The following is a 56010-nucleotide window of genomic DNA, read 5'->3' as shown; positions in this document are numbered from 1 at the left end:
TCCCGGGCGTCATCTGCGCCTCGGTGAACGACGCGATCGTGCACGGCATCCCGGACGGCTACCGCCTGCGGGACGGAGACCTCGTCTCCATCGACTGCGGCGCCCTCCTGGACGGCTGGGCGGGCGACTCGGCGCTCAGCTTCGTGGTGGGCACCCCGCGCCCGGCCGACGTCACGCTGATCGAGACCGCGGAGCGGGCCCTGGAGGCGGGGATCGGGGCGGCCGTGGTCGGCAACCGCATCGGCGACATCGCGCACGCCATCGGCACCGTGTGCCGGGCCGGCGGCTACGGGATCATGGAGGACTTCGGCGGCCACGGCATCGGCCGGCACATGCACGAGGACCCGGGGGTGCCCAACGAGGGCCGCCCGGGACGCGGGCTCCCGCTTCGGCACGGCATGGTCCTCGCCATCGAGCCGATGCTGACCGCCGGCGGCCGGGACGACTACCACGCGGCCGCCGACGGCTGGACCCTGCGCACGAACGACGGCTCCCGGGCCGCGCACGTGGAGCACACGGTGGCGATCACGGACAGCGGCCCGCGCGTCCTGACGTCGAGGGACGGCCTCTGAGCGACTGGGCGGCCGGGGCGGGCCCCGCGCCCCGCCCGGGTTCCCGGCATGCCCGGTGGAACAGAACGTGTCATGTTGGGCATGACCGCACGTCTGCCGGGTTACCCGGCCCCGGCACGTCGATCAGCGATGCAGCGGAGGTCCGTACACCATGACCAGCGGCTACATGGGCCCGGAGGGCGACCCGTTCGCGGAATTCCTGGCACGCTTCTTCGGCGGGCCCAAGCCCCGTCAGATCGACATCGGCCGACTGCTCAGCCAGCCGGCCCGGGAGCTGGTGCGCGGCGCCGCCCAGTACGCCGCCGAGCACGGCAGCCGGGACCTGGACACCGAGCACCTGCTGCGGGCCGCGCTGTCCACCGAGCCGACCCGGGGGCTGCTCAGCCGGGCCGGTGCCGACCCCGACTCGCTGGCCTCGCAGATCGACGAGCGGACCGGACCCGTGCAGCACCCGCCGGGCGAGGTCCCGCCGCCCACGTCGCTCTCGCTCACCCCGGCCGTCAAGCGCGCCCTGCTGGACGCGCACGAGCTGGCCCGCTCCACCGGCACCGGGTACATCGGCCCGGAGCACGTGCTCAGCGCCCTGGCCGCCAACCCGGACTCGGCCGCCGGGCACATCCTGAACGCGGCCCGGTTCGCGCCCTCGAACCTGCCCACGGAGACGCCGGAGGCCGCGAAGGGCCGCACCGAGAGCGCCCGGACCACGAACACGCCGACCCTCGACAAGTACGGCCGCGACCTCACCGATCTGGCCCAGCAGGGCCGGATCGACCCGGTGATCGGGCGCGAGGAGGAGATCGAGCAGACCGTCGAGGTGCTCTCCCGGCGGGGCAAGAACAACCCCGTCCTGATCGGTGACGCCGGCGTCGGCAAGACCGCGATCGTGGAGGGTCTCGCCCAGCGCATCACCGACGGCGACGTGCCCGACGTGCTGATCGGACGCCGGGTGGTCGCGCTCGACCTGACCGGCGTCGTCGCGGGCACCCGCTACCGGGGCGACTTCGAGGAGCGGATGAACAACATCGTGGGCGAGATCCGCGCCCACTCCGACGAGCTGATCATCTTCATCGACGAGCTGCACACCGTCGTCGGCGCCGGTGGCGGCGGCGAGAGCGGGTCGATGGACGCCGGGAACATCCTCAAGCCGGCCCTGGCCCGCGGCGAGCTGCACATCGTGGGCGCCACCACGCTGGAGGAGTACCGCAGGATCGAGAAGGACGCGGCCCTCGCCCGCCGCTTCCAGCCGATCCTGGTGCCGGAGCCCACCACCGCCGACGCGATCGAGATCCTGCGCGGCCTGCGCGACCGCTACGAGGCCCACCACCAGGTCCGCTACACCGACGAGGCGCTGGTCGCGGCCGTGGAGATGTCCGACCGCTACCTCACCGACCGGCGGCTGCCCGACAAGGCGATCGACCTGATCGACCAGGCGGGCGCCCGCGTCCGGCTCCAGTCCCGGACCAAGGGCACCGACGTCCGCGCCCTGGAGCGCGAGGTCGACCAGCTCGTCCGGGACAAGGACCAGGCGGTCTCGGACGAGCAGTACGAGCAGGCGACGCAGCTGCGCGACCGGATCGTGGAGCTGAAGCAGCGGATCACCGAGGCCACCGGCGACGGACAGGCCGACGAGGGGCTCGACCTGGTCGTGGACACCGAGTCCATCGCCGAGGTGGTCTCCCGCCAGACCGGCATCCCGGTCAGCAGCCTCACCCAGGAGGAGAAGGACCGCCTGCTGGGCCTGGAATCCCATCTGCACGAACGGGTCGTCGGCCAGGACGAGGCGGTACGGGTCGTCTCCGACGCCGTACTGCGCTCCCGCGCCGGACTCTCCAGCCCGGACCGGCCCATCGGCAGCTTCCTCTTCCTCGGCCCGACCGGCGTCGGCAAGACCGAGCTGGCCCGGGCACTGGCCGAGGCGCTGTTCGGCAGCGAGGACCGGATGGTCCGCCTCGACATGAGCGAGTACCAGGAGCGCCACACCGTCAGCCGCCTGGTCGGCGCCCCGCCCGGCTACGTCGGGCACGAGGAGGCCGGTCAGCTCACCGAGGTGGTGCGCCGCCACCCGTACTCGCTGCTCCTGCTGGACGAGGTGGAGAAGGCCCACCCGGACGTTTTCAACATCCTGCTCCAGGTCCTGGACGACGGGCGGCTGACCGACTCGCAGGGCCGCACCGTGGACTTCTCCAACGCGGTCGTCGTGATGACCAGCAACCTGGGCTCCGACGTGATCACCCGGCGCGGCGCCGGGATCGGCTTCGGCTCGGGCGGCGCGGAGGCCGACGAGGAGGCCCGGCGCGAGCAGGTGCTGCGCCCGCTGCGCGAGCACTTCCGCCCCGAGTTCCTCAACCGCGTCGACGAGATCGTGGTCTTCCGCCAGCTCAGCGGCGAGCAGCTGCGACAGATCACCAGCCTGCTCCTGGAGCAGACCCGCCGCATGGTGCACGCGCAGGGCATCACCGTCGACTTCACCGACGCGGCCGTGGACTGGCTCGCCGAGCGCGGCTACCAGCCCGAGTACGGCGCCCGCCCGCTGCGCCGCACCATCCAGCGCGAGGTGGACAACGAGCTGTCCCGGCTGCTGCTGGACGGGCGGGTCACCGAGGGCGGCCGGGTGACGGTCGACGTCGAGGACGGGCGGCTGGCGTTCCGGACGCCGCAGCGGCCCGTCCCCGAACTCTGACTACCTCTGCCGCACCGGCCGGACCACCATCGCCGAGCCGCCGCCGCGCCGTTCCTTCTCGGCGGCGGCCAGCCACTTCCCGTTCGCCAGGCGCTGTACGGCGGTCGCGGCGCCGATCTCGGGGTTGAGCTTGAAGGAGTGCCCGAGGGCCTCCAGCTCCGCCCGGGTGCCGCTGTCGTAGAGACCCGGTTCCAGCTCGGTCTGCGCGGCGTTGCGCTGGCTGGCGCGCGGCGCGGCGATCGCGTCGACGAGCGGGAGCCCGCGGTCGAGGAAGCCGGTGAGGGTCTGGAGGACGGTGGTGATGATGGTGGCGCCGCCGGGCGAGCCGAGGGCCACCACCGGCTTGTGGTGCCGGTCCAGGACGATCGTCGGGGCGATCGAGGAACGGGGGCGCTTGCCGGGACCGGGCAGGTTCGGGTCGTGCACGGCCGGGTTGGCCGGGGCGAAGGAGAAGTCCGTCAGCTCGTTGTTGAGCAGGAAGCCGCGACCCGGCACGGTGATGCCGCTGCCGCCGGTCTGCTCGATGGTCAGCGTGTAGGCGACGACGTTGCCCCACTTGTCGGCCACCGTGAGGTGCGTGGTGTTCTCGCCCTCGTACGTCGTCGGCGCCGCCGTGCCGCCGCCCGCGCAGCCGGCCGGGTGCCTCGGGTCGCCGGGCGCGAGGGGGCTGGTGAGCACCGCGTCGTCCTTGATCAGGCACTCGCGCGAGTCGGCGTACCGCTGGGACAGCAGCTCCTGCGCCGGTACGTCCTCGAAGGCGGGGTCGCCGACCCAGCGCCCCCGGTCCGCGAACGCGATGCGGCTGGCCTCGATGTAGCGGTGCAGGTAGCCGGCCTTGTCCGCGGTGGAGAGGTCGGTGCGCTCCAGGATGTTGAGGGCCTCGCCGACGGTGGTGCCGCCGGAGGAGGAGGGCGCGATGGAGTACACGTTCAGGCCGCGGTAGCCGGTCCTCGTCGGCGCCTGGAGCTTGGCCTCGTAGGCCGCGAGGTCCTTGGCGGACAGGTCGCCGGGACGCGCGTTCCAGCCCGAGTCCGGGTCGACGGGCGGCTTGTTGACGGTGTCGACGATGTCCTCGCCCAGTTCGCCGTGGTAGATCGCACCGACGCCCTTGCGGCCCAGCTCCTGGTACGTGCGTGCCAGGTCCGGGTTCTTGAACGTGGCGCCGACGGCGGGGAGTTCACCGCCGGGCAGGAACAGCTCGGCGGTGTCGGGGAAGTGGCGGAACCGCTGCTCGTTGGCGGCGGTCTGGGAGCGGAAGGTCTTGTCGACGGTGAAGCCGTGCCGGGCCAGCCGCTCGGCGGGCTCTAGCACGGACGAAAGCTTGCGGCTGCCCCACCGGTCGAGGGCGGTCTGCCAGGTCGCGGGGGTGCCCGGGGTGCCGACGGCCAGTCCGCTGGTGACGGCGTCGGCGAAGGCCAGCGGCTCGCCGTTCTCCGTGAAGAGCTTCTCGTCGGCGGTGAGCGGCGCGGTCTCGCGGCCGTCGATGGTGCGTACCGTGCGGGACTTGGCGTCGTAGTACACGAAGTAGCCGCCGCCTCCCACCCCGGCGGAGTAGGGCTCGGTGACACCGAGCGCGGCGGCGGTGGCCACCGCGGCGTCGACGGCGTTGCCGCCCTTGCGGAGCACTTCGATGCCGGCGGCGGAGGCGTCCCGGTCGACGCTGGAGACCGCGCCGCCGTATCCGACGGCGACCGGGGTCTTCGGAGCGGGCCGATGCTGGGCCGTGGGCGGCGCGGCCGCTCCCACCGACACCACCACGGCGGCCGAGACCGCCAGGACCGTCAGATTCCGTGCGACAGGGCGACGCATCCGCACCTCCAGGGAAAGGCCGTTCGGGCAGCTTAGTTGAACGTCATGGCCGCGTCAGGAGCACCCGACGAGCCCCGGGTGCGCCCGGGGGTACCGCGCCCCGTCGAACACGGGTACGCCGACGCCCGCTAGCATGCGCGCCCATGACTGACGACGTACTCAACATCGTCCTGGGTGTGGTCGCGGCGGGCATCAGCGCCACGCTGGGCTGGCTCGCCCGCACCTACCTGTGGAAGCGCAGGCTTCGGCGGAAGCAGGCGTTCTTCGGGCTGCCGGACAGCTCCGAGTCGCTGCTCGTCGTCAACCGGGACCCCGCCGCCACCGAACCGGCCGTCCACCGCTTCGACGTCTTCGCGCTGCTTGAGCTGTCCGCGTTGATCAAGGACTGCGGCGCGCACGCCCAGGTGGTGACCCAGGACATGGTGGGCCAGGGCTTCGGCGAGCGCACGGAGTTCTGTGTGGGCGGCCCCGGTTCGAACCGGCGGATGGTGGCGCACATGGCGGCCATGCTGCCGGGGGTGCGGGTCAACGTCGATCCGGAGCCGGGCCCCGACCGGGGCGCCTTCCAGATAGGCGCCGAGCGCTACCGCATGGACCCGGGTATCACCGAGTACGTCCTGCTGGCGAGGCTGACCGCCGGTGAAAGGCGGGAGACCCGGCCGGTGTTCCTGTTCTGCGGTCAGCGGGCGATCACCAATCAGGCCGCGACCCGCTATCTGGCCGGCAACCACGAGCGCCTCGCCCGCAAGCACGGCTCGAACTCCTTCGTGCTCCTGCTGAAGGTGATCAACTCGCAGGCGTACGGCCCCGATGTCGTCGAACTCGTCGGAGACGTGACCCGCACGGCAACCGCTCCCCTGCCCAAACCGGACCCGGCGACGTCCTCCCGCAACTCCCATCGGGCGTGAACGCGCAGCCTCCCCGTCGGTGACGCCCCCGGTTCGGCTCGGCGGCGAACCGGCCGCGTGCCGAACCGGCAGCCGGTGACCGAACTCGCCGCCCTGGACGGGTGGTAGACCCCGGCGCGCACGGCGAGGCGGTACGCGCGGCGTGAAGGATCCCCGGCCGAGGCGGCGTTGCCCGCCGTCACCGCGGAGTCCCGCGCTGCCGTACATCCGGCGGCCATTGAATAGACACACCGACTGGTCTAGTCTCTACATAGACGCAACGGTCAGTCTTGTCATGTGCGGGTGTCATTCCTGTACGCCCACCCGTACGTCGCATCTTCCAGCCGTTTCTCCTGGTGGTGCCCGCTCGGCCGCCCCGCGGCCGTCCGCACCGCCCCTTCCGCCCTTCCATCGCTCACGAGAGGCCACCGCAGTGGGGAACTCGACCATTCGTGCCGATGACCGGACCGGCTCGCCACCGACGGCACGTGGCGCCGGCCTCGCCGTGTTCAGCGTGGCCTTCGCCTTCTGGATCACCATGGCGGGCACCACCGCGCCCACCCCCCTCTACCCGCTCTACGGCGACGAGTTCGGCTTCACGCCGTTCACCGTGACCGTGGTCTTCGCCGTCTACGCGCTGGGCGTCGTCCTCGGGCTGTTGGTCTTCGGCCGGCTATCGGACCAGGTGGGTCGCCGGCCCGTACTGGTCGCCGCCACCCTGTTGTCCGTGGTGGCGGCGGTGGTGTTCCTGTTGGCCCAGAACGTCGCCGCCGTGATCGTCGCTCGGATCGTCTCCGGGTTCTCCGCGGCGCTGGTGACCGGCGCCGCGACGGCCTCGCTCACCGAGCGGCTCGGGCAGCGCAGTCGCGTCAAGCCGGCCACTGTCGCCCTGTTCGCGAACATGGGCGGGCTCGCGTGCGGCACCCTGCTGGCGGGCATCCTGGCGGACCTCGCGCCGTCCCCGCTGCGCACCCCCTGGATCGTCATGCTGGTCCTCGCCGCCGTCGCCGCCCTCGGCGCCCTGCTGAACGGCGAGAGCTCCACCCACCGGTCCGGTTTCTCCCTGCAGTTTCAGCCGCTGCACATTCCGGGCGAGATCCGGTCCGACTTCCTGCGGTCGGCGATGGCCGCGGGCGCCGGCTTCGCCGTGCTCGGCGTCCTGACCGCTGTGACGGGACTGTTCCTGGGCACGGTGCTGCACGAGTCCAGCCACACGCTGACCGGTCTCGTCGTCTTCATCGCCTTCGCGTGCACCGCGCTCGGCCAGCTCCTCGTCCGCACCCTCAAGCCCGGCACCGCCCTGCCCGTGGCCTGTCTGGGCCTGATCGTCGCGGCCGGCCTGATCGCCACCGCGATGGCCACCGGCACCCTGGCCCCGCTGCTCGTCGGGGCCACGGTCAACGGACTGGCCACGGGCATCGCGGTCGGCCACGGCATCGGCGGCATCACCACCCGCAGCGCCCCACAGCACCGCGGCGCGTCCGTGTCCACCTTCTTCGCCATCCTCTACTCCATGCTGGCGGTGCCCGCGATCGGCGTGGGCGTCCTGATCCGCGAGACCAGCCTGCGCCCCGCAGGCGAGACGTTCAGCGCGGTGGTCGCCGCACTCTCCCTCGGTGTGCTGCTCAGCCTGGTGCGGACGGGCCGCAGGGCCGCCTGATCGGGCGGCCACCGCGCCCGGTTCGCGGTGGACCCCGCTGTGTCAGAATCACGGCGACGGACACGACGCGAAGGGTTGACGGAGCCATCGGTACCACGCGGAGACCACAACCGGCGGGCGAGAAGACCACGGTCATCAGCCGGACCGGCCCCCACCGCAGCGAAAGCGCCCGGCTGGCCGTACTGAACGCCGCGGACGACCTCCTGGTGGAGCGGGGATTCGCCGGCCTGACCATCGAGGGCATCGCCCAGCGCGCCGGCGTGGCCAAGCAGACGATCTACCGCTGGTGGAAGTCGAAGGTCGACATCCTCCTCGACATCCTCGCCGACGACGCCCGCGAGGCCCTGGAGTGGCACGTGGACCCCGGCGTCGGTGCCGAGGACGCGCTCACCTCCCATCTGCGGCAGGTGGCCGACTTCTTCCAGGAGCCGGCCGGCGCGGTGCTGCAGGCCCTGCTCGGTCACGCCCAGCTGAACGACGACACCGCGGCGTCGCTGCGGACCGGATTCCTGCGGGAGCAGCGGGAGCGGGACGTCGCCGGGTTGCGTGAGCTCCTCGTTCGTGAGGAGCTCGTCGTCGACGACCGGGGCGTCGACCACCTCGTCGATGTCGCTCTCGGCCCGTTGTACTTCCGGGTGCTCGTGTTCCGTGCGCCCATCGACAGGGAACTGGTGGGCACCACGGCCCGGCTCACGCTCTCCCTGGCGCGCGAGTTGTCGGCCGGCAAGTCCTGATCACCGGCCGGTCCCGTCCGGCGCACATGGTGAGGGCCCCCGTCGCCTGCCCCGCGGTCGCGGTCACGGCAGGTGTCGGACGATGTCGGCGACGGCCTGCGGCTGCGACAGGAACGGGTGGTGGCCCGCTTCCACCTCGACGGTCTTGTCCGCACGGCGGGAGAATTCACGCTGCGCGGCCACGGGGGTCCCCCGGTCCTCGGTACACACCACGTACGTCGTGGCCACGTCGTGCCACGCCGCCGCCCGGACGGGCTGCTGCGTCACGGCCAGCGTCTGCCGGACCAGGCGGGCCACCGCGTCGCGGGCGACGTCCGGCGGGCAGTCCTGGGCGAACGTCTCGGCGAACAGCTCCGGCCGGGCGCCGAACGTGCCACCGTCGGGATCGAAGTCCAGGAACGGTGGCGGTACGTCGGCTCCGAACGTCGACAGGGACTCGCCGGGCTCGGGCAGATAGCTCGACACCAGCACCATGTGGCGCACCGCTGCCACGCCCGCGGCCGCCTCCGCGGCGACGATTCCGCCGTAGCTGTGCGCCACCACCACGACCGGCTCGTCCGACTCGGTGAGGACCGCGCGCACCGCCGCGACGTCCTCGGCCAGCCCGGGGCCCTGCGGACCGGCCGGCCGGTCGCCCTCGCCGCAGCTCGGCAGCGCCGGGGCGGCGCTGCCGACACCGTGCTTGCGCAGCTCCGAGGCCGCCAGGTGCCACCACCACGACCCGTCACGGACACAGGCCCCGTGCACGAACACAACGCGCATCTCTTCCTCCTTGATTCCGGGCACCAAGCCCTCCGGTCAACGGTAGACGTAGCTCCGGTTACGTGAAAAAGTGCGGCGATGGGTCGACACAAGCAGCCCGAGATCCGCGACCGAATCCTCGACGCCTGTGTCGACCACGCTCTCGTGCACGGGCTTCCCGACCGCCTTGAGCCGTTGGCGGCCGCCTCCGGCACGTCGGCCCGGATGCTCATCTACCACTTCGGGACCCGGGACGCGTTGCTGCGGGAGACCCTGCGACGGGCCCGGCGGCGTCAGCGCGACTTCTTCGGCGAACTGGTCTCCCCCCGGCCCGAGGAGCCCTACCCGAGCACGCTGCGACGCGCTTGGCGGGTCATGACCGGCCCGGCCGGCCGGCCCTACCTCACCATGTTCGGCAGGCTCCGCGAGGATGCCGGGCAGCAGTTGTGGCCGGACTTCCGCCGCGAGTCCACCACCGACTGGCTGCAGCCGTTCGAGGAGGGCATGCGCAGTATGGGCCGTCCCGAACTGGCGACGCTGGTACTGGCGGTCGTCCGCGGCCTCATCATGGACATCGAGACCACGGGTGAGGTGTCGAGAGCCGACCAGGCCTTCGAGGACTTTCTCGCCGCACTCGTCCTCGTCACCGGGACTCAGGCCCACGACGCCCGCGGCGAGTCCTGAGCGCCGTCTCCCGGGCGGCGCGCCGGTGGCGGTCAGGACCGGCGTGCCGCCGGGCGGTCGACCGCCGCCGTACTGGCGCGCACGACCAGCACGGGTTCGACGGAGGCCGGCTCGGGAGCCGCGTCCGGGTCCGCGATGTGCCGCAGCAGGTGGGCGACCGCGAGGGCGCCCATCTCGGCGAACGGCTGGGCCACCGTGGTCAGTGAGGGCGAGCAGTACTCGGCGAGCGCGATGTCGTCGACCCCGACGACGGAGATGTCCCGCGGCACCCTGCGGCCGAGTTCGTGCAGGGCCCGGATCACTCCGAAGGCCATCTCGTCGCCGGCCACGAACACCGCGGTGACGTCGGGGATCTTACCCAGGACCAGGCCGTTGCGGTATCCGGAGGCGGGTGTCCAGTCCCCCTCCAGCACCGGTGGCACGGACAGTCCCGCCTCCTGGAGGGTGTCGCGCCAGCCGGCGCGGCGACTGGCCGCGTCGAGCCATTCCCGGGGCCCCGACACGTGCCAGACGGTCTCGTGGCCCAACTCGATCAGGTGCCGGGTCGCCAGCCTTGCCGCCAGGGTCTGGTCGACGGCGACGATCTCGGTGGCCGGTGTCCGCGACCCGTCGACGGTGACGGTCGGCACCGAGCGGGTGAGCCGCTCGATCCCGGGGCTCACGTGCACCAGCGGCACCGAGAGGACGACCCCCTCGACGTCCTGCTCCGCCAGCCGGGACAGCGCGCTCTCGATCGCCGCGGTGTCCAGGGACGCCGTGGCGGCGGTACTGACCGCGTACCCGGCCTCGCGCGCCGCGGCCTCGATGCCGAAGAGGAGGTTCGCGCGTGCGTAGAAGGTGGTCCGCAGCGTGACGACGCCGATCGTTCGGCTGCGCCCCGAGGACAGCATCCGCGCCGCGTTGTTCTTGCGGTAGCCCAGCTCCTCGACCGCGGCGAGCACCTTGGCGCGGGTGGTGTGCTGGACGTGGGGATGGCCCGCCAGCGTACGGGAGACCGTCTGGGCGGAGACCCCGGCGAGCCGGGCCACGTCGGCCATGCCGGGCTGCCGGACAACACCGTCGTCGGCCGTCCGCCTGCTCGCGGGCGTCCTGCCGGCTGCCGGTGATTCCGATGACATCGCTCGCCTCTCCACGAGAACGGCGGCTCCGGCCGCCGTCGCGGGTCATTCGCAGGTAGTGGTCCCGCCTCGGAGTCTAGCCAGGGGCGGCCATTGGCAGCGATAACATCCTCTGCGCGGCGGCCGCCGTTGGTCCGGGGCGTCAGTCGAAGGTCTCGACGTACTCCTGCGACGGTCCGAGGTCGGGGCCCTCGCGCAGGGCGACACGGTCGCCGAGGCGTTCGAGTTCCAGCACGGTCAGGGTGTTGTCGCCGGGGCGCAGGAGCGGACCGGGCAGGTAGAGCGTGGTCTGGGGGCCGATCTCCCAGTAGCGGCCCAGCAGGGTGTCGTTGACCCAGAGGAAGCCCTTGGCGAACCCGGGCAGGGCGACGAAGGCGTCCGCGGGCTCGGCCACCGGCAGGACGGCAGTGGCGAACCCGGCCCGGCCGTCCCAGGGGGCGGCCGCCGCGGCGCGTGCCGTGTCCCGCCCCGTCCACGCATCGAGCGGCAGCGGACGCATCGTCCAGCCGTGCACCAGCCGGCGCTCCACCCGCACGCCGCCGAGGATGCCCTTGCCCTGGCCGAGCAGCGGACCGTAGTTGATCCGTCCCTGGTTCTCCACCAGCAGCGCCAGCCGGACCCGTGCTCCGGTGCCGGTGACGGTGAACGAGGCGCTCTCGCGGTCCAGTACGGCGACGGGCGTGTCGTCGAGGAAGACCTGGGCGCGGTCGTGCAGACCGGTGACGGTCACCTCGTGCTCCCCCGGCGGCAGCAGCGGCTCGGCCTCGTAGAGCACCAGGCCGGAGGCCAGGGACAGTTCCTCGAAACTCAGCGGCAGCGGTGCGGCCACGGGCTCGGCCGTCGCCCGCAGGGCGTCGAGCAGGGCCGCCTGCCCGACCACCGGCAGGTCGCGGGGTGCCAGCAGCGGTGGATCGGCGGGCAGCGGGCGCCGGGCCGCGGCGGCGTCGAGCGCGGTCAGCCTGTCCCGCAGGGCGAAGAACTTCGGGGTCAGGGCGCCGTTCTCGGCGATGGGTGCGTCCGAGTCGTAGCTGGTGACGGTCGGGCGGAGGGTGCCGCCCTCGTGGTTGGCGCCCGCCCACAGTGCGAAGTTGGTGCCGCCGTGCGCCATGTAGAGGCTCACGGAACCGCCCTCGTCGAGGATGCCGCCGAGGTCCTCGGCCGCGCTCCGGGCCGGCCGGACGTGGTGCTTGTCGCCCCAGTGGTCGAACCAGCCGTTCCAGAACTCGGCGCAGAAGAACGGCTCTCCGGGCCGGCGGGAGCGCAGCAGCGCCGCGGCCAGGTCGGGGCGTGAGCCGAAGGTCGCCGCGGCCAGTTCGCCGGGCAGGGCGCCGCCGTCCTGCATCAGCGGGGTCGGTCCGTCCGCGGTGTAGAGCAGTTCGGTGATGCCCCGGGCGACCAGGGCGTCCCGGATGTGGCGGACGTACGCCCGGTCGTCGCCGTAGCTGCCGTACTCGTTCTCGATCTGCACGGCCACCACCGGTCCGCCCCGCCCGGCCTGGAGTTCCGCGACCCGCGGGACGAGCGCGTCGAACCAGCGGTCGACCGCTTCGAGGTAGGGGCCGTGGGAGGCCCGCAGCCGCATGCCGGGGGTGCCGGTCAGCCAGGCGGGCAGACCGCCGTTGTCCCACTCGGCGCAGATGTAGGGACCCGGCCGCACGACGACGTCCAGTCCTTCTTCCTGGGCGAGGCGGATGAACCGGGCCAGGTCGCGCGGGCCGTCGAAGCGGATGTCGCCCGCGGTGCGCTCGTGGAAGTTCCAGGGGACGTAGGTGTCGACCGCGTTCAGGCCGAGTGCGGCCAGCCGCCGCAGCCGGTCGGCCCAGTGCCCGGGGTGGACCCGGAAGTAGTGCAGCGAGCCCGCCAGCAGGCGGTGCGGGCGCCCGTTGCGCAGGAGGGTGCCGTCGGCGTACGACAGGGTGGACCGCTTCACAGCTCCTCCTGGGCAGGGGGTGGCGCGGAGGACCGGGAACCGGGCCGGCCATCGGTAGCTGTGACTATGGCAGATGATGTTATCGATGCCAATCGCCGTGCGGCCGCCCCGGTCAGCGCAGCTTCACGGCCCCGCCGTCGGCCATCACGGTCTGCCCGGTCATGTACCGCGCGTCGTCGCCGGCCAGGAAGGCGACGATGGGGGCGACGTCGCGGTCCGGGTCGCCGAAGCGGCCCAGCGGCACCGAGGCGGCGGACTGCGCGTACTGCTCGGGACGGGCCTCGGCCCACTGGGCCACCCCGGCGGTCAGGGCCATCGGGCAGACGACGTTGACCCGGATGTTGTGCGGGGCCCATTCGTTGGCGGCCACTCGGCTCAGGCCGCGGATCGCCTCCTTCGCCGCGGCGTAGGAGGCCTGGTTGGGCTGACCGTTCAGACCGGCCCCGGAGCCGAAGTTGATGACGGAGGCGTTGCCGGACCTCTTCAGTTCGGGCAGCGCGGCGAGCATGAAGTTGCGGGTCGCGTACAGACCGGTGTCCATCGCGAGGTTCCAGTCGTCGTCCGTCTGCTCCTCGAACGGCTTCTGCCGCGACACGCTGGCGTTGTTCACCAGCACGTCGAGGGACCCGAACCGGTCGACGGCGGCGGCCACGGCCGCGTCGGCGACCTTCCGGTCACCGACGTCGCCGCGCAGGAAGAGCACGGCCTCACCGAGTTCGGCGGCGATGCGCCGCCCGGCCTCCTCCTGCAGGTCGACGACGACGACCCGGGCGCCGCGCTCGACGAAGATCCTGGTCACGGCGGAGCCGATCCCGGAGGCTCCCCCGGTGACGATGGCGGTCCTGCCCTGCAGTGTGCGTGCGTTCATGATGTCGGCCGTTCCTTTCCTGGCTATGATGTGCATGTTACATACACATGATGCCGGACGGCGGACGGGAGCACGGGGCACATGACGGAGCCGAGCGGGCGGAATCACCCCCTGAACGACCTGGAACGCGAGCTGACCCTGCTGTCGAGGCACTTCATCGCGTCCCGCGGCCCACGCATCGGCCAGAGCCTCGACCGGTCGGCCTACGTCCTGCTCACCCGGCTGGAGACGGGCGACCCCCTCACCCTCAGGGAACTGGCGCACACCTTCCAGGCCGACGTGTCCACCATCAACCGCCAGATGAGCAGCATGCTCCGGCAGGGCCTCGTGGAGCGCATCGACGCCACCACCAAGGGCGGCGCCCGCACCTTCCGGCCCACCCCGCTGGGCCTGGAGCGGCTGGCGGCCGACCGCGCCATCAGCCGGGCGGGAGCCGCGCGGCTGATCGACGCGGCGGGCTGGGACGAGGACCGCACCCAGCAGTTCCTCACCCTGATGGTCGAGTTCAACCACGGCATCGAGGAGCTCGAGGAGCGCGCCCGGAACCACCCCTGAACCGCCGGCCGCACCCCTCCGGGCCCCGCACCACACCCTCGCACCACACCCCACCACCACTCTCCAGCTTCGGGAACTTCCTTGTGCCACAGGGGCGTTGAGGCCGATGCGGGGCTGAAGAGGAGTGGACATGACACAGGAGCTCGCGCGGGATCCGTGGCGGCTGCTGCTGATCGAGGACGACCGGGAACTGGTCGTCATGCTTTCCGACGTACTGCGGGACGAGGGCTACGCGGTCGATGTGGCGACCGACGGCCAACGGGGTCTGCACCTGGGCCTCACCCGGCGCTACGACGTGTTCGTCGTCGACCGGCGGCTGCCGGTGCTGGACGGCCTCGACCTGCTGGGCCGGCTGCGCACCCGCGCGGTCCGCACCCCGGCACTGATGCTGACCGCGATGGGCACCCTGCACGACCGGGTCGACGGCCTGGACGCCGGCGCCGACGACTATCTGGTGAAGCCGTTCGAGCTGGACGAGCTGGGCGCCAGACTGCGGGCGCTGTGCCGGCGTTCCCTGGAGGGCGGTGACGTCCTGCGGATCGGTTCGGGGCGTCTGCACGTCGGGCGGCGCGAGGTGGAGACCGCGGACGGCGAGCGGATCGCGCTCGCCGCCCGGGAGTTCGCCCTGCTGTGGGTGCTCGCCTCGCACCCCGGCACCGTCCACACCCGGGCGGAGCTGCGCCGGCTGGTGTTCGAGGAGGCGCCCGCCTCCTCCATCGTCGACACCTACGTCTACTACCTGCGCCGCAAGCTCGGCCGGCAGGTGGTGCGCACGGTGCACGGACTGGGCTACCGCCTGGGGGCGTTGTGAGCGCCTCGGCGTCCGGGGAGCGCACGGCCGTCCGCCGGGCCCGGCTGCGCATCGGTGTACTGACCGGCGCGATCATCACCCTGCTGGTCACCGTCGTCGGCGGGGTCGCCGACACCGTCATGACGCGGGCGCAGAGCGACCAGGTGTGGCGGGAGCTGCGCTACGGCGCGGCGCGCGGCGACCTGTCCAGTCCGCCGGTGTGCACCTGGCTGTTCGCGCGCGGCGCGACGCCGTTGGCCAACGCCCCGGCGGGCTTCCCCGTGCAGACCGACATGCGGCGGGTCCGCCGGACCCACGAGGCGGTGGAACGCACGGTGCGACGCGACGACACCCGGTATCTGGTGCGTACGCAGGTCCGGGCGGACGGGACGGTCGTGCAGGCGGTGTTCGACCTGCGGTTCCAGCTGGCCGACCGCCGGCACCTGTGGTTCGCGCTGGGCGTCGCCGAGGTGGTGGGCCTGCTGGCCGCGGCCGTCACCGGGGTGGTCCTGGGGCGGCTCGCCGTGTCCCCGCTGGCCGAGGCGCTCACCCGGCAGCGCCGGTTCGTCACGGACGCCAGCCACGAACTGCGCACCCCGGTCACCCAGGTGTACACGCGGGCGCAGCTGCTGGCGCGGCAGGCGGCGGCGCAGGACCTGCCCGCCCGGCACCGCGAGGGTCTGACGCGGCTGGTCGGCTCGGCCGGCCGGCTGGGCGAGGTGCTGGACGACCTGCTGTTGTCGGCGAGCCTCGCGGCGGGCCCGGCGCGGCCTTCGGAGCACCGGCCGGTCGACCTGGCGGCGCTGGCCCGTGCGGTGGTCGCGGAGGAGGCGGACCGGGTGCGGGAGGGCGGTCTCACCGTCGTCGTGGACGGACCGCCGCGCCCGTTGTTCGTCGACGGGGTCGAGTCGGCGCTGCGCCGGGCCGTCGGGGAGCTGCTGTCCAACGCCGTCGGACACACCCCGCCGGGCGGGCGGATCGAGGTCGCCCTGGCCCGGGTGCGCGGGACGGTCACGCTGACCGTCGCGAACACCGGGAAGGGCTTCGACCCCGCCGAGGCGGAACGCCTCTTCGAACGGTTCCACCGGGGCGGTTCCACCGGCCGGTACGGGCTGGGGCTGGCGCTGCTGCGGGAGGTCGTCACCCACCACGGCGGTACGGTCGCCGCGACCGGACGCCCCGGACACGGCGCCCGGTTCACCATCCGGCTCCCGCTGGGCGGTCCCCCGGCCGTCTCCGTCCCGCCGCCCCGGGGCCGGGCGCCCCGACTCGTACCACGCCGGGTCAAGGCCGGACGTACCTGACCAGCAGGCGGGCGGCGGCCCGCACGTCCGAGTCCAGCGGGCGGTCCGGGTCGACCGGGGGGATCGCCTCGGCGAGAACGTCCAGGAGGTCCCCGCACCGGGCTGCGGTGGGGCGGCGGGCTCCGACGTGGGCGGCCTGGCGCAGGCCGAGGGCGAGCGAGGCGCACAGCAGGCCGAGCAGCTCGGCCGTGTCGTGGGCGCGCAGGGCCGCCTGGGTGCCGAACGGGACGACGTCCTGGTTGTGCAGGTTCGTCGGCAGGCTCTGCATGCCGGCCGGGGTCGCGGCGCGGCGCATCTCCGCCACGAGCGCGGTGGTGGCCAGCTGCACGCCCTGCAGACCGTGCTGCGCCCCGGGCTCGGTGGCGAGCATCGGCGGCAGCCCGCCGTTGCGGGCCGGGTCGACCAGGAGGTCCAGCTGGCGTTCGGCCAGGTTGCCGAGCTGGGCGGCGACGGAGGCGAGCAGGTCGGCGGCGAACGCGGCGGGCTGCCCGAAGAAGTTCCCGCCGTGCACGACCTTCCCCTCCCCCACGTCGTCGGTGCCGGAGCCCTGGCCGGGAGCGGGGAAGAACAGCGGGTTGTCGCTGACCCCGGCGAGGTCGGCGGCGACGACACCGTCGACGTGGCGCAGCGCGTCCTCGGCGGCGCCCAGCAGCTGCGGGGCGCAGCGGATGCTGTACGGCTCCTGCAGCGGCCGGGTGCCCGAGGGCGTGCCGCCCGCCAGGGTGCGCCGCATCCGGCCGCCCACCTCGACGGTGCCGGGGTGGCCGTAGGCCCGCAGCAGGTCGGCGTCGAGGAAACCGGTGTCGCAGCCGAGGAGGTCGGTCAGCAGGCAGCTGAGCGCGGTGAGCGAGCGGTGGGCGGCGCGCACGGCGTCGAGGGCCAGCGCGGTGGCCGCGGTGGTGACGGAGGTGCCGTTGACCAGGGCGAGCGCGTCGCGTCCGTCGAGGGCGAGGGGGTGCAGTCCGGCGGCGGTCAGCGCGTCGCCGGCCGGCATCCGGTCGCCGTCCAGGTAGGCGTGGCCCCGGCCGCGCAGGGCCTGGGTGGCGTAGGCGAGCGGGATGAGGTCGCCGCTCGCGCCGACGGAGCCGTAGCGGGGGACGGCGGGGGCGAAGGTGGTGGCGAACATCGCCGCGAGCCGGTCGACCACCTCGGCCGACACCCCCGAGAGCCCCTGGGCGAGGGAGCGGGTGCGCAGCAGCAGGGCGGCGCGGACGATCCCGGGCGCGAGGTCCGGTCCCTGGCCCGCGCCGAGGTGCGCCAGGGTGTTGTCGCACTGGTCGGCGTCGTCGGTCCGGCCGGCGTAGCCGACGAGAGCGCCGAAGCCGGTGTCGGCGCCGTAGATCCGGCGGTCCGCGCCGCCGGGTCCGTGCCGCAGCGCGTGGAAGAGGCGGCGCCCGCGTTCGAGGCGTGCGCGGGCCTCCTCGTCCACCGTGACGGTGAGGGGCAGCGCCGCGCGGCGCAGGGCGGCGAGGTCCAGGGGGCCGGTGAGCGGGACGGTGTCCGTGGGTGTGAGCACACCGGGGAACGTAGGCCGCGGATCTCAGAGCGCTCTGAAATCCCGTGGCTACCTTCCGTGGCATGAGCCATGACAGCCATGACTACCTCATCATCGGAGCGGGCCCCGCCGGCCTGCAACTCGCCTCCTTCCTGGAGCGGGACGGCGCGGACTACGTCGTCCTGGAGCGCGGCGGCGTGCCGGGCGCGTTCTTCACGCGCTTCCCCAGGCACCGCAACCTGATCTCGAACAACAAGGTGCACACCGGGTACGACGACCCGGAGCTGCGGCTGCGGATGGACTGGAACTCGCTGCTGAGCGACGACCCGGAGCTGGTGTTCACCCGCTACAGTCCCCGCTACTTCCCGCCCGCCGACGACCTGGTGCGCTACCTGGCGGACTTCGCCGACCGGACCGGGGTGCGGGTGCGCTACGACACCGCGGTGCGGCACGTCACCCGCGACGCCGAGGGGTTCACCGTCACCGATCAGGGCGGGACGCGGTGGCGGGCGAGGCACCTGGTGGTCGCCACCGGCATGCCCGTGCCGAACGTGCCGTCGATCCCGGGCGTCGAACTGGCCGAGCGCTACGACACGATCGACACCGACCCGGCGGGCTACACCGATCAGCGGGTGCTGATCATCGGGCGGGGCAACTCCGCGTTCGAGACCGCCGAGAACCTGATGGAGAACGCGGCGGTCATCCACGTGGCCGGCTCGGGCTCACTGCGCATGGCCTGGCGGACGCACTACGTGGGCCACCTGCGGGCCGTCTACAACAACTTCCTGGACAGCTACCAGCTCAAGTCCCAGAACGCCCTCCTGGACGGCCGGGTGCTGGACATCCGGCGGGACGCGGACGGCTACCGGGTCCAGTTCGCCTTCGAGCGCAACGAGGACGTCGTCAAGGACCTGCGCTACGACCGGGTGATCGTGGCGACCGGGTTCCGCCTCGACGTCTCGCTCTTCGACGAGACCTGTACGCCGGACCTGATGGTCGACGGCCGTTTCCCGCAGCTGACGCCGCTGAGCGAGTCGGTGAACGTGCCCGGCCTGTACTTCGCCGGGACGCTGATGCAGGGCCGGGACTTCCGGAAGGCCACGACCGGTTTCATCCACGGCTTCCGCTACATGGTGCGGGCCCTGCACCGGGGGCTGCGGCAGCGCCACCACCAGGAGCCGTGGCCCGCGACGGAGTTGGGGGACGCCACGGAGCGGGCGGTGGACGCCGTGATCGGCCGGGTCAACCGGTCCTCGGCGCTGTGGCAGCAGTTCGCGGTCCTCGGCGACCTGCTCACGCTCGCCCCGGACGGCACGATGCGCTACGCCGAGGAGGTCCCGGTCGCCCATGTGCCGGAGGCCGTCGCCGCCGGGGACTTCGGGGACGTCGAGGCGCACGCCGTGATCACCCTGGAGTACGGCAAGGACCACGACCTCGTCGACCCCTTCGACGTGAGCGCCGGCCGCGGCTCCCAGTACGACGTCTCCGGACTGGACGGCCGCTATCTGCACCCGGTCGTGCGCTGGTACCGGCAGGGCGCGTTCGTCGCCGAGCACCATCTGGCGTCGAACCTGGAGAACGAGTGGGACAGCGAGGAGTACCACCGCGCCCCGCTGCGGGCGTTCCTCGCCGCCCGGCGCGACGCGGCAGCCCCGGTGGCGCCGTGACCCTCCGCGAACTGCACGACGCGGCGCGCGCGGCACTCGACCCGGTCCACTACGACTACGTGGCGGGCGGCGCGGGCGAGGAGCGCGCGCTGGCCGCCAACGCCCGGGCGTTCGACCGGTACGCGCTGCTGCCCCGGGTGCTGAGCGGCGCCACGCGCCGGGAGACGGCCGTGGACCTGCCGGGCGCCCGGGGCGCGGCGCCGGTGGTGGTCGCGCCGACGGCGTTCCACCGGCTGCTGCACCCGGACGGGGAGCGGGCCACGGCGCGGGCCGCCGCGGCCGAGGGCGCCGTCCTGGTGACGGGCGTCGCCGCGACGACGGCGGTGCCGGCCGTCGTCGCGGCGGCCCGCGAGGCGGCCCCGGACCCGGCGGTGTGGTTCCTGCTCTATCCGCACCCGCGCCGGGAGGTCACCGAGGCGCTGGTGCGGCGGGCCGAGGAGGCCGGCTGTACGGCCCTGGTCGTCACCGCCGACTCGCCGCGCTTCGGCCGGCGCACCCGGGACCTGCGCAACGGGTTCGACGACCTGCCGCCCGGCTGCGCCGCGGAGAACATGCGCGACCTGCCCGGTGCCCCGCCGGGCGCCCTCACCGACATCCCGATGCACCCGGCGGCGTCCTGGCGGGACTTCGCCGAGACGGTGCGCATGTCCTCGCTGCCCGTGTGGATCAAGGGGGTGCTCCACCCGGCGGACGCGCGGCTGGCCGTGGAGCACGGCGCGGCGGGGGTGATCGTCTCCAACCACGGGGGCCGTCAGTGCGACAGCGCCGCGGCGTCCGTCGACTGCCTGCCCGCGGTCGCCGAGGCGGTCGCCGGTGCGGTGCCGGTCCTCCTGGACGGCGGGGTGCGCCGGGGCGGTGACGTGGCCGTCGCTCTCGCGCTGGGTGCGGCGGCCGTCGGCGTGGGACGCCCGGTGCTGTGGGGGCTGGCGGCCGAGGGCGAGGCGGGCGTCCGTCAGGTGCTGCGGACGCTGCTCGACGAGTACGACCACACGCTCGCCCTGTGCGGCGGGCGCCGCAACGCCGACCTGAGCCCCGACATGGTCGTCCGCGGGGACGCGGCGTGGTCCGGGGCGGCGCCGTGGTGAGCGACTCCCGGCGGCCCGCCTCGTGGTGGCTGCCGCGCACCGTGGTGGCGTTGCGGGTGCGGGTCTTCGAGAAGGTCAACGGCGACCGGGTGGTGACCCTGCCCAACGCCGCCCACGGCCCCGAGGTGTTCGAGCGGGTGTACGCCCATCCCGCGGTGAACGGCCGGAGCGCGGGCGCGGGCCTGTCCGACCTGTTCTGGTACTGGCTCGCGCCGGGTTCCGAGGTGCACCAGGAGCACCTGGAGCCCGGTGAACGCTACGACGAGGTCGCCGCGACGACGCGGCGGATCCTCGCCGGCTCCTCCGCCGGACTCGCCGAGGCGGCCGGGCGGGCCGTCGCCGACGTACTGGACACGGTCCCGCTCACCCGCGTCAGCCTGGTGCGGCTGCGCGACCTGCTGATGCCCGCCTGGGCCGCCTTCGCCTACGAGCTGGTCTTCCGCCGGCCGTGCCCGCCGCACGTCCGGGACCTGATCACCGCGCACGCCGACGACGTGATCACCGCCCTCAAGTGCACCGGCCTGCGACACCCGCGACGCCGGGCCCGGCTGACGGCGTACCTCGGCGAGCGGATCGCCGCCGGGGACGTGCCGCACCGCCTGCCTGCCTCCCTCTCCCCCTCCGAGCAGGCGCTGTACCTGCAAGGGACGTTCTTCAACACGGCGGTCGTCCAGCTGTCCGAGGCGACCGCGCACGTGCTGCTCGCCCTGGCCCGCCACCCGCGGGTGCAGCACCGCCTGGCGGAACGCCCGGACGACGACCGGTACCTCGCGCACGTGATCGACGAGACGCTGCGCCTGTACCCGCTGTTCGGGATCGCCCACCGCATCACCACGGACGAGGTGCCGCTCGACGACACGACGGTGCTGCCCGCCGGGTCCGTGGTGTGCTTCAGCTACCCCGACTACCAGGCCACGGGCCACGTACGGCCGGACGAGTTCGACCCGGACCGCTGGTCCGACCCCGCGGCCAGGAGGGCCCCGTACATCCCGTTCGGGGTGGCGGCGAACCGCCCCTGCCCCGCGTGGCGCGTGTCCCCGATCGTCCTGCGCGTCGCCGTGCGCGAGGTGCTGCACCGGTTCCGGCTCGACTCGACGGCCTCGCACACCCGCTCCAACCCGCACCGCGCACCGTGTCTGCTGATCCCCCGAGGCCTCGCCCCCGGACGGCGCCGGCTGGCGGCCCTGCGCCGGTTCGTCCGGCTGCGGGACGGCGTGGAGGACGTCACCCGGGGCGTGCGCCAACTGGTGCTCGGCACGGTCATGGTGCTGCACGCCCGGCGGCTGCGCCCGGCGGCCCGGTACTTCGAGGAACCGCGCTCCGGACGCTGTCCGGTCGCCCACCACAAGGAGAGCAACGGATGAGCACCACGGAACTGGGCCCGGCCTTCTTCCTCTCGGTCGTCGTGATCCTCGCCGTCTGCCGGATCGTCAGCCGGCTCCTCCAGCGGGTCGGACAGCCGCCCGTCGTCGGGGAGATGCTCGCGGGCGTGGTCCTGGGCCCCTCGGTCCTGGGCGCGCTGCTGCCCGGCGTCGAGTCGGCCCTCTTCCCCACCGAACTGCGGCCGGTGCTCTACGTGGTGGGGCAGATCGGGCTGGTGGCGTTCATGTTCCACGTCGGCTGGGACTTCCGCGCGGACCGGCTCCGGGGGGTCGCCCGGTCGGCCGGGCTGGTGTCGGCGGCGGGGCTGGTGGTGCCGATGGTACTCGGGGTGGTGCTCATCGCCGCCGTCGGCGAACGCACCGGCGCGCTCGCCCCGGACGTCTCGCTGACGGTGTCCGGCCTGTTCGTCGGCGTCGCGCTGGCGGTGACGGCGTTCCCGATGCTGGCCAGGATCATCGCCGAACGGAACCTGGCCAAGACCCGGTTCGGCGCCCTGTCCCTGGGTGCCGGAGCGGTCGACGACGCCGCGGCCTGGGTCCTGCTCGCCGGGGTCTTCGGCATCGCGGGCGGCAGTGCCGGGAAGGTCTCGGTGGCCGTCGCCGGGGGCCTCGGTCTGATCGCGGTGCTGGCGGTGGGCGTGCGGCTGCGCGACCGTACGGCGCTGCTCGCCGAGCGCACCGGCGCCGACCAGCTGCTGCTCGCCCTCGTCGGCGTGCTGTTCCTGGTCGCCTGGTACACCGACGTCGTCGGACTGTACGCGGTGTTCGGCGCGTTCAGTCTCGGCGTCGTCTTCCCCCGCTCGGAGCGGCTGGACCGCACGGTCGGGACACTCCAGCCGGTGGGCGCGGTGTTCGTTCCGCTGTTCTTCACGTACTCGGGGCTGAACACCGACTTCACCCTGCTGGGTTCGGGTCCGGTCCTGTTCTTCACCGCGGGGTGCGTGGTGGTCGCGGTGGTCGGCAAGTTCGGCGCCTGCTGGCTCGCGGCGCGGGCGGCGGGCGAGCCCAACCGGGTCGCCCTGCGGGTGGGGGCGCTGATGAACGCGCGCGGACTGATGCAGCTGGTCGCCCTCAACCTGGGGCTCTCGGCGGGGATCGTGACGCAGGCGATGTTCAGCGCCCTGGTGGTGGTCGCCATCACGACGACCGTCATGGCGACGCCGCTGCTGGCCCTGCTGGACCGGCGGGACCGGGTGCGCGCCGGCCGTCCGCGGCGGGAGGCCGTCGCCGTGGGCGGACGATGAACGGGGGCCGGTCCGGTCGGTCGGGCCGGTCAGGTCGGTCCGGCCGGTCAGGTCGGTCGGGTCGGTCAGGTCCCCAGTGTCAGCCGCCGCTTGTCCGGCTTCCCGGCGGCGGTGAGCGGCACCTCGTCGATGAGGGTGAGGCGCGTCGGCGCGCAGGCCTCGCCCAGCCGCGCCGCCACCAGCGCGCGAAGGTCGCCGAGCGCGGGTACCCGATCGGCCGCGGGGACGACGAAGGCGTGCACGGCCTCCCCCGTGGCGTCGTCGGGCACGGCGACGACGTACGCCTCGCTCACCGCCGGGTGGCGGGCCAGCAGTCGCTCGATGGGACCGGCGTAGTGCACGTTGGCGTCGACGATGACCACGTCCCGGATGCGTCCCGAGAGCCACAGCCTGCCCCGGGCGTCGAGACTCCCGAGGTCGCGCGTGCGGACCCAGCCGTCCACGAACACCTCGTCGCTGAGCGCGGGCTGTCCCCAGTACCCGGCGCCCTGCGAGGGGGTGCGGACGAAGATCTCCCCCTCGGTGCCGGCCGGGACGGGGCGTCCGGAGGGGTCCCGGACCTCCAGGTCGACGGGCGGCACACCGAGCGAGCCGGGCGGGTCGGCGGGCGTGGCCATGGAGATCATGCCGGTCTCGGTCTGTCCGTACCCGTGGAAGACGACCGGGCCGAGCACCCGCGCGGCCGCCCGCGCCCGGCCCGGTTCCAGCGGTGAGCCGGAGACCATGAGCGCGCGCAGGCCACCGAGGTCGACGGGGTCGGAACGCAGCTCCGTCACCAGCCGGTTCAGCCGTCCGACCGTGATGACGCTCGCGGTCGCCCGGTGGCGCACGAGGGCCCCGGGGAGGTCGGGCGGGTCGGCGGAGACCAGGACGCCGCCGGCGGCGAGTGCGAGCAGGCCGTACTCGAGCATCACCTGGCTGGCCAGGGTGCCGAAGACCAGGAACCGGTCCAGTCGGCCCGCCAGCTCCCGGACGGCCGGCGGCCAGTCCCGCGGCCGCAGCGCCCAGGCCGCCGTCAGCGCCGCGTACGTCTGGGCGCACGCCTTGGGCACGCCGGTGCTGCCGCTGGTGTGGATCAGCCGGGCGACGTCCTGCGGCCGTCCCGAGACGCGGGGCCGCAGACCGTCGTCCGGCGCCGCGAGCAGCTCGTCGAGCGGCAGGACGGTCCCCGGCGGCCGGAGGTCCGTTCCGCCCGGTGCGCCGGGCCGGTCCGTGACGGTGACCGTGACCTCGGCGTCCCGCAGGAGCGCCGCACGCTGGTGGTCCGTCATGCCGGGCCGTACGCCGACGACGCGGGCTCCGACGGCGTACGCGGCGATGACGGCGGCGAAGGCCTCCGGGCCGACGCCGAGCAGCAGGGCCAGGCCACGGCCCGGCCCGACGCCGCGCTGCCGCAGGGCGGCCGCCACCCGCCGGGTCATGGCGAGCAGGTGCCGCCCGCTCACCTCCCGGCCGTCGTGCTCGAAGACCGTGCGCCCGCCCGCGGCGTCGAGGAGGTCGAGAACCGCACCGGGGAACTGCTCCGTCATGGCGCTCCTTCACGAGACCGGTCGACCGCACACCACCGGCCGGACGCTAACGGCGCGTTGTCAGAGAACTCTGAGATACGGTCCGGCCCGGACCCGCGTCGCGGAGTCCTCCGGGACGCGGGTCCGGGCCGAGCCGGAGCGGTACGGCGGTCAGCAGGCGCCGAGGTCCTCCCAGACCCCCCATTCGCCGGTGGTGCCGGGCTCCTCGCCCGTCACCCACCACTTGGCACGCCAGGTGTGGCCTTCGTGGGAGACGGTCTCGCCGCCGTTGTACACACTCCCGGCGCTCCAGGCTCCCGCGACGCAGTCGCCCGGCTGGTCGCCACCACCGTCGTCCCCGCCGCCGTCGTCACCACCGCCGTCGTTTCCGCCGCCGATGTTGACGTCGATGCAGGCGTAGAAGGCGTTGGCGGTGTCCGCGATGTTCCAGACCGCGAGCACCTTCTGCTGCCCGCTGAACCCGGTGAAGTCCAGCTGGTGACTGACCGAGGCGGGCGGCTGGGCGCCGTGACCGTCGAACTGGGCGATCTTCTGGTTCCCGATGAAGTACTGCCAGTTGCTGGTGGCGTGCCGGGCCTCGATGGTCCAGGTGAAGGTGTGCGAGGTGCCGATCGGTGTGACCCGCCAGCCCTTGCTGTCGTCGTCCAGGTCGGCCCACCGGGCGTCCCCGCCACTGCAGTTGCGCAGCCCCTTCGGACCCTCGACGCTCGCCGGTTCCCATTTGATCTGACCGCACTGCACCACGCGGTTGGCGCACTGGTCCTGTCGGCTCCCCGGCGAGACCACCCAGCCGTGGGCGCTCGCGGTGGGCGCCGGCAGACTCAGGGCCACCACGGGAGCGACCAGCGCTCCCACGGCGGCGGCCACTCGTCTTTTCATGCGCATGACATCACTTTTCCCTTCGGTCCACGTCGGATCAGCCTGCCCCGGCTTACGACGGGTGCCGATGAGGCAACCCCGCATCGCAGGTCTAGACCTACGCGTGCAGGTCTAGACCTTAGCGAAGGAGAGGGGGCCGTCAAGGGGGTGAGCACCTAGCACCGCCCCTGGCCACGCCGGGTGCGACAACTGCCGTGGCTGAGGAGCCCCTTGTGCCGGGCGGGCCCGTGTAGTGGGCTGTCGGCCATGAAGAAGAGAAGCATGGCGGCCCTGACCACACTCCTGGTCGTGGTCCCCCTCATGGCTGCGGCGCCCGGGCAACGGGCCGAGGCCGCTGATTCCCGGCCCGGCGATTCGGCGCGATCCGCCGAGTCGACGCTGGTCAAGGGAGTGAACCTGGACACGGTGACGATCCCCGAACTGCAGGAGCGCATGAACCGGGGATCGCTGTCCTCGCTCCGGCTGACCCTCGCCTACCTGCGGCGGATCAAGGCCGTCGACCCGAGGATCAACGCGGTGCTGCGCACCAGCCCGACGGCCCTGCGCCAGGCGGCCGCCAGCGACCTCAGACACCGCCTCGGCAAGACGCGCGGGCCGCTGGACGGCATCCCCGTCCTGCTCAAGGACAATGTGAACACCCGTGACATGCCGACGACCGCCGGGTCGCTGGCCCTCGCCGGGAGCCCGCCGGACGCCGACGCCGTCCTGGTCGGGAAGCTGCGGGCGGCCGGCGCGGTGATCCTCGGCAAGGCCAACCTCTCCGAGTGGGCCAACTTCCGCGCGGCCAAGCCGACGTCGGGGTGGTCGGCGGTGGGTGGGCAGACGAACAACCCGTACGTCCTGGACCGCAACCCCTGCGGATCGTCCTCGGGTTCGGCCGCGGCGCTCGCCGCGTCGCTGGCGCAGGTGGCGATCGGGACCGAGACGGACGGCTCCATCGTGTGCCCCGCCGGGATGAACGGCGTGGTCGGCCTCAAGCCCAGCCTCGGAGTGGTCAGTCAGTCCGGTGTCGTACCGATCTCCGCCGAGCAGGACACGGCCGGCCCCATGGCCCGCAACGTGATCGACACCGCGCTCACGCTCTCCGTGCTGAGCGGCAGCGACACCGTCCGCGCCGGCGACGCCCCGAGCCTCACGGACGCGGTCGGCCGTCCCGGCACCCTGCGCGGCAAACGGATCGGCCTGTGGCGGCTGCCGTCGCTCGGCGCCGAGGTGGACGCCCTCATGACCCGTACGGCCGAGCGGCTGACCGCCGCGGGGGCCGAGGTCGTCGAGGTGAGCCTGCCCTACCAGGAGCGGCTCGGCGAGCTCGAGTTCCCGGCGCTGCTGAGCGAGTTCCACCGGGACATCGACGCCTACCTCGCCACCCGGGGCGGGCCGCGGGACCTGGCCGAGCTGATCGAGTTCAACCGGACCCACCCGCGCGAGCAGAGCTGTTTCGCCGGTCAGGAACTGTTCGAGCAGGCGCTGGCCGCACCGCCCACCACCGACCCGGAGTACCGGGCGATGCGCGCGGAGTTGACGGACCTGTCCCGGCGGTCGATAGACGAGGTCATGGCCGCGCACGACCTGGACGCCATCGCCTCCCCGGCGAACCCGCCCGCGTGGACCACCGACTGCGCGCGGGGCGACAACGACGTGATCCCGTCCTCCACCCCCGCGGCGGTGGCCGGGTACCCCTCGCTGTCGGTGCCCGCCGGTTTCGTCGGTGAACTGCCGGTCGGGCTGCTCCTGATGGCCGGCGACCGCCAGGACGTCGAACTGCTGTCCCTGGGTGCGGCGGTGGAGCACCGCCTGGACGCCTGGCGGGCGCCCCGGTACCTGCCCTCGGCACCGTCCGGCACCTCCCGCTGAGCCCGAGCGGACCGGCGAGCGCCACGTCGTCGAGCGGCGCCTCGACGAGGTCGCTCGCCGGTGTGCAGCTGACCTTCTACTCGTCCGCGAGCAGTGATCTCCGGCTGCACCCTGCGCAGGTCCCCCGTGCGTTCGTGTCCCTCCGACCAATGCAACGTATCGAGACAAACATCATCAATGCCGCCGACACGCACCTTTCGCCCATAACCCCTATTTACGCCGGAAGCCGGGCCAAGACTTCACGCTTCGGCGACCTCTCCGTACAGCTGGGAGAGTTCGGGCACGCCGTCCTCCGCCCACGCATGGCCGTTCGCCACGACGTCGAACTCCCGGCCGGAGGCGAGCCGGACCACCGGCTGCCCGTCGGACCGGATGCTCCAGGCGGCGCCGGGCACGGTGCGCACGATCACGGTGCCGAGGTACAGACCGGCGTCGTTGCCGAGCCAGGTCTGGATCTCCTCGTCGCCGCGCCAGCGCGGGAGCACCTGGTCCAGCTGCTCCAGGGAGAGCGCGGAGTCGTCGAGCCGGACCCCCTCCCGCAGCGCCTGCGAGCGCAGCAGATCGCAGTCGGCGAGCAGCTCACCGATGCCCTCCGCGTCGTGCGCCCGGTGGTCTTCGCGCCGCTTGCCCAGGAAGGGGAAGTTCATACCTCCACACTGTCATTCGTACCGCCATGTGCACCACAGGGCACGCGGAAGGCGTGTGTGCGGTGGGTGTGGTGGGTGTGCGGTGCGTGTGCGGTGGGTGTGAGCAGCGTGCGGCTACAGGTCCAGGTCCACCACGACCGGGGCATGGTCCGAGGCGCCCTTGCCCTTGCGCTCCTCGCGGTCGACGTAGGAGTCGGTGACCGCCTTGGCGAAGGGCTCGTTGCCGTACACCAGGTCGATGCGCATGCCGCGGTTCTTGGGGAAGCAGAGCTGGCGGTAGTCCCAGTACGTGAAGGGGTGGTCGTACTTCAGCGGGCGCGGGACCACGTCGGACAGACCGGCGCCGCGCAGGGAGGCGAGGGCGGCGCGCTCGGCCGCGGTGACGTGGGTGGCGCCCTCGAAGGCCGCGCGGTCGTAGACGTCGTCGTCCTCCGGCGCGACGTTGTAGTCACCCATCACGGCGAAGGGGCGGCTGCCGGCGGCGTCGCCCTCGACGGCGGCCCGCAGCGCCTCGAACCACTGGAGCTTGTAGGCGTAGTGCGGATGGTCCACCTCGCGGCCGTTGGGCACGTACACCGACCAGACGCGGGCAGGCCCGCAGGTGGCGGAGATCGCGCGGGGCTCCTGGACCCCCTCGTATCCCGGGTCGCCCGGCAGGCCCTTGACCACGTCCTCCAGGCCCACGCGGGAGAGCACCGCCACCCCGTTCCACCGGCCGGTGGCGTGGACCGCCGCCTCGTATCCCGCCTCGCGCAGCGCGTCGAAGGGGAACTGCGCCTCGGCGACCTTGGCCTCCTGGAGGCACAGCACGTCGGTGCCGCTGCTCTCCAGCCAGGCGAGCAGCCTCGGCAGGCGGGCGGTGATCGAGTTCACGTTCCAGGTCGCGATGCGCATGTCCCACAACCTACCGGGCGGCACTGACAACGCGGTCCCGCCCCGGGCGGAGCCTCAGAGCCGCGTCGAGTCGCCGGGGGTCAGCCGCAGGTGCTCGGAGCCGCCCAGCTCGCCGATCTGTCGGTCGTAGATCGGGCGGGCCAGGTCGGTGAGGAGCGCGTCGTGGACGTCGTAGGCCCGCCGCGGCCCGACCTCCCGCAGGTACTCGATCACCTCGGCGATCTTGTTCCACGGGGCCATGACCGGCAGCATCAGCGTCTCGACCGGGTGGTCGGGGACGGTGAGGGCGTCACCGGGGTGGAAGACCTTGCCGCCGTCGACGAGGAAGCCGACGTTGGTGACGCGCGGGATGTCCGGGTGGATCACGGCGTGCAGCTCGCCGTGGACCTGTACGTCGAAACCGGCGGCGGTGAAGGTGTCGCCGTGCCCGACGGTGTGGACGCGGCCCGGGAAGGCCGCCGAGATCTTCTCCGCGACCGACTTCAGTGTCCAGATCGCCGCGGCCGGGTTGTCCTCCATGGCGGCGCGCAGCCGCAGCTCGTCGAAGTGGTCCGGGTGCTCGTGGGTGACGAGGATCGCGTCCGCGCCGAGGGCCGCGTCCTGCTCGCTGAACCCGCCGGGGTCCAGGACGAGCGTCTGCCCGCCCTTTTCGAGGCGGACACAGGCGTGCGACTTCTTGGTGAGCTTCATGCCCCCATCCTGCCGCCGCGCGCCCGCTCCCCGCCCGACGGGCTCACTCGGTTGGTGTCGTCTCCTCGCGGATCACCTGCTGGGCCACCCGGAAGGCCCCGCTCGCGGCCGGCACCCCGCAGTAGACGGCCGCCTGGAGCAGTACTTCCTTGATCTCGCCCGGGGTGAGGCCGTTGCGCAGGGCGGCCCTGAGGTGGGGCGCCAGCTCGTCCAGGTGGCCGCCGGCGACGAGGGCGGTGAGGGTGACACAGCTGCGCGAGCGCCGGTCGAGGCCCGGCCGGTCCCAGATCTCCCCCCACGCGTAGCGGGTCAGGAGCTCCTGGAAGTCCCCGGAGAACTCGTCGGCCTGGGCGAGCGCCTGGTCCACGTGCCCGTCCCCGAGGACCTCGCGGCGCACCTTCAGCCCCGCGTCGTACGGGTCGGGCCGCCCTTGTGCCTGCGGCGGCACGACGGGGGCCGGGGCGATCTCGGCGATGGGCGCGGCCTGCGGCGGCGGAGCGGGCACCGGCTGGTCGGGCGCGGCCGGGATCCCGGCGGCCGGGACCGGGACCTGGTGTGCCGCGGGGTGGACCGGGACGGGGACCTGCCCGGTGGTGGTGGCGTCGTGGGCGGCCTGCCAGGCAGTGGTGAAGTGCCGTACCAGCAGGTCGGTGACGGCCGCGGGCTGCTCGACCGGGACCAGGTGGGAGGCGCCGGGGACGACCGCGAGCCGGGCGTCGGGAATGCCGGCGACCAGGGTGCGGGCCTCGGCGGGGCCGGTGACCTGGTCGTCGGAGCCGACGAGGACCAGGGTGGGTACGCCGACCCGGCCGAGTTCACCGCGCACGTCGAACGCGGCGAGGGCCTCGCAGGCGGAGATGTAGCAGCCGGGGTCGGTGGTCCGCACCATCTGCACGGCCCACTCGGTGATCGCGGGCTGGGCGGCCGCGTACCCGCCGGTGAACCAGCGCTCCGGGGAGCTGCGGGCGATGGGGTCGAGCCCGTTGGTACGCACGATCACGCCGCGCTGGCGGAACTCGTCGGCGGTGCCGAAGCGGGGCGAGGCCGCGATCAGCGCGAGGGAGGCGAGGCGCTCGGGGTGGCGCAGGGCGAGTTCGATGCCGACGGCGCCGCCGAACGCGCAGCCGGCGTACCCGAAGCGCTGCACGCCGAGCCCGTCGAGGGTGGCCAGCAGCCGCTCGGTGAGTTCGGCGACGGACCCCGCCGGATGGGCCGGGGCACCGCCGTGTCCGGGCAGGTCGAAACGGAAGACCCGCCACTGCTGAGCCAGTTCGGGCACCTGCCGGTCCCACATGTGCCAGGTGGTGCCGAGGGACGGCCCCAAGATCAGGACTGGTAGGTGTTCTGGCCCGTCAAAGCGGTATTGCAGCGTCTCGGTCTTGCCTTCTGTCACGGGTTCACACCTTTGTCTGTCACGATCTGTCACACGCCCCCTGCGAGACCTCCCCACGCCTTCGCCGCGGGAAGCAAGACGCCCGAGCATCGTACAGACGGACCCTGCGAAGGCCATTTGCCCACCCGCCGCCCTCGTACCCCTCGCCCGCCGGCGTGGCCGTCCGGGCCTACTGCAGTACCAGGCCACCTTGCGAGCGGGGAGGGGAAGGCGCCCCGGCCGCGGGGGCCGGGGCGCCTTCCTCAGGGTGGACGGAGGCTCGGCTCTCCGCCGGGGCATCCTGCGCCGACCGGCCATTCGCCGGTCAGCCCTTCGGCGGTCAGCCCTTCGGCGGTCAGCCCTTCGGCGGTCAGCCCTGCGCGGGTCAGCCCTGCGCAGGGATGACGAAGGAGACCATGGAACGGGCCGGGACGTCCGCGGTGAGATGACCGCCCTTGCCGCGCACCGGAGCCTGGGTGCTCAGGTGGTTCTCCTCGTTCGTCAGGTAGCGCCTGACGGAGACACCGTTCACACCGGGCAGTGCCAGGGTGGTCGAGGCCTTCTCGTGGCCGTTGTTGATGACCTGCACGGCGATCGACCCGTCCGCGTTCCGGAACGCGCTCACGCCCAGCAGGGAGTTGGGGTTCTCCGTCCCGATCCGGTGCGCTCCGGGCTTGACGAACCGGCTGAACTGGGCCATGGCCCACAGCCGCGCGGAGGCGTCGGCCTTGCCGTCCTTCAGCTGGATCAGCGCGCTGTTGCTGCCGGTGTTCTCCGCGCCGATCCAGTACAGGAAGGCACTGACGCCTCCCTCGGTGAACGAGTCCTGGATCTTGTTGGCCCACTCCAGGCCCTCGCCCGCCTTGCCGATGGCGTCCCAGTGGTTGTTCCAGTCGCCGTCCAGGTCGGCCCACTCCGACTGCCAGGTGGGTTCGTCGGTGCTCAGCGGCGACGAAGGCTCGCCCTGGTAGCCGTGGCCGACGACGGTGTCGACGTACCGGTCCGCGCCCGGCACCGACTTCATCTCCTGGAGCATCTCCTCCTGGTCGCGCCAGCCGGTGGCCTCCCCGAAGGCGATCTTCGTCTTCAGGTCCGACTTGTCCAGCAGGGGGCCGAACACCTTCAGGAAGTCCGCGGCCTGGTAGCCGTCGGAGCGCATGCTCGCGTACTCGGTGGTCAGATCGGGCTCGTTGGTGAAGCCGACGTGGGTGACGTCGATGCCCTCCTGCGCGTAGAACTTGAGGTACTGCACGAGGTACTTGGCGTAGGCGGCGCGCCAGTCCCCGGTGGCGCAGTCCGTGCCGCGCACGCCGCACAGCTCGCCCCCGTTCCTGTCGTCGCCGTTGGTCTTCATGTAGCCGGGGGCGCTCCAGGCGTCGGCGTAGATGTTCTTCACGCCGTACTTCTGCGCCTGCTTGGTCAGCCAGACCTGGCCGTTGTCGTCGCCGTCCCAGACGTAGTGCGGGGTGGCTCCGGGGGATCCGGGGCTCTCGGGCTCGATGGACTTCATCCAGTCTTTCTCGTCCGTGGGCGAGGAGCCGATGCCGTTGCGCAGGATGGTCAGGCCGGCGCCCTTGTCGTTGCTGAAGAGCAGGTCGAGGACCTGCTGCCGGGTGTCGGGTGAGAGGTCCTGGATCTGGCGGGCGCGCTGGAAGGCCTCCGAGAAGCCGAAGCCGTCGACGACCTGGTACTGCCGGTGCGGGTCGACCGTGATGGTGGTCCCGCCCGCGGCCTGCGCCGGGGCGGTGCCGGCCTGCGCCGGGGCGGCACCCAGGCTCGTCGCGCCGAGGGCGAGCAGGCCGGTGAGGACGGTGACCGCCCTGACGCTCCGGCGGGACCGTGACGTCTTGATGCTCTGCATACCTTGCACACACCTTCGTTCCGGGGGAATCGAGGGAGAACGCCGCCGCACGGTCGCACATTCGCATAGCGCGAAACGGGGGGGGTGCCGGAGCGGCGGGTATTACAGTGGTGCGCTCTTCCGGCCGGAAGACTCTTTCACGTTATGAGCAATTTCTTCGACCGGTCAACCTTGTTCCGGAATTTATCGGGGAATTACCGAGTCACTGGAATTTGGGCAGGCTTCCGCACCGGCCGGTTCCCTGTGCCGTGCGGCGGAACAGGCCGGTCTGCCGGGAGGGTCACTCGGCCGGGGCGGAGGAGGTCGGTGCCGCGCGGTCCGCGACGCCGCGCAGGTGGGTGCACATGGCCACCTCGCACCGCTCCGGGTCACCGGCCGCGAAGGCGTCCAGGATCGCCTGGTGTTCGGCGAGCGCGACGTCCGTGTCCGTCACCCGGGTTCCGTGAAATCGCCGAAAACGCTGCACATGTGCCCCGAGCGGGTCGATGGCATCGCACAGGAAACGGTTTCCGCATTTCTTGGCGATGACGTCATGAAAAGCGGAGTCGGCTTCGAGGTAAGCGCGGAAATCGTCGTTGTCGCGCTGCGCCGCGGCCTGCGTCATACGCGCGTGCCATTCCTGGAGCAATTGCGTGGTGCCGGCGGCGTCCCGCTCGCAGGCGTGCCGGGCGTTGTACGGCTCGATGAGCATGCGGGCGGCCATCAGCTGCGCGAACTCCTCGTCGGTGAGCATCGGCGCGACCGTGTAGCCCTTGAGCGGAATGCGGCGCACGAGACCGGTGTGCTCCAGCTTCGCCAGGGCTTCGCGCAGCGGGGTGGCCGAGACGTTCCAGTCGCGGGCGATGGTGTCGATGCGCAGTGCCGTCCCCGGGGCCAGGCCCTCGTCGAGGATCAGCGACAGCAGTGCCTCGTAGGCCTCGTCCATCAGTGCGGTGCGTACGGGTCCGCCGCCCGTCCGCCTCCCGGCGCCGCCCATGTGGTGCCCTCCGTTCTGCCCGGCGCCGCTGCACGCGCCTCTTCATGGCGGATCCCAGGTTAGCGGCCCGGCCCGGGTGTCCCCCGGGCGGTTCGGACCGGGGCGCCGCCCGCCCCGGGTCAGTCACGGGAGTGCGGGGACAGCAGCGTGACCAGGGCCGAGTCGTCCTCGGCGGCCAGGCCACTCGTCGTCGCCAACTGGTAGAGCTGGTCGGCCGCGGCCGCCACCGGAGTGGCCACCCCGGCCTGCTTGGCGAGCTCCACCACCAGGTGCATGTCCTTGCGGATGATGTCCAGTCGCGAGCGCAGCTCCGGTCCGCCCGAGCCGTCGGCGGCGCGGCGGTACTGCTGTGCCATGCGCGGGCCGCGGTCGGCCAGCATGAACGAGGCGGCGGCGCCCTGGCCGAGCACCCCCACGGCCGCGTCGACGTCGAGGCCCAGGGAGTGCGCGAGGGCGAGCGACTCGGCCGCGGCGGCGGTGTGGATGCCGCACAGCAGCTGGTTGACGGTCTTCATGATCTGTCCGTCGCCCACGTGGGCGCCCACCACGTGGACGGTGCCGGCCAGCCGGTCCAGCACCGGCCGGGAGGCGGCCAGCGCCGCGTCGTCCGCCCCGACCATGATGAGCAGTTCACCGGTTCCGGCCCGGACCGCGCCGCCGCTGACCGGGGCGTCGACGAGCAGCACCCCCTGCTCGGCCAGGCGGGCGGCGGCGGACTTGACGGCGTCGACGCCGACGGTGCTGGTGACGACGACCACGCAGCCGCGCCGCAGCTTCGGCCCGGCCCCCGTGGAGCCGCTGCCGTCGCCGAAGAGACAGGCCGTCAGCTGTGCCTGGTCGCGGACGGCGACCACGACGACGTCCACGCCGTCGACGGCCTCGGCCGGGTCGGCGGCCGGAACGGCACCCGCCGCGGCGGCCAGGTCGCGCCGCGGCCCGGCGATGTCGAAGGCGCGCACGGGGAAGGCCCCGGCCAGGTGGGTCGCCATGGGCAGCCCCATCGCGCCCAGTCCCAGGACGGCGGTGACGGGGGCGCCGGCAGGGGCGTTGGTGGTGGTGTTCGGCTGCGGCTCGGACACGGTGTGTTCCTTACGGTCGGTGTGGGTGGAGGGGGTGGGGGCGGCCGGACGGGTGAGGGGGCCCACGGCTCGGGGAGGGCCGGGGCGGGAAGGGGTTGCTCGGCCGTTCCCGACCCCGGTCGTGTCGTCAGACCAGGACGGCATGCATGAGCAGGGCCATCCCCAGGCCGACGAGGGCGACGAGCGTGGACAAGACGGACCAGGTCTTGACGTTCTGGACCACCGACATGCCGAAATACTCCTTCGACAGCCAGAAGCCCGCATCGTTGACGTGGGAGAAGAACAGGGATCCGGCGCCCACGGCCAGGGCCAGCAGGCTCGCCTCGACCTGACCGGTACCGGCGGCCATGGGAGCGATGATGCCGGCGGCCGCGGTGGTGGCCACCGTCGCCGAACCGGTGGCGAGGCGGATGAGGACGGCCACCAGCCAGCCGAGGACCAGCAGCGGGATGTTCGCCTGGGCGGCGCCCTTGCCGATCGCGTCGGCGACCCCGGAGTCGACGATCAGCTGTTTGAAGCCGCCGCCGGCGCCGACGATGAGCAGGATGCCCGCCACCGGCGGCAGACCGGCGGAGACTATGGAGCGGACCTCGGCCCTGCTCTTGCCCAGCGCGTAGCCGAAGGTGGCCGTGGCGACGAGGACGGCGAGGAACATCGCCACCAGCGGGTTGCCCAGGAAGTCCAGGAGCGTGTTGTACCAGGCGCTGCCGGGGAAGGCGATGTCCACGACCGACTTGGCGATCATGAGCACGACCGGGAGCGCGATCGTCAGCAGGGAGACGGTGAACGACGGGGTCCGGCGGCCGTTCTCGTCCTCCCCGTCCGCCACCAGCGACTCCACCAACGCCGCCGGCGGCTCCGAGTGGACCCGCTTGGCGATGAAGTTGCCGTAGAGCGGTCCGGCGATGATCACCGACGGGATCGCCGCTATCAGGCCGAGCCCCAGGGTGATGCCGACGTCGGCGTGGAGGGCGTCCACCGCGACGAGCGGGCCGGGGTGCGGCGGCACGAAGGCGTGCAGCGCGCCGAGACCGGCGAGCGCGGGAACCGCGATGCGGACCAGCGGGGTGGCCGTGCGTTTGGACATCACGACGATGAGCGGCACCAGCAGGACGAGCCCGACCTCGAAGAACATCGGCAGCCCGATGACGACCGCGATCAGTGCCACGCGCCAGGGCAGCGAGCGGGCGCCCGCCCCGGCGGTGAAAACGTCCACGATGCTGTTCACCGCGCCGGAGTCGGCGAGGAGTTTGCCGAGGATGGCCCCGAGAGCGATGAGCGCGCCGGTGCCGCCGAGCGTGCTGCCCATGCCGTCGCCGAAGGATCCGACCACCTTGTCGAGATCCAGTCCGGCCCCGATGCCGAGCACCAGCGAGCCTGCGATGAGCGCGACGAAGGGGTGGAAGTCGAGGACGCTGATCAGCGTGATGATCACGACGATGGCCACTCCGACCATGACGAGCAGCAGCGTGTCGTGTCCGCTCCAGCCGGCGGACTGCGCGGCGGCCATGGCGGAGTGGGCGGCTGTGGTGGGTGTTGAGAACGACATCGTTGGCGATTCCTTGTCACCGGGCCCCACAGGCGCCGGGGCGGACCGGGGCAGCCGGGCCGCCCGCCGGGAGCGGGCCGGACGGGTTGAGGGCGTGCGGACGAGCGCGTACGGGGGAGCTCGTACGGACGAGGTGGGCGGGGCGGAGGAAGAAGGCGCCGGCGCCGGTCAGCAGGAGGCGTCGGTGTCGAGCGTGGTGGCACCGTCCGCGGCGGCACCGCGCTCGTAACGGTCCAGGGCCGCGACCTTCTCGCCCGACGGCGAGGCCGGGTCGAAGCGGTAGCCGAGCCATTCACGGACCAGGCGGCGGGCCAGTTCGAGGCCGATGACGCGCTGCCCCATCGTCAGCACCTGGGCGTTGTTGCTCAGCACCGAACGCTCCACGGAGAAGCTGTCGTGCGCGGTGACGGCCCGGACGCCGGGCACCTTGTTGGCGCTGATGGCCACGCCCAGACCGGTGCCGCACACCAGGAGGGCCCGGTCGGCCTCCCCCGCCGCGATCAGCCGGGCGGCCGCCACTCCGATGTGCGGATAGGCGGTGTGCTGGTCCGCGCCGACACCGACGTCGGTGACGGCCGCGACCCGCGGGTCCTTCTCCAGATCCGCCTTGAGCATCTCCTTGTAGGCGAAGCCGGCGTCGTCGCAGCCGACGACGATACGCAGTCGGTCGGGGGCCGCAGAGGCATCGTCCGTCATGGGGTCGTACTCCCTTTCTGTCCTGTGTGCGCGTTCCGTGCCTTGTACGGACGGAGGCACCGACGGATGGCACGGACGGTTGGCGTGGGCGGTTGGCGTGGGCGGTTTGGGTGGGCGGTCGGAGTGGGCGGTTGGCGTAACGCCCCGTCAGGCCCCGGCGGCCGTCCGGGCGCACAGGGCCAGGGAGGTCGCACCGGCGTCCGGGGTGCCGAGGCTGCGCTCGGCGAGTGGAGCCGCCCGGCCGGTGCGCGGGCGCAGCGACGCCGTCTCCTCGGCGGCGCGGGTTGCGGCCTCGGCGGCACGGCTGGACGCCTTCGCCAGGGAGAGGCCCTCGGCCACCCCCGCGCCGAGCTGCTCGGCCAGCGGGCCGAGGGCGTCCACGAGGGTCTTGTCGCCGGGCCGAGCGCCGCCCAGCCGGGTCACCGCCTCCAGCGCCGCGCGCACCCCGACGGCCACCCGCTCGCCGTCGACCGCGCCGGTGTCGCCGAGCGCGTCGGCCAGGGCCCGCAGCCCAGCCCCCCACAACACCCCCGAGGTGCCGCCCGCCTCGTCGGCCCAGGCGTCCGCCGCGGCGGTCAGGGTCGCACCGGCGCCCGCGCCGCGCTCCGCGACGAGGGCGGCCGCACGGACGGCGGCGTCGATGCCCTTGCACATGCCCCGGCCGTGGTCCCCGTCTCCGGCGACCGCGTCGATGCGGCCGAGGTCGTCGGCGTTGTCGTGCAGGGCCTGCCGCACGGTACGCAGGATGTGCAGCAGGCGCGAGGCCGCCTGGCGGGAGGCGTCGTCCGCGGCCGGCAGTGCGGCACCGGCGCCCGTCTCGTCGGCGCGGACGAAGACGCGGGGCGCTCCGGCGGGGAGGGCGGTGTTGCGCTTGTAGCCGGGGGTGTCGCACGGGGCGCACCACCAGCGCTCCAGGTCCTCGTCCAGCCAGGTCAGGGTGAGAGAGACCGCGGCCATGTCGAGGCTGGTCACCAGCTCGCCCACCTCCGGCCGTACGACGGTCAGGCCGGCCGCGCGCAGCTCCGCCTCGACGTGGCCCCACAGCAGGAACAATTCCTCGTACTTGGTGGCGCCCAGGCCGTTGAGAATGGCGGCGACCCGGTCGCCCGCGTCGGCGGGGCGCTCTTCCAGCAGCCGGGTGACGAGGACGCGGGCCAGTGTGGCGGCGTCGGTGCGCGGGCTGTCCTCGACGCCCGGCTCGCCGTGGATGCCCAGGCCGACCGCCATCATGCCGTCCGGGACGGTGAACAGGGGCCGGTCGGCGCCCGGGAGCGTACAGCCGGAGAGGGCGACGCCGAAGGAGAAGGTGCGGTCGTTGGCACGCCGGGCGGCCTCCTCCACACCGTCCAGGTCCAGTCCCTCCTCGGCGGCCGCGCCGGCCACCTTGAAGACGGTGAAGTCGCCCGCGATGCCCCGGCGTTCGCCGCGCCGCTCGGCGGGGGCGCTCGCGACGTCGTCGGTGACGAGGACGGCGCGCACGTCGAGCCCGGCGTGGCGCAGCCGTTCCTGTGCCATGCCGAAGTTGAGCCGGTCACCGGCGTAGTTGCCGAAGCTGAACAGGACGCCGCCGCCGGTGTCCGCGGCGCGCGCCACCCGCTCGGCCTGCCGGGCCGAGGGCGAGGTGAACACGTTGCCCACCACCGCACCCGCGGCCAGTCCTGGACCGACCAGTCCGTGGAACGCGGGGTAGTGGCCGCAGCCTCCCCCCACGACGACGGCCACCCGCCCGTCGGCCTGCGGCCGGCTGCGCACGACGCCTCCGTCGACCGGGGCTACGTGGTCGGGGTGGGCGGCGACGAAGCCGCGCAGCGCGTCCTCGCCGAACTGCTCAGGATCTCCGAACAGCTGAGTCATCGAGAGGGTCTCCACTTCGTTGTGGGCGTCCGCCGGCGGGCGGAGACGGGCATGAGGGGGCCGGGACCGGACGACGGCCCGCACCGCGCTCGCGGTCAGGACCTGCCGGGGAAGGGCCGCTCGGGCAGGAGGAACGGCGGCGAGCAGGCGTTCGGCAGCGTCGGAGCCGGCCGCGCCGGCCGCGTCGCCCTGTCGGTCAGACGGCCGCGGCCGCGAGTACGCGCCGCAGGTAGTCCCGGTTGGTGGCCGAGACGCTCAGACCGTCGCCGCCGTAGTGCTCCACGCAGAACGCGCCGGTGTAGCCGTTCTCCAGGGCGAACCGCACGGCCTTGCGGTAGTTCATGAAGCCGGACTCGAGCGGCGCGGGCGCGGTCAGGACCGTACCGGTGGCCGGGTCCTCGCTGCGGTAGTAGTTCTTGACGTGCCAGTAGTTGGCGTGCGGCAGCGTCTTCTCGACCATCGACTCCCATGACTCGACGGGCCGTTGCATGCGCAGCAGATTGCCCAGGTCGGGGTTGAGGCCGACGTTGTCGCGGGCGATGTCGGTGAGCAGGGCGACGGCCGAGTCGGCGGTGCCGAGGTAGGTGTCCTCGTACATCTCCAGCGTCAGGGCGACGTTCACCTCGGCGGCGTGGTCGGCCAGTTCGCGCAGCCGGGTCACCGCCTTCTGCCAGGTCTCGCGGTCGCCCTCCGGGTCCCTGGGCCCGGGCACGGTCCAGAACCACAGCACTCGCTGCTGCTCGGGGGTGAGCGGCCGGTGCAGACCGAAGGAGACCACCGGTACGCCGAGTTCGGCCGCCGCGTCGATGGTGCGGTGCGAGTATGCGAGGTTGTCGTCGCCGTCGACGGGGTCGATGACGCTGCACCGGATCGCCGAGATGGCCGGCGCGACGAGCCCCGTCGCGGCCAGTGCGCCCTTCAGCTCCGCCAGCCGGCCGCCGTCCAGGTCACCGGGGCGTACCCAACTGTCGGTCAGATCCACCTCGGAGAAACCGGCGCCGGCCACCTCGCGCAGGGTCCGGGCCCATTCCTCAGGGGTCTGTTCGTGTGTGGTGCGCCCGTCGGGGAGGCGATGGGGGAACTGGAGCAGGGCCGCGGCGATCGGCCAGGTGTCCGCGCTGTACAAGGTGCATCCGCCTTTCCTATTTCCTATAGGATGCAGGGATTAGATGTACCAGTCAACAGTTCCTGCGAGACGGTTGGGACATCAGTTCCGGTGCTCGTCGCGGACCACCGCGACCACACGCCGCCCGCCCGCCGCCAGCGCTTCCGCCGTCTCCCCCGCGGACGCAGCTGCCACCGGCTTCCGGTTCAGACACCGCCAACCGCGCCGGCCTGGGCCAGCCCGCTGCTGGGACGCTTCCCTTCCGCCCAGTTCCGACGGGCCGCCCGGCGAATCCGTACGTACGGGCCTCAGGACATGCTGCCCCGGCACACCGTCCCCGCGGCCGGGGTGCGGCCCGCTCGGAGGTATGTGTCGACCGCCTCCGTGACGCAGCGGTTCTGCGGGTATGTGCCGTGGCCCTCCTCCTCGGCCGTCAGGAGCACGCCGACACCGTCGCCCAGAGCGCGGGCCATGTGGCGGGCGCCGGGAAACGGGGTGGTCGGGTCGCCGGTGCCGCCGACCACGAGGACGGGAGCCGCACCGTCGGCGCTCACCCGGGGCGTGACGCGCTCGCCGTCGAACGGCCAGTCGTAGCAGAGGTAGACACCGGTGGACCAGGCCTCGCCGAAGACGGGTGAGGCGGCTTTGATGCGGGCCTCGTCCCGGGCAAGGCGATCGAGGCCGGGGCGCAGGCTGGAGTCCGCGCAGGTGATCGCGATCTGGGCGGCGCGGATGCTGTCGTGCGCACTCGCCGGGCGGTCGGCGGAGCCGGAGTCGTCCGCGCCCTTGCTCAGCGGACCGCCGTCGTTGTGGTCGATGAGCGCGGTGAGGGCCTTGGCGAGTGGCGGCCAGCCGTCCGTGCCGAGGTCGAGATAGTCGCTGACGGTGTGCGCGAGGTCGCCGGCGTCGATGTTCCTCCCGCCGCCGGCCGGGGCGGGCTTCTTCTCCAAGCGGTCGGACAGGCGCGCCATGCGTCGCGCGGCATCCTCGGGCCCATCGCCGGTCGGACAGTGGCGGATCCGGGCCGCGCAGTGCACCGCGAACCGGTCGAACGCCGCCTGGACCGCCTTGACCTGTGACAGCTGCTTCTCGTTGAGGTCCTCGGTCGGATCGACGGGCGCTTCGAGGACGAGCCGTCCGACGTGCAACGGGTACAGGTGCGCGTAGACCGCGCCGAGCGCCGTTCCGTACGAGACGCCGAAGTAGTGCAGCCGCTCGTCGCCGAGGAGGTAGCGCATCAGGTCGAGGTCGCGCGCGGTGTGCGAGGTGCCGATGTACGGGAAGAGCGCCCCGGAGTGCTCGGCGCAGGCGTCGGCCCCGTCGAAGCCGGTGTCGTCCGCGGTCTTCCCGCAGCGCACGGGGATGGTCGCGCCGACGCCGCGCGGGTCGAAGGAGACCAGGTCGTAGCGGTCGAGGAGCGACTTGTACTGGTTGAGGAATTCGGGCAGTGTGCGCACGCCGGACACACCGGGACCGCCGAAGTTGAGAACGAGCGAGCCGATGCGCCGGGCGTTCGGGCCGGTGGCCTTGCGGCGGATCAGGGCGACGTCGATCGTCCTGCCGTCCGGTTTCCGGTAGTCGAGGGGGGTCTTCATGACGGCGCAGTCGTAGTCCGTGCGCGCGGTCGGCGGGGAGGCACAGCGGGACCAGTGGAGGTGCTGTCCGGTGGTGAGCGCGGCGGGCAGACCGGGGGGCGGGTTGTTCGCGGTGAACTCCGTGCGCGGCTGCGCACTCCCGCCGGGAGCGTCGCGCTGGAGCCAGGCGCCGACGGCCCCGATCGCGACGAGGACGACGCCGGCGATGATCAGCGCACCGGCCGAGAGGCCCGGTCTGCGGCTTCGTATCGAATGCGCGTCACTCATCGAAATCCTCGCACTCCCGCCCCTGAACGCCCGCCCCGTGCCCGCATGCCCGTGTTCGCGATCGTCCGATCGTCGAGTGAGTGCAGAGTACAAGTCGCCTCCGACAACAACACTCGCCAGCCTCATGAAGACGTTGTCCTTTCCCTTCAGCCGCGAACCATGCGTCACGAACCTTCTGCCCGGGGTCACGCCTCGTAGCGGGCGGCCAGGGTTCGTGCCGTCTCGGCGATGCGGCTGCGTAGTTCGGCCGGTGCCAGAACCTCGGCATCGGCGCCCAGCCGCAGGAAGTCCCGGTGGGCGTGGTCGATCGACTCGATGGGTACGCGGACCTCCGTCCATCCGTCGGCCGTTGGCGTCACGCCGAGGCGTCGGGCGCCCTCCGGGATGCGGAGGTCCCGCCGAACCCTCGACGGGGCCCCGTCTTCGCGCTCGCGCTGACACGGTCACTGAATATCGGGGCTGCTGCCGGCCGGCACGCCCCGGTGGACATACACGGCATCCTCTGTGAAGGGAATCTGATGGGCAGTTAGCCAGTGAGATATCATGAACGGGGGGGTAAAAACAGGCACACGGTCTGTTGAGTTCCAGCCCGGGAGAGTCCAGCCGATGGCGAGGCAGCTACGCGCCGAACGGACCCGCGCGACGATCGTCGGTGCGGCGGCCGACCTGTTCGACCGCCACGGCTACGAGTCGACCAGTCTGAGCGAGATCGTCGCCCACGCCGGGGTCACCAAGGGCGCCCTGTACTTCCACTTCGCGGCGAAGGAAGACCTCGCGCACGCCATCATGGAGATGCAGTCCCGCACCTTTCGCCGGCTGGCGAAGGACCTGGACGGGCGGGGCTACTCCTCGCTGGAGGCGCTGATGCGCCTCACGTTCGCCATGGCCCGGGTCTACGAGGAGGGGCCGGTGCTGCGGGCCGGAACGCGGCTGGCCACCGCGGGCGTACCGATACGGCCGCCCCTGCCGCACCCCTTCACCGACTGGCGGGAGATAGCCACGTCCCGGCTGCTGGACGCGGTGCGGCAGTCCGACGTGCACCCGGACATCGACGTCGACTCCGTCGCCCACACCCTGGTCTCCTCCGTCGTCGGCACGTGCGTCGTGGGCGGCGCCCTCGAACCGGCGGTACGTCAGCCCCGCCGTCTGGCCGAGATGTGGTACATCCTGATCCGGGGCATGGTCCCGGTGACCCGGCGCGCCCGCTACGTCACCCTCGCGGCCCGCCTGGAACAGGAGACGGGCACGGCCTGACGGCTAGAGCTGGGCGGAGGCGAAGCCGGTCAGCAGGACGACGGTGCCACCGATCTCACCGATGATCAGGGCGTCGCGTACACCACGCAGGCCGGTTTTCCGGTCGCGCATCTGGTTGTCGGTCCGTCTCTCGATTGCAAGCCGCACATAGTTCGAGACCGTCACGACGAACATGCCGATGACCACTGCCGCGGCGGTGGCGTTCACCGCGGACGGCCAGCCGGAGAACTGGACGAGCGGTGCCAGGACGGCCGATGTCGCGAAGCTGTACATCAGTCCGGAGATATGGGCGACGTCGACGTATCGGTGCGCTGTTCCCTCCGGGGACGACATCGACTGCTGCCATTTCCACACCCCGAGGAACAGTGACGCGAGGAAGATCACGCCGGCGGCGAAGAGGACCCAGGCGGTTTCCTGGCGGATCATGGTGTACCTCCGAATGATGCCGGAAGCTGCCCGCCTGTCGAGGTCGGGCAGCTTCCAGCGGGTAGTGACGGTGGGGCCCGCGGCCGATCAGGCGGGCTCGGTCCGCTACGCGGGCAGCGGGGCGCGGAGATTCGTCGCGCGCGTCACCTCGTGAGCCAGTTCAGGAACTGGCTCCACCGGCCGGTGCCCGCGGCCTTGCGCGCGGTGCCGGACTGTTCGGCACGCTCGCCCGCGGGTGCCCGGCCCGGGTCAGGCACCCGGTCGGGGGCCGGGAGCGGGGTGAACCGGGCCGGGAGCGCGGTGAGGCCGCGGGTGAAGGGCCCCGGGCGCCACGTCAGACTGTCCTCGGGCACGGCGGCCGCGATGTCGGGGATCCGGTTGAGGAGGTTCTCGACGGCGGCCATGGTGATCTGGCGGGCGGGGTCCTTCGAGGGGCAGGCGTGCGGCCCCGCGCTCCAGGCCAGGTGGGAACGGTTACTGCCGGACTGCCGGGCGGCGGCCAGGCTCGGGCTGTTGTTCGCCGCGGCGAAGCTCACCATGATCAGCTCCCCCGCCTCGAACTTCTGCCCGGCGAACTCCACGTCCGTGGCGGGGTAGTGGGGCGCGAGATTGGGCACCGGAGGGTTCTCCCACAGTGTGTCCTCCATCGCCTCGTCGATCAGTCCGCCCTGGCGGGCGTACTCGTCGTGGATGAGGATGCGGTGCAGGGTGTTGCCGATCAGGTTGCGCAGCGGATCGGCGCCCGCGCCCAGGATCAGCGAGAGCTGGTAGACCATCTCCTCGTCGGTCATCTTGGTCTCGTGCTGCATCAGCCACGAGGTCACGTCCTCGCCGGGGCGGCTGCGTTTGAGGACCACCAGCTCACCGACCGCACCGAAGAGGACCTCGGCGGCTCGTTCCGCGTTGACGCCGTCGAACATGCCGGAAATGCCGAACAGGATGCGGTCGCCGATGTCGGCGGGGCAGCCGAAGAGTTCGTTGAAGACGAACAGCGGGAGCTGCTTGGCGTAGTCGGCCATCAGGTCGGCGGAGCCGCGGGAGCCGAACTGGGAGATCAGGTAGTCCGAGATCTGCTCGGTGCTGCGGGCCAGCCGCCCGGTGTCGATGCGGGCCATGGCGTCGGTGATCGCCTGGCGTAGCCGCAGGTGTTCGGCGCCGTCGCTGAACATGGCGTTGGGGCGGTAGGCGAGCAGCGGGACGACGGGGCTGTCCGCCGGGATCAGGCCGTCGTTGAAGGCCTTCCAGCGGCGCGCGTCCTTTCGGAAGGTGCCGTTGTCCTGGAGCAGGCGCAGTGCTGTCGCGTAGTCGGTGACGAGGGAGGCGTCGACACCCGGGGCGAGTTCGACGGGGGCGGAGGGGCCGTACGACCGTGCGTAGTCGTAGTAGGCGTGCGGGTCGGCCGCGAAGTCGGGCCCGTACAGCGGTATTCGCGCGTCGGCGTGGGCGGGGCATCCGGGCGGGGGCACCGCGTCGGGGGTGGTGGCGTCCATGACTGCTGTTCTTACTCCTGGGGCACGGTCCCGGAGGACCGGGGGTGGGATACAGGGCAACGGCGTTGCTTCGAAGGCAGGTTACGTCGTACGGCGGGCCGTGCGGCGCACGTGGGGTGTGTGGTCGCCACCCTCACTTCCGCAGCCAGGCCGGGAACTGGGACCACTTCCCGGGGCCGCCCGCCCCGGGTTGATCCGCGCTGTGCTCGGCCTGTGCCGTCGGGCGCTGTGGAGGGACCGGCGCAGTGGGCCGCTCGGCGGCCCGGAGGGCGCCGAAGCGGACGGGAAGCGCGTTCGGAGCGCGGTGGAACGGGCCGGGGCGCCAGGTCAGCAGATCCGAGGGTGGCCTCCGCACCCGGCGCGAGCTCCGCCGGTGCCGTCGGCCCGAAGCGGCGGAGGTGGTCGTAATACGCCGCAATGGACGTCCATGTCGTCGTTGCAGAAGGGGTGCGTCAGCGTTGGCGGGGACGCTCCTGGGCCATTCGCCCGCCGACCCGGGCGGCGGTCTCGCGCAGCCAGATGTGGGCCGCGTCGTGGGTGTGCACCGGGTGCCACCACAACGCCTCGCTCAGCGGCACCGCCTCGTAGGGCGGCTCCACCACGCGTACGGCGGCGAGCGGGGCGAGGAGCCGGGCGAGGCGGGCCTGGATGAGGGCGATGCGCCGGGTTCCGCCGACCAGCAGCGGCATGATCTGGAAGCTGTCGACGGAGACCTCGACGCGGGGCTCGATACCCAGCATGCCGAGCTGGCGGACGGCCGGGGCGTCGTAGGTGCGCTGGTAGGTGACCCAGGGCAGCCGGGCCAGGTCTTCCCGGGTCAGCCGGTCGCCGACACTCGGGTGGTCGTCGGCGACGAGGAAGACCCAACGGTCCCGGTAGAGGTCGGTGGCGGGGAAGCCGCTGATGACGCCGTGCGGCATGAACAGGCCGTCGGTGGTGCTCAGCAGGGCGTCGGTGGCGTCCACCACGGTGGTCGGCGTCTGGGCGAAGCGCAGCCGGATGCCCGGAGCCTCCTGGTGCACGACCCGGGCGAGTTCGGCGCCGAAGACGGCGACCGCGTAGTCGGACGCCACGAGTTCGAACTCACGGCTCTCCTTGGCCGGGTCGAAGTCCGCCTGGCTGGCGAACAGTCGTTCCAGCAGGTCGTAGGCGGTGGACACCCGGTCGAGGAGGACCTGTCCGAGGGCGGTGAGTTCGTAGTGGCCGCCGACCCGGGCCAGCAGGTCGTCGTCGAAGTGCCGGCGCAGCCGGGAGAGTGCCGCGCTCATCGCCGGCTGGCTGAGGCCGACGCGCTGCCCGGCGCGGGTCACGTTGCGCTCTTCCAGCAGGGCGCGCAGGGCGACGACGAGGTTGAGGTCCAGGCGACCGAGATTCACGGTGCGATCCTCCTTGCTGTCCGGCGACGACCTGCGGGAATCTGCCGTATGGATGGCCGTCATCCACGGAATCGATTTCCCTGATCGCGAGTGGCGGGTCCAGATTAGTGCCACCGCAATCAGGAGGACATGTCCGTGAAACCCGAAGCCGCGTCCGCCCTCTTCGCCGGACCCTTCGCCCTGGCCACCCTTTCCGCTCCCGAGTCTCCCGCCTTCCCCGCCCTCGTCACTCCCGACGCCCAGGTGACCGACCTGCGGTCCGCCCTCGCGGACACCGGCCTGAGCGTGCGCGGACTCCTGGACGACTGGGACGCGGTGGCGCCGCGGCTGGCCGCACTGGCCGTCGACGACGCCGCCGCGCGCAGGCCACTGGCGGAGTTCCGCGTGCACGCGCCGGTCGAGCCGCGCCAGGTGTTCCAGTCGGGGGCCAACTACCGGCAGCACGTCATCGACCTGCACGTCGCGCACCGGGCCCCGGACGACGGCCGGCCGGAGGCGGAGCGGCGCGCGGAGGCCGCCGGGATCATGGACCGGCGGGCCGCCGAGGACCTGCCGTACGTGTTCATCGGCCTGCCGAGCGCGCTCACCGGCCCCTACGACGACGTCGTACTGCCGGCCTGGGCCGAGAAGCCCGACTGGGAGCTGGAGTTGGCGGCGGTGATCGGCCGGCCGGCCCACCGCGTGTCCGTCCAGGAGGCCCTGGACCACGTCGCCGGTTACACCATCGCCAACGATCTCACCGACCGCGCCACCGTCTTCCGCCGGGACATGCCGCAGATCGGCACCGACTGGCTGCGCAGCAAGAACGCCCCGGGATTCACGCCGCTCGGGCCCTGGATCGTGCCCGCCGCCTCGATCGCGAACCCGGACGACCTGCGTCTGACGCTCCGGCTCAACGGCGAGACCATGCAGGACGAGTCGACCAAGGACATGATCTTCAGCGTGGCGCGGATGGTGTCGTACGCCTCGCGGACCGCCCGGCTGCTCCCCGGCGACCTGGTGCTCACCGGCTCCCCCGCCGGCAACGGCATGCACTGGGGCCGGCTGCTGCGCGACGGCGACGTCATGGACGCCTCGATCACCGGACTCGGTGCCCAGCGCACCCGCTGTGTGGCCGAGGCGGCCCGATGACACCGGACCGCACCGACCCCGAGGGGTCCATAGCGCGCGCCGCGAAGGCGTACTCCAACTGGGGCCGCTGGGGCGAGGACGACGTGCTCGGCACGCTGAACTTCCTCGACGGGGCCAAGCGCCGCGAGGGCGCCGCACTGGTCCGGCGGGGTGTCAGCTTCTCCCTCTCCCAGCGCTTCGACATGAACGGCCCGCAGAAGGGCTGGCGCCGCCGCACCAACCCGGTGCACACCATGCTGGACACCGGCACCGACGCCGCCCTCGGCAACCAGGGCTTCCCGCACGGCATCGGCGGCGCCGACGACGTCATCGCGATGCCGTTGCAGTGCTCCACGCAGTGGGACGGGCTCGGCCACATCTTCGACCACGGCAAGGCGTGGAACGGGCGCCCGGCGGAGCGGGTCGTCACCTCCGACGGCGATCTGGTCACCGGCATCGAGCACATGGCCCCGCACGTCGCCGGACGCGGGGTGCTGCTGGACGTCGGCCGGGTCGTCGGCGAGGACGGCGAGCTGCCGGACGGGTTCGCGATCACTCGGGAGCACCTGACCGCGACCGCCGGGGCGCACGGTGTCCGGGTGGGCCGCGGCGACATCGTCCTCGTCCGCACCGGCCGGCTCGCCCGGGCGCGCCGCGAGGGCTGGGGCGACTACGCGGGCGGGCCCGCCCCCGGCCTGTCGTTCACCACGGCCGGCTGGCTGCACGGCACCGAGATCGCCGCGATCGCCACCGACACCTGGGGCTTCGAGGTCCGCCCCAACGAGTTCGAGCACGCCTTCCAGCCGCTGCACCAGGTCGCCATCCCGCACATCGGCCTGCTGATCGGCGAGATGTGGGACCTGGACGCCCTCGCCGAGGACTGCGCGGAAGACGGCGAGTACGGCTTCTGGCTCACCGCCGCGCCGCTGCCCATCACCGGCGCGGTCGGCTCACCCGTCAACCCGGTCGCGGTCAAGTAGAGCGACAGGCAGACCGCCAAGCAGACCGAAGAACAAGGGAGTTCCTCATGACTCAGCCCCGCACGGTCCTCGTCGTCGGCGGCGGCGCGGCCGGCAACGCCGTGACGATCCTGCTGCGCCGCGCCGGTCTCGCCGTCGACCTGGTCGAGGCCAAGGACGACTGGAACGCCGCCGCCGGCTCCGGCATCACCCTCCAGGGCAACGCCCTGCGCGTGCTGCGCGAACTCGGCGTCTGGGAGCAGGTGGAGGCGTCCGGATTCGGTTTCGGTTCGGTCGGCATCACCGCCCCCGACGGCACCGTCCTGCACGTCCAGGACGACCTGCGCACCGGCGGCGACGACCTGCCCGCCACCGTCGGCATGCAGCGGCCCCGGCTCCAGCGGATCCTCATCGAGGCGGTGCGGGCCGGCGGCGCCACCGTCCGCCTCGGCACCACCGCCGAGATCCTGGACCAGGACGCGGAGGGTGTCTCCGTACGTTTCAGCGACGGGACCGGGGGCCGGTACGACCTGGTGGTGGCCGCCGACGGCCTGGGTTCCGCCACCCGGGCCGCGATCGGCATCACCGACCGGCCCGAGCCGACCGGCATGGCCATCTGGCGCGTCGCCGCACCGCGCCCCGCCGGCCTGACCCGCACCGACCTCGCCTATGGCGGCCCGGCCCACATCGCGGGCTACTGCCCGACCGGCGAGACCACCCTGTACGCGTACGTCGTCGAGGCCAACCGGGACCGCGCCGGGATACCGCCCGCGTCGTACGCGGACGAGATGCGCGGCCTGACCCGGCACTACGGCGGCTTCTGGCCGGACATCACCGAGCACATCACCGACCCGGCGAGGGTGAACTACACCTGGTTCGACCGGCTGCTGGTCGAGGGCTCCTGGCACCGCGGCCGCGTGGTCCTCGTCGGTGACGCCGCCCACTGCTGCCCGCCCACCCTCGCCCAGGGCGCCGCGCTGTCCCTCGAGGACGCCTGGGTGCTCGCGCAGTTGCTGACCGGGTCCGACGAGTGGGACGACGCCCTGTTCCAGGCGTACCACGAGCGGCGGATCGCCCGGGTCCGGCCGGTCGTGGAGGCGTCGGTGCAGATCGGGCAGTGGCAGCTCGACGGGGTCCGCGACGCCGACGTGCCCGGTCTGATGGGCCGCACCATGACCATGCTCCGGGAGCTGCCGTGACCGCCGCGCACCCGCCCACCGTGGACGTGCATGCCCACGTCCTGCTTCCCGAGATCGAGGCGCTCGTCGCCGGACTGCCCGGACACACCGGGGCCCGGGCGCTGGACGCCCGCCGCAACGGCCCCGCCGCCCTCGCCGTCAGCGGCCCCATGGTCCGCGACCGCCTCCCGCGGCTGACCGACCCCTGCGTGCGCCTGGCCGCGATGGACACCCAGGGCGTCGACGTGCAACTGGTCAGCCCCTCCCCCTCGCACTACCACTACTGGGCCGGCCGGGAGACGGCCGAGAAGCTGTACCGGCTCGCCAACGAGGCCGTGGCCGCGCACTGTTCGGCCGCCCCCGAGCGGCTGCGCGGACTGGGACTGGTCCCGCTCCAGCATCCGGCGCAGGCGGTGCGCGCCCTGGACCACGCACTGGAGCAGGGCCTGGCCGGGGTGGAGCTCTCCAGCCATGCCCCTGGGCGGGAGCTGTCCGACCCGGCCTACGAGCCCCTCTGGGCCCGGGCCGGGGAGACCGGCGCGATTCTCTTCCTGCACCCCTTCGGATGCACCCTCGACGAGCGGCTGGACCAGTGGTACCTGTCCAACACCGTCGGCCAGCCCACCGAGAACGCCGTCGCCCTCTCCCACCTGGTCTTCTCCGGTGTCCTCGACCGCCACCCGGGCCTGCGGCTGATCGCGGCGCACGGCGGCGGCTACCTGCCCACCCACGTCGGCCGCTCCGACCACGCCTGGTCCGCCCGCTCCGACGCGGGCGCCGGGTGCGCGCACCCGCCCAGCAGCTACCTGAAGCGGCTGTACTTCGACTCCCTGGTCCACGACCCGCACGTGCTGCGGGAGCTGATCCGGGTGGCCGGCCCGGACCGGGTGCTGCTCGGCTCCGACTTCCCCTTCGACATGGGCACCGAGGACCCGGTCGGCGCGCTGCGCGCCGCGCGCCTGTCCGACGCCGACTTCCACGCCGTACGGGGCGGCAACGCCGCCGCCCTCCTCCGGAAGGACTGACATCATGCGCCTGCTCACCCACCTGCGGCACGTCGACCTCGCCGTGCCGGACTACGACAAGCAGCTCGACTTCTACTCCGGCGTCTGGGGCCTCACCCCGGTCGCCGAGGACTCCGGCCTCTCCTTCCTGGCCGCCGAGGGCTCCCCCGAGCAGTACGTCGTACGGCTGCGCAAGGCCGAGGAGAAACGCCTCGACCTCGTCTCCTACGGCGCGGCGAACCCGGCCGACGTCGACACCCTCGCCGAGCGGCTCCTGGCGGGCGGCGTGCGGCTGATCTCCCGGCCGGGGCGGGTCGACACCCCCGGCGGCGGATACGGCTTCCGCTTCTTCGACGTCGACGGCCGCACCATCGAGGTCTCGGCCGACGTCGAGGTCAGGCGGCACCGAAAGATCGAGGAGAAGGAGTCCGTCCCGGTCAAGCTCTCCCACGTCGTCCTCAACTCCCCCGACCTGAACCGCACCCGCGAGTGGTACGAACGCCACCTCGGCTTCGCCCTCTCCGACACACTGAGCTCGCCGCACATGGGCGAGGTCATGCACTTCATGCGGATCAGCAACCAGCACCACTCGATGGCCATCGCGCAGGGCCCGCACACCGCCCTGCACCACGTCTCCTTCGAGATGCGCGGCCTCGACGAGTACATGCGCGGCTCGGGCCGGGTCATGCGGGCGGGCTTCAGGAAGATCTGGGGTCCCGGGCGGCACCTGGCCGGGGACAACACCTTCACGTACTTCCTCGACCCGCACGGCAACACCGTCGAGTACACCACCGAGCTGGAGAACCTGGACGAGGACACCTGGCACCCGCACGTCTACGACTTCTCCCGGCCCGAGGTCACCGACCAGTGGGGCACCGCCAACCCCATGAACGAACTGGTCGCCAAGGAGTCGTTCAACGACCCCGACCGCGGCGTGTTCGTCGCCCCGCCGGTCTGATCCGCGTCCACCTCGACCGACCACCCTCCACCACGGGAGCCGGACCATGCGTTTCGCCAGCTACGAACACCGCCGCCGTCACCGCGTGGCCGTCGTGGAGGACGACGGCTCCCTCTGCCCGCTGCCCGGCGTCACCTCACTCACCGACCTGATCGCGCGGTCCGACGGACTGCCCGGACTGCTCGCCGCCGGCCGGTCCGCCCTCGACGTCCCGCCCGGCCCGCACGTGTCCCAGGTGCGGCTGCTGCCCCCGCTGCGGCCCGCGTCGGTACGGGACTTCGTCACCTTCGAGGAGCACGTCGAGGGCGTACGCCGCTCGGTCGACGGCGTCGCCGGGGTCCCCGATCAGTGGTACGCGGCGCCGACCTTCTACTTCACCAACCCGCACGCGATCCACGCCCACCGGGACGACATCCCGGTACCGCCCGGCTCGGCCGTGCTGGACTTCGAGTTGGAGGTCGGCGCGGTGATCGGGCGGGAGGGCCGTGACCTCACCCCCGAGCAGGCCCGCGACCACATCGTCGGCTACACCGTCCTCAACGACTGGTCCGCACGCGATATCCAGGGCGCGGAGATGAAGGTGGGCCTCGGTCCCTGCAAGGGCAAGGACGGCGCCACCGCCCTCGGCCCGTACCTGGTCACCGCCGACGAGCTGGAGCCGTACCGGGACGCCGACGGGTTCCTGCGCCTGGCCCTGACCGCCGAGGTCAACGGGGCGAGGGTCGGCGAGGACCTGCTGTCCAACATGAGCTGGACCTTCGAGGAGATGACCGCCTACGCCTCCCGCGGCACCCGCGTCGTCCCGGGCGACGTCCTCGGCTCGGGCACCTGCGGCAACGGCGGCTGCCTGGCCGAACTGTGGGGCCGGCGCGGAGAGCAGGACCCGCCGCCGCTGCGGCCCGGCGACACCGTCGCCCTGACCGTGCAGGGCATCGGCACCCTGACGAACACCGTCGTCCCCGGCCCGGACCCCGTACCCCTGCCGGCCGGCCGACGGCGCGGCCGGGAGCGGCCGTGAGCGCCTGACCGCGCGCTCCGTCACACGGTCCGTTCGGGAAGCGTGGGAAGGACCTTCTCCGCGATGTCGAGGAGGACGCTGTCCTCCGGGAGGGCGCCGGACGTGCTCCACACGGTGATCTCGTAGTAGCCGCCCCGGTCCTTTCCGTCGAGGGCAACGGACAGGGTGCGGGCCAGGGGGCCCTGTTCCACCGGTCCGCCGGACCCGCCGCTCCCCAGACTGATCTCGATCCTCATGGTGTGGTCCGAGGCGAGTACCGCGGGTCGGCCGAGAACGGAGAGCGTCTTGACGTCCGTCTCCTCGCCGTACTTCATCAGCTTGACGTACTGGGCGATCGACAGCTTGTTGTACGTGACCGCGACGTGCACGGTGTAGGTGTCGAACCGGACCTCCGCCTCGGGCTGGGCGACCTTCCCGTCGGTCAGGGGAGCGGTGTTGCTGCTGCCGGATGCCGCGGTCGCCGTCTCCGTCGGGGTTCCGAGGAGCCGGGCCAGGTCGGACCTGTTGAGCGCCGCGCACAGCTCGCCGCCGGTCACGGCCCGGGACGTCTCCCTGTAGGCGGCCGGCAGCTCCTCGCCCTCCCCGCCGGGACACGACACGGTGTGCGGCGTGCCGGCGTCTTCGGAGGGCAGCAGTCGCGGGCCCAGCCACACCGCGGCTCCGAGCGCCGCGAACACGGCCACGGCCGCGGCGGCCTGGCCCCACGCGTTGGGTTCCTTCTCCACGGCGGCGGGGGCGCGAGGCCGCTCCGCCGGAGGCCGCGGCTGCGACTGCGACTGGGGCTGGGACTGGGACTGGGACTGGGACTGGGACTGGGACTGGGACTGGGACTGCGGCTGCGGCTGCGGCTGCGGCTGCGGCTGCGGCTGCGGCTGCGGCTGCGAGGCAGCATCGGGCTCCACCGCCGGGCCAGGGTCGCGTCGGGTGCGCAGGGCCCGGACCACCGTGTGCACGCGCACCGCGGTGAACACCAGGAACGCCGCGCCGATCCCGGCCGGGACCCAATCGCCGTCGCGGAACGCGAGATACGTGAGGCGCACGCCCAACACGGACCCGACCACGATGAGCAGGGGCTCGCGGACCCAGAAGGGCAGCAGGCGGATGAGGAAACCGAGCATCCGGCGATCTCACCAGGCCAAGATCACGCCGGCCGTGATGGAGGCCACAGTTCCGGCTCGGAACTCAACCGTGACCTGCTCACCCGTGGTGGGTCGCCGGGAGGTCCACCGCCCACCCCAGCGGATGGGTCTCGGCGACACCCGGAGCGGGGGCCAGGGGTTCGGCTCCGGCCCGGTTGAAGGCGGCGAGTGCCTCGACGAGCGCCAACCGCTGTGCGGGGGTGAGCATTTCGACGATGCCGGCGATCTCGGAACGCCGACGGGCCGTGACGTGCTCGACCGTGTGGCGCCCTTCCTCCGTGAGCTCCAGCAGCGTCTCGCGGCGGCTGCGGGGGTTGGGCTGCCGGGCGGCGAGACCCGCCGCGATCAGCCGGTCGACCATCCGCATCGCCGTGGACGGTGCGACCTGAAGCTGCTCGGCGAGCGTGACCAGCTTGGTCGCCCCTCTCGTGAGCACCACCAGCATGCGGAACTGCGGCAGCGTCACCCGTTCCTCGACCGCCGCGAGGGAACGCGCGGACACCGCGACCAGCAGCCGCGAGGCGGTCAGCACCTCCCGGGTGACGGCGTCCACGTCGTCCGTGGCCCCCACGGGGCTGTCGTGCTCGGTCATGGCTCTTTTCTACCGTGTCCGCCATCCGGCCGCGCCCACACCGTTGGCCACACCTTTAGACTGTGCAAAACTTCAGGTACTCAAGAGATGCCTACCCGGAGGTGACCGTGCCGGACGAGCACACGGATTCCCTTCGGCCTCCCCTGCCCACGGGATGGCGCCGCAAAGCCGCCAGGGCGCCCGTTCTCCTGTTCCGCGCGGGTCTCGGCCCTCTCCTGGGCAGGCGCCTGCTGCTGCTCCACCACACCGGCCGGGTCTCCGGGCAGGACCGCCGCGTCGTCCTCGAAGTGGTGGCCTACGATCCGGACTCCCCCGCCTGGACCGTCGCGTCCGGATTCGGCGCGGGCGCCGACTGGTACCGCAACCTCGGCGCCCACCCGAAGACGGTCCTCCAGTTCGGCAACCGGCACCACGCCGTCACCGCCCGCTTCCTCTCCGCGGAGGACGGCGCGGCGATCATGGAGGAGTACGGCGCGCGCCACCCCCGCACGGCCCGCCGACTGTGCGCGTTCATGGGCCTGCCCTCCGACGGCAGCGCCTCGGCACTGCGCCGGGCCGGGCGCGCGATCCCCTTCGTACGCCTGGAGTCGGATCCGCCCCGGCCGTTTGTCTAGACCTATTTTGTCTAGACCTCTTGTCCTGCCCAGATCGGCGGGCTACGTTTCCCGCTGTTCGGAGTTCTCCACGTTTCCTTCAATTCCCCTGATGGGCAAGGCTGGAAGGAGCATGTCCGCATGCAGGACCGGAGTCTGTCCAGACGAACCGTCATCGCCTCCGCGACCGTCGTCGCCGCGAGCGCGACGGGCGTCGTGGGTGCCGCGGCCACCCCCGCCGTCGCGCACGGGCGCGGCAGGCGCGACGGGCGCCTCAAGAGAATCATCTCCCGGATGAGCATCGAGGCGAAGATCGGCCAGCTGTTCGTCCCGTACTTCTACGGTACGTCCGCGACTTCCCCCAGCCAGTTCGACCAGGACCGCAACCTCGGGGAACTCGGCGTCCGCACCGTGGCCGAGCTCATCGCCAAGTACCACATCGGCGGAGTCATCTACTTCTCCGGCTGGGCGAACAACATCCAGGACCCGCACCAGATCGCGGACCTGTCGAACGGTGTGCAGCGGGCCTCGCTCGCCCTGCCCACGCCCATTCCGTCCCTGATCTCCATCGACCAGGAGCACGGGGCCAACGTCCGCATCGGCAGCGGCGCCACCCAGTTGCCGGGCGCGATGGCGCTCGGCGCGGGCCGCTCGCTCTCCGACGCGCGTACCGCCGGACGGATATCAGGCATCGAACTCGCCGCCCTGGGCATCCATCAGAACTTCGCCCCGGTCGCCGACGTCAACGTCAATCCGGCCAACCCCATCATCAACGTCCGCTCCTTCGGCGCCGACGCCCGCGAGGTCGGCCGCATGGTGGCGGCCCAGGTGACGGGCTATCAGCAGGTTGGCGTCGTGGCC

General features: G+C 72.7%; 49 protein-coding genes (2 of these 49 running past the window's edge). 23 read left to right on the top strand and 26 right to left on the bottom strand.

Features of this window, described 5'->3' with window-relative positions:
• Nucleotides 1-572: the 3' portion of a type I methionyl aminopeptidase gene (gene map, locus ACH4D3_RS02855; RefSeq protein WP_398315654.1), read on the top strand. 205 nt of this gene lie to the left of the window's left edge; 572 of the gene's 777 nt are visible here — the last part of the coding sequence; the start codon falls outside the window, past its left edge; the stop codon is at nucleotides 570-572.
• A 151-nt stretch (nucleotides 573-723) separates the two neighbouring features.
• Complete coding sequence (locus tag ACH4D3_RS02850; protein WP_398315652.1) at nucleotides 724-3252, top strand: ATP-dependent Clp protease ATP-binding subunit; 2529 nt, start codon at nucleotides 724-726, stop codon at nucleotides 3250-3252.
• Here the strand turns inward: ACH4D3_RS02850 and ggt are convergent, their stop codons facing one another.
• Nucleotides 3253-5061, bottom strand: coding sequence for a gamma-glutamyltransferase (gene ggt / locus ACH4D3_RS02845; protein ID WP_398315650.1), 1809 nt, complete (start codon nucleotides 5059-5061; stop codon nucleotides 3253-3255).
• A 143-nt stretch (nucleotides 5062-5204) separates the two neighbouring features.
• Here ggt and ACH4D3_RS02840 point away from each other — a divergent pair, with 143 nt between their 5' ends.
• The 3 genes from ACH4D3_RS02840 to ACH4D3_RS02830 all read left to right on the top strand — a co-directional run bounded on the left by ACH4D3_RS02840 (nucleotide 5205) and on the right by ACH4D3_RS02830 (nucleotide 8342).
• Nucleotides 5205-5969 (top strand): hypothetical protein, encoded by a 765-nt coding sequence (locus ACH4D3_RS02840; RefSeq protein ID WP_398315648.1) that lies wholly within the window; start codon nucleotides 5205-5207, stop codon nucleotides 5967-5969.
• A 484-nt stretch (nucleotides 5970-6453) separates the two neighbouring features.
• The gene (locus tag ACH4D3_RS02835) at nucleotides 6454-7608 is read left to right on the top strand and encodes an MFS transporter (protein ID WP_398315646.1); all 1155 of its coding nucleotides are present in this window, start codon (nucleotides 6454-6456) and stop codon (nucleotides 7606-7608) included.
• A gap of 134 nt (nucleotides 7609-7742) precedes the next feature.
• Complete coding sequence (locus ACH4D3_RS02830; protein ID WP_398316616.1) at nucleotides 7743-8342, top strand: TetR/AcrR family transcriptional regulator; 600 nt, start codon at nucleotides 7743-7745, stop codon at nucleotides 8340-8342.
• Nucleotides 8343-8405: 63 nt separating this feature from the next.
• Here the strand turns inward: ACH4D3_RS02830 and ACH4D3_RS02825 are convergent, their stop codons facing one another.
• On the bottom strand, nucleotides 8406-9104 hold the full coding sequence (locus tag ACH4D3_RS02825; protein ID WP_398315644.1) for an alpha/beta hydrolase: 699 nt from the start codon (nucleotides 9102-9104) through the stop codon (nucleotides 8406-8408).
• Nucleotides 9105-9182: 78 nt separating this feature from the next.
• On the opposite strand from ACH4D3_RS02825, the gene ACH4D3_RS02820 reads away from it, so the two are divergent.
• Nucleotides 9183-9767, top strand: coding sequence for a TetR/AcrR family transcriptional regulator (locus ACH4D3_RS02820; protein WP_398315642.1), 585 nt, complete (start codon nucleotides 9183-9185; stop codon nucleotides 9765-9767).
• A gap of 32 nt (nucleotides 9768-9799) precedes the next feature.
• Here ACH4D3_RS02820 and ACH4D3_RS02815 read toward each other — a convergent pair whose 3' ends face one another.
• The 3 genes from ACH4D3_RS02815 to ACH4D3_RS02805 all read right to left on the bottom strand — a co-directional run bounded on the left by ACH4D3_RS02815 (nucleotide 9800) and on the right by ACH4D3_RS02805 (nucleotide 13683).
• Nucleotides 9800-10885, bottom strand: coding sequence for a LacI family DNA-binding transcriptional regulator (locus ACH4D3_RS02815; RefSeq protein WP_398315640.1), 1086 nt, complete (start codon nucleotides 10883-10885; stop codon nucleotides 9800-9802).
• A gap of 142 nt (nucleotides 10886-11027) precedes the next feature.
• Complete coding sequence (locus tag ACH4D3_RS02810) at nucleotides 11028-12815, bottom strand: glycoside hydrolase family 35 protein (RefSeq protein ID WP_398315638.1); 1788 nt, start codon at nucleotides 12813-12815, stop codon at nucleotides 11028-11030.
• Between the two features lie 112 nt (nucleotides 12816-12927).
• Entirely contained in the window at nucleotides 12928-13683 is a 756-nt protein-coding gene (locus tag ACH4D3_RS02805) for an SDR family NAD(P)-dependent oxidoreductase (protein ID WP_398315636.1), read from the bottom strand.
• Nucleotides 13684-13764: 81 nt separating this feature from the next.
• Between ACH4D3_RS02805 and ACH4D3_RS02800 the strand changes: the two genes are divergently transcribed.
• The 3 genes from ACH4D3_RS02800 (at nucleotide 13765) to ACH4D3_RS02790 (ending at nucleotide 16332) form a co-directional block, all read left to right on the top strand.
• The gene (locus tag ACH4D3_RS02800; RefSeq protein WP_398315634.1) at nucleotides 13765-14238 is read left to right on the top strand and encodes a MarR family winged helix-turn-helix transcriptional regulator; all 474 of its coding nucleotides are present in this window, start codon (nucleotides 13765-13767) and stop codon (nucleotides 14236-14238) included.
• Nucleotides 14239-14368: 130 nt separating this feature from the next.
• On the top strand, nucleotides 14369-15049 hold the full coding sequence (locus ACH4D3_RS02795) for a response regulator transcription factor (RefSeq protein ID WP_398315632.1): 681 nt from the start codon (nucleotides 14369-14371) through the stop codon (nucleotides 15047-15049).
• Nucleotides 15046-16332: a sensor histidine kinase gene (locus ACH4D3_RS02790; protein WP_398315630.1), complete on the top strand. Its 1287-nt coding sequence runs from the start codon at nucleotides 15046-15048 to the stop codon at nucleotides 16330-16332. Before ACH4D3_RS02795 ends, ACH4D3_RS02790 begins: the two co-directional genes overlap by 4 nt.
• Here the strand turns inward: ACH4D3_RS02790 and hutH are convergent.
• A complete protein-coding gene (gene hutH / locus ACH4D3_RS02785) occupies nucleotides 16313-17848 on the bottom strand; it encodes a histidine ammonia-lyase (RefSeq protein ID WP_398315628.1) in 1536 nt (511 codons plus the stop codon). The genes ACH4D3_RS02790 and hutH overlap by 20 nt on opposite strands.
• A gap of 62 nt (nucleotides 17849-17910) precedes the next feature.
• Here hutH and ACH4D3_RS02780 point away from each other — a divergent pair, with 62 nt between their 5' ends.
• Genes ACH4D3_RS02780 through ACH4D3_RS02765 form a run of 4 tightly spaced genes read left to right on the top strand, consistent with a single transcriptional unit; the run spans nucleotide 17911 to nucleotide 23205 of the window.
• Complete coding sequence (locus ACH4D3_RS02780) at nucleotides 17911-19494, top strand: NAD(P)-binding domain-containing protein (RefSeq protein WP_398315626.1); 1584 nt, start codon at nucleotides 17911-17913, stop codon at nucleotides 19492-19494.
• Nucleotides 19491-20579 carry an alpha-hydroxy acid oxidase gene (locus tag ACH4D3_RS02775; protein ID WP_398315624.1) on the top strand — a complete coding sequence of 363 codons (1089 nt, stop codon included), beginning with the start codon at nucleotides 19491-19493 and terminating at the stop codon, nucleotides 20577-20579. The genes ACH4D3_RS02780 and ACH4D3_RS02775 overlap by 4 nt, the downstream gene beginning before the upstream one ends.
• Nucleotides 20576-21943 (top strand): cytochrome P450, encoded by a 1368-nt coding sequence (locus ACH4D3_RS02770; RefSeq protein WP_398315622.1) that lies wholly within the window; start codon nucleotides 20576-20578, stop codon nucleotides 21941-21943. Before ACH4D3_RS02775 ends, ACH4D3_RS02770 begins: the two co-directional genes overlap by 4 nt.
• The gene (locus ACH4D3_RS02765) at nucleotides 21940-23205 is read left to right on the top strand and encodes a cation:proton antiporter (RefSeq protein WP_398315620.1); all 1266 of its coding nucleotides are present in this window, start codon (nucleotides 21940-21942) and stop codon (nucleotides 23203-23205) included. The genes ACH4D3_RS02770 and ACH4D3_RS02765 overlap by 4 nt, the downstream gene beginning before the upstream one ends.
• 65 nt (nucleotides 23206-23270) lie before the next feature.
• Here the strand turns inward: ACH4D3_RS02765 and ACH4D3_RS02760 are convergent, their stop codons facing one another.
• Nucleotides 23271-24734, bottom strand: coding sequence for a class I adenylate-forming enzyme family protein (locus ACH4D3_RS02760; RefSeq protein WP_398315618.1), 1464 nt, complete (start codon nucleotides 24732-24734; stop codon nucleotides 23271-23273).
• A gap of 150 nt (nucleotides 24735-24884) precedes the next feature.
• Entirely contained in the window at nucleotides 24885-25619 is a 735-nt protein-coding gene (locus tag ACH4D3_RS02755) for a lytic polysaccharide monooxygenase (RefSeq protein WP_398315616.1), read from the bottom strand.
• 240 nt (nucleotides 25620-25859) lie between these two features.
• On the opposite strand from ACH4D3_RS02755, the gene ACH4D3_RS02750 reads away from it, so the two are divergent.
• Complete coding sequence (locus ACH4D3_RS02750) at nucleotides 25860-27467, top strand: amidase family protein (RefSeq protein WP_398315614.1); 1608 nt, start codon at nucleotides 25860-25862, stop codon at nucleotides 27465-27467.
• A 239-nt stretch (nucleotides 27468-27706) separates the two neighbouring features.
• On the opposite strand, the gene ACH4D3_RS02745 is transcribed toward ACH4D3_RS02750, so the two are convergent.
• From ACH4D3_RS02745 to ACH4D3_RS02685, 13 genes are all read right to left on the bottom strand, one after another.
• Nucleotides 27707-28114, bottom strand: a complete 408-nt coding sequence (locus ACH4D3_RS02745; protein WP_109028395.1) for a DUF6278 family protein — start codon at nucleotides 28112-28114, stop codon at nucleotides 27707-27709.
• Between the two features lie 114 nt (nucleotides 28115-28228).
• Nucleotides 28229-29008, bottom strand: coding sequence for an exodeoxyribonuclease III (locus ACH4D3_RS02740; protein WP_398315612.1), 780 nt, complete (start codon nucleotides 29006-29008; stop codon nucleotides 28229-28231).
• Between the two features lie 54 nt (nucleotides 29009-29062).
• Nucleotides 29063-29698: an MBL fold metallo-hydrolase gene (locus ACH4D3_RS02735; protein ID WP_398315610.1), complete on the bottom strand. Its 636-nt coding sequence runs from the start codon at nucleotides 29696-29698 to the stop codon at nucleotides 29063-29065.
• Nucleotides 29699-29741: 43 nt separating this feature from the next.
• Entirely contained in the window at nucleotides 29742-31091 is a 1350-nt protein-coding gene (locus tag ACH4D3_RS02730; RefSeq protein ID WP_398315608.1) for an alpha/beta fold hydrolase, read from the bottom strand.
• A gap of 364 nt (nucleotides 31092-31455) precedes the next feature.
• Nucleotides 31456-32931 (bottom strand): glycoside hydrolase, encoded by a 1476-nt coding sequence (locus tag ACH4D3_RS02725; RefSeq protein WP_398315606.1) that lies wholly within the window; start codon nucleotides 32929-32931, stop codon nucleotides 31456-31458.
• Between the two features lie 280 nt (nucleotides 32932-33211).
• On the bottom strand, nucleotides 33212-33907 hold the full coding sequence (locus ACH4D3_RS02720) for a GntR family transcriptional regulator (protein ID WP_398315604.1): 696 nt from the start codon (nucleotides 33905-33907) through the stop codon (nucleotides 33212-33214).
• A gap of 119 nt (nucleotides 33908-34026) precedes the next feature.
• On the bottom strand, nucleotides 34027-34986 hold the full coding sequence (locus tag ACH4D3_RS02715; protein ID WP_398315602.1) for an NAD(P)-dependent oxidoreductase: 960 nt from the start codon (nucleotides 34984-34986) through the stop codon (nucleotides 34027-34029).
• A 127-nt stretch (nucleotides 34987-35113) separates the two neighbouring features.
• A complete protein-coding gene (locus ACH4D3_RS02710) occupies nucleotides 35114-36535 on the bottom strand; it encodes a gluconate:H+ symporter (RefSeq protein ID WP_398315600.1) in 1422 nt (473 codons plus the stop codon).
• A gap of 168 nt (nucleotides 36536-36703) precedes the next feature.
• Complete coding sequence (locus ACH4D3_RS02705) at nucleotides 36704-37231, bottom strand: ribose-5-phosphate isomerase (protein WP_398315598.1); 528 nt, start codon at nucleotides 37229-37231, stop codon at nucleotides 36704-36706.
• Nucleotides 37232-37378: 147 nt separating this feature from the next.
• Nucleotides 37379-39085: a dihydroxyacetone kinase family protein gene (locus ACH4D3_RS02700; RefSeq protein ID WP_398315596.1), complete on the bottom strand. Its 1707-nt coding sequence runs from the start codon at nucleotides 39083-39085 to the stop codon at nucleotides 37379-37381.
• 196 nt (nucleotides 39086-39281) lie between these two features.
• On the bottom strand, nucleotides 39282-40211 hold the full coding sequence (locus ACH4D3_RS02695) for a sugar phosphate isomerase/epimerase family protein (RefSeq protein ID WP_398315594.1): 930 nt from the start codon (nucleotides 40209-40211) through the stop codon (nucleotides 39282-39284).
• Between the two features lie 287 nt (nucleotides 40212-40498).
• Nucleotides 40499-42052, bottom strand: a complete 1554-nt coding sequence (locus ACH4D3_RS02690) for an alpha/beta hydrolase (RefSeq protein WP_398315592.1) — start codon at nucleotides 42050-42052, stop codon at nucleotides 40499-40501.
• Between the two features lie 185 nt (nucleotides 42053-42237).
• A complete protein-coding gene (locus tag ACH4D3_RS02685; RefSeq protein ID WP_398315590.1) occupies nucleotides 42238-42411 on the bottom strand; it encodes a WYL domain-containing protein in 174 nt (57 codons plus the stop codon).
• Nucleotides 42412-42658: 247 nt separating this feature from the next.
• Here ACH4D3_RS02685 and ACH4D3_RS02680 point away from each other — a divergent pair, with 247 nt between their 5' ends.
• Nucleotides 42659-43306 (top strand): ScbR family autoregulator-binding transcription factor, encoded by a 648-nt coding sequence (locus ACH4D3_RS02680; protein WP_398315588.1) that lies wholly within the window; start codon nucleotides 42659-42661, stop codon nucleotides 43304-43306.
• A gap of 3 nt (nucleotides 43307-43309) precedes the next feature.
• On the opposite strand, the gene ACH4D3_RS02675 is transcribed toward ACH4D3_RS02680, so the two are convergent.
• The 3 genes from ACH4D3_RS02675 to ACH4D3_RS02665 all read right to left on the bottom strand — a co-directional run bounded on the left by ACH4D3_RS02675 (nucleotide 43310) and on the right by ACH4D3_RS02665 (nucleotide 46598).
• The gene (locus ACH4D3_RS02675; protein WP_398315586.1) at nucleotides 43310-43732 is read right to left on the bottom strand and encodes a hypothetical protein; all 423 of its coding nucleotides are present in this window, start codon (nucleotides 43730-43732) and stop codon (nucleotides 43310-43312) included.
• A 143-nt stretch (nucleotides 43733-43875) separates the two neighbouring features.
• Entirely contained in the window at nucleotides 43876-45222 is a 1347-nt protein-coding gene (locus tag ACH4D3_RS02670) for a cytochrome P450 (protein WP_398315584.1), read from the bottom strand.
• Nucleotides 45223-45674: 452 nt separating this feature from the next.
• The gene (locus ACH4D3_RS02665) at nucleotides 45675-46598 is read right to left on the bottom strand and encodes a LysR family transcriptional regulator (protein ID WP_398315582.1); all 924 of its coding nucleotides are present in this window, start codon (nucleotides 46596-46598) and stop codon (nucleotides 45675-45677) included.
• Between the two features lie 129 nt (nucleotides 46599-46727).
• Here ACH4D3_RS02665 and ACH4D3_RS02660 point away from each other — a divergent pair, with 129 nt between their 5' ends.
• Genes ACH4D3_RS02660 through ACH4D3_RS02635 form a run of 6 tightly spaced genes read left to right on the top strand, consistent with a single transcriptional unit; the run spans nucleotide 46728 to nucleotide 52825 of the window.
• On the top strand, nucleotides 46728-47729 hold the full coding sequence (locus ACH4D3_RS02660; protein WP_398315580.1) for a fumarylacetoacetate hydrolase family protein: 1002 nt from the start codon (nucleotides 46728-46730) through the stop codon (nucleotides 47727-47729).
• Nucleotides 47726-48688, top strand: coding sequence for a cyclase family protein (locus ACH4D3_RS02655; protein ID WP_398315578.1), 963 nt, complete (start codon nucleotides 47726-47728; stop codon nucleotides 48686-48688). Before ACH4D3_RS02660 ends, ACH4D3_RS02655 begins: the two co-directional genes overlap by 4 nt.
• A gap of 47 nt (nucleotides 48689-48735) precedes the next feature.
• Complete coding sequence (locus ACH4D3_RS02650; RefSeq protein WP_398315576.1) at nucleotides 48736-49866, top strand: FAD-dependent oxidoreductase; 1131 nt, start codon at nucleotides 48736-48738, stop codon at nucleotides 49864-49866.
• Nucleotides 49863-50870, top strand: coding sequence for an amidohydrolase family protein (locus tag ACH4D3_RS02645; protein WP_398315574.1), 1008 nt, complete (start codon nucleotides 49863-49865; stop codon nucleotides 50868-50870). Before ACH4D3_RS02650 ends, ACH4D3_RS02645 begins: the two co-directional genes overlap by 4 nt.
• A 4-nt stretch (nucleotides 50871-50874) precedes the next feature.
• Complete coding sequence (locus ACH4D3_RS02640) at nucleotides 50875-51807, top strand: VOC family protein (RefSeq protein ID WP_398315572.1); 933 nt, start codon at nucleotides 50875-50877, stop codon at nucleotides 51805-51807.
• Nucleotides 51808-51853: 46 nt separating this feature from the next.
• Nucleotides 51854-52825, top strand: coding sequence for a fumarylacetoacetate hydrolase family protein (locus ACH4D3_RS02635; protein ID WP_398315570.1), 972 nt, complete (start codon nucleotides 51854-51856; stop codon nucleotides 52823-52825).
• Nucleotides 52826-52845: 20 nt separating this feature from the next.
• On the opposite strand, the gene ACH4D3_RS02630 is transcribed toward ACH4D3_RS02635, so the two are convergent.
• Both ACH4D3_RS02630 and ACH4D3_RS02625 read right to left on the bottom strand, forming a co-directional pair.
• Nucleotides 52846-53943, bottom strand: a complete 1098-nt coding sequence (locus ACH4D3_RS02630; protein WP_398315568.1) for a DUF6215 domain-containing protein — start codon at nucleotides 53941-53943, stop codon at nucleotides 52846-52848.
• A gap of 79 nt (nucleotides 53944-54022) precedes the next feature.
• On the bottom strand, nucleotides 54023-54556 hold the full coding sequence (locus ACH4D3_RS02625) for a MarR family winged helix-turn-helix transcriptional regulator (RefSeq protein WP_398315566.1): 534 nt from the start codon (nucleotides 54554-54556) through the stop codon (nucleotides 54023-54025).
• Between the two features lie 107 nt (nucleotides 54557-54663).
• Here ACH4D3_RS02625 and ACH4D3_RS02620 point away from each other — a divergent pair, with 107 nt between their 5' ends.
• Entirely contained in the window at nucleotides 54664-55170 is a 507-nt protein-coding gene (locus tag ACH4D3_RS02620) for a nitroreductase family deazaflavin-dependent oxidoreductase (RefSeq protein ID WP_398315564.1), read from the top strand.
• 120 nt (nucleotides 55171-55290) lie between these two features.
• Nucleotides 55291-56010: the beginning of a glycoside hydrolase family 3 protein gene (locus ACH4D3_RS02615; RefSeq protein ID WP_398315562.1), read on the top strand. Its footprint extends 1128 nt past the window's final position; only the first 720 of its 1848 coding nucleotides appear in the window; its start codon is at nucleotides 55291-55293; its stop codon lies off the right edge, out of view.

The organism is Streptomyces sp. NPDC018026, assembly GCF_044327745.1.
Lineage (GTDB): Bacteria > Actinomycetota > Actinomycetes > Streptomycetales > Streptomycetaceae > Streptomyces > Streptomyces rubrogriseus.
Note: the sequence above shows the minus strand (reverse complement) of the source record. Positions and strands in the feature narration are given on the sequence as shown.

What these genes read in the sequence shown, in the direction of transcription:
- ACH4D3_RS02850 (WP_398315652.1), top strand. Translation starts at nt 724, where the DNA reads ATGACCAGCGGCTACATGGGCCCGGAGGGCGACCCGTTCGCGGAATTC.
- ggt (WP_398315650.1), bottom strand. Translation starts at nt 5,061, where the DNA reads ATGCGTCGCCCTGTCGCACGGAATCTGACGGTCCTGGCGGTCTCGGCC.
- ACH4D3_RS02840 (WP_398315648.1), top strand. Translation starts at nt 5,205, where the DNA reads ATGACTGACGACGTACTCAACATCGTCCTGGGTGTGGTCGCGGCGGGC.
- ACH4D3_RS02825 (WP_398315644.1), bottom strand. Translation starts at nt 9,104, where the DNA reads ATGCGCGTTGTGTTCGTGCACGGGGCCTGTGTCCGTGACGGGTCGTGG.
- ACH4D3_RS02820 (WP_398315642.1), top strand. Translation starts at nt 9,183, where the DNA reads ATGGGTCGACACAAGCAGCCCGAGATCCGCGACCGAATCCTCGACGCC.
- ACH4D3_RS02815 (WP_398315640.1), bottom strand. Translation starts at nt 10,885, where the DNA reads ATGTCATCGGAATCACCGGCAGCCGGCAGGACGCCCGCGAGCAGGCGG.
- ACH4D3_RS02805 (WP_398315636.1), bottom strand. Translation starts at nt 13,683, where the DNA reads ATGAACGCACGCACACTGCAGGGCAGGACCGCCATCGTCACCGGGGGA.
- ACH4D3_RS02800 (WP_398315634.1), top strand. Translation starts at nt 13,765, where the DNA reads ATGACGGAGCCGAGCGGGCGGAATCACCCCCTGAACGACCTGGAACGC.
- ACH4D3_RS02795 (WP_398315632.1), top strand. Translation starts at nt 14,369, where the DNA reads ATGACACAGGAGCTCGCGCGGGATCCGTGGCGGCTGCTGCTGATCGAG.
- ACH4D3_RS02780 (WP_398315626.1), top strand. Translation starts at nt 17,911, where the DNA reads ATGAGCCATGACAGCCATGACTACCTCATCATCGGAGCGGGCCCCGCC.
- ACH4D3_RS02765 (WP_398315620.1), top strand. Translation starts at nt 21,940, where the DNA reads ATGAGCACCACGGAACTGGGCCCGGCCTTCTTCCTCTCGGTCGTCGTG.
- ACH4D3_RS02760 (WP_398315618.1), bottom strand. Translation starts at nt 24,734, where the DNA reads ATGACGGAGCAGTTCCCCGGTGCGGTTCTCGACCTCCTCGACGCCGCG.
- ACH4D3_RS02755 (WP_398315616.1), bottom strand. Translation starts at nt 25,619, where the DNA reads ATGCGCATGAAAAGACGAGTGGCCGCCGCCGTGGGAGCGCTGGTCGCT.
- ACH4D3_RS02750 (WP_398315614.1), top strand. Translation starts at nt 25,860, where the DNA reads ATGAAGAAGAGAAGCATGGCGGCCCTGACCACACTCCTGGTCGTGGTC.
- ACH4D3_RS02745 (WP_109028395.1), bottom strand. Translation starts at nt 28,114, where the DNA reads ATGAACTTCCCCTTCCTGGGCAAGCGGCGCGAAGACCACCGGGCGCAC.
- ACH4D3_RS02740 (WP_398315612.1), bottom strand. Translation starts at nt 29,008, where the DNA reads ATGCGCATCGCGACCTGGAACGTGAACTCGATCACCGCCCGCCTGCCG.
- ACH4D3_RS02735 (WP_398315610.1), bottom strand. Translation starts at nt 29,698, where the DNA reads ATGAAGCTCACCAAGAAGTCGCACGCCTGTGTCCGCCTCGAAAAGGGC.
- ACH4D3_RS02725 (WP_398315606.1), bottom strand. Translation starts at nt 32,931, where the DNA reads ATGCAGAGCATCAAGACGTCACGGTCCCGCCGGAGCGTCAGGGCGGTC.
- ACH4D3_RS02720 (WP_398315604.1), bottom strand. Translation starts at nt 33,907, where the DNA reads ATGGGCGGCGCCGGGAGGCGGACGGGCGGCGGACCCGTACGCACCGCA.
- ACH4D3_RS02710 (WP_398315600.1), bottom strand. Translation starts at nt 36,535, where the DNA reads ATGTCGTTCTCAACACCCACCACAGCCGCCCACTCCGCCATGGCCGCC.
- ACH4D3_RS02705 (WP_398315598.1), bottom strand. Translation starts at nt 37,231, where the DNA reads ATGACGGACGATGCCTCTGCGGCCCCCGACCGACTGCGTATCGTCGTC.
- ACH4D3_RS02700 (WP_398315596.1), bottom strand. Translation starts at nt 39,085, where the DNA reads ATGACTCAGCTGTTCGGAGATCCTGAGCAGTTCGGCGAGGACGCGCTG.
- ACH4D3_RS02690 (WP_398315592.1), bottom strand. Translation starts at nt 42,052, where the DNA reads ATGAGTGACGCGCATTCGATACGAAGCCGCAGACCGGGCCTCTCGGCC.
- ACH4D3_RS02680 (WP_398315588.1), top strand. Translation starts at nt 42,659, where the DNA reads ATGGCGAGGCAGCTACGCGCCGAACGGACCCGCGCGACGATCGTCGGT.
- ACH4D3_RS02675 (WP_398315586.1), bottom strand. Translation starts at nt 43,732, where the DNA reads ATGATCCGCCAGGAAACCGCCTGGGTCCTCTTCGCCGCCGGCGTGATC.
- ACH4D3_RS02670 (WP_398315584.1), bottom strand. Translation starts at nt 45,222, where the DNA reads ATGGACGCCACCACCCCCGACGCGGTGCCCCCGCCCGGATGCCCCGCC.
- ACH4D3_RS02660 (WP_398315580.1), top strand. Translation starts at nt 46,728, where the DNA reads ATGTCCGTGAAACCCGAAGCCGCGTCCGCCCTCTTCGCCGGACCCTTC.
- ACH4D3_RS02655 (WP_398315578.1), top strand. Translation starts at nt 47,726, where the DNA reads ATGACACCGGACCGCACCGACCCCGAGGGGTCCATAGCGCGCGCCGCG.
- ACH4D3_RS02650 (WP_398315576.1), top strand. Translation starts at nt 48,736, where the DNA reads ATGACTCAGCCCCGCACGGTCCTCGTCGTCGGCGGCGGCGCGGCCGGC.
- ACH4D3_RS02640 (WP_398315572.1), top strand. Translation starts at nt 50,875, where the DNA reads ATGCGCCTGCTCACCCACCTGCGGCACGTCGACCTCGCCGTGCCGGAC.
- ACH4D3_RS02635 (WP_398315570.1), top strand. Translation starts at nt 51,854, where the DNA reads ATGCGTTTCGCCAGCTACGAACACCGCCGCCGTCACCGCGTGGCCGTC.
- ACH4D3_RS02630 (WP_398315568.1), bottom strand. Translation starts at nt 53,943, where the DNA reads ATGCTCGGTTTCCTCATCCGCCTGCTGCCCTTCTGGGTCCGCGAGCCC.
- ACH4D3_RS02625 (WP_398315566.1), bottom strand. Translation starts at nt 54,556, where the DNA reads ATGACCGAGCACGACAGCCCCGTGGGGGCCACGGACGACGTGGACGCC.